53 protein-coding genes and 1 tRNA gene (2 of these 54 cut by a window edge) are annotated in these 56,188 nt (G+C 65.2%); 11 read left to right on the forward strand and 43 right to left on the reverse strand.

Annotated features, from left to right (window positions below; genetic code table 11):
- Together EAT51_RS02810 and EAT51_RS02815 are read right to left on the reverse strand one after the other, a co-directional pair.
- Positions 1-88, reverse strand: partial view of an alpha-hydroxy acid oxidase gene (locus EAT51_RS02810; protein ID WP_205965154.1) — the 5' end (the start) only. Its footprint begins 1,169 nt before the window's first position; only the first 88 of its 1,257 coding nucleotides appear in the window; the start codon lies at positions 86-88; its stop codon lies off the left edge, out of view.
- Positions 78-1,799 (reverse strand): thiamine pyrophosphate-requiring protein, encoded by a 1,722-nt coding sequence (locus EAT51_RS02815; RefSeq protein ID WP_130561264.1) that lies wholly within the window; start codon positions 1,797-1,799, stop codon positions 78-80. The genes EAT51_RS02810 and EAT51_RS02815 overlap by 11 nt, the downstream gene beginning before the upstream one ends.
- A 593-nt stretch (positions 1,800-2,392) precedes the next feature.
- On the opposite strand from EAT51_RS02815, the gene EAT51_RS02820 reads away from it, so the two are divergent.
- Complete coding sequence (locus EAT51_RS02820) at positions 2,393-3,739, forward strand: phosphohexomutase domain-containing protein (RefSeq protein WP_130515291.1); 1,347 nt, start codon at positions 2,393-2,395, stop codon at positions 3,737-3,739.
- 67 nt (positions 3,740-3,806) lie between these two features.
- On the opposite strand, the gene EAT51_RS02825 is transcribed toward EAT51_RS02820, so the two are convergent.
- The 5 genes from EAT51_RS02825 to rfbB form a co-directional block, all read right to left on the reverse strand.
- Positions 3,807-4,973 (reverse strand): nucleotide sugar dehydrogenase, encoded by a 1,167-nt coding sequence (locus tag EAT51_RS02825; protein ID WP_130561265.1) that lies wholly within the window; start codon positions 4,971-4,973, stop codon positions 3,807-3,809.
- A gap of 134 nt (positions 4,974-5,107) precedes the next feature.
- Positions 5,108-6,001 (reverse strand): dTDP-4-dehydrorhamnose reductase, encoded by an 894-nt coding sequence (rfbD, locus tag EAT51_RS02830; RefSeq protein WP_130561266.1) that lies wholly within the window; start codon positions 5,999-6,001, stop codon positions 5,108-5,110.
- A complete protein-coding gene (rfbC, locus tag EAT51_RS02835) occupies positions 5,998-6,555 on the reverse strand; it encodes a dTDP-4-dehydrorhamnose 3,5-epimerase (RefSeq protein WP_130561267.1) in 558 nt (185 codons plus the stop codon). The genes rfbD and rfbC overlap by 4 nt, the downstream gene beginning before the upstream one ends.
- Complete coding sequence (gene rfbA / locus EAT51_RS02840; protein WP_130561268.1) at positions 6,552-7,460, reverse strand: glucose-1-phosphate thymidylyltransferase RfbA; 909 nt, start codon at positions 7,458-7,460, stop codon at positions 6,552-6,554. Before rfbA ends, rfbC begins: the two co-directional genes overlap by 4 nt.
- Before the next feature lie 23 nt (positions 7,461-7,483).
- Entirely contained in the window at positions 7,484-8,542 is a 1,059-nt protein-coding gene (rfbB, locus tag EAT51_RS02845) for a dTDP-glucose 4,6-dehydratase (protein ID WP_130561269.1), read from the reverse strand.
- A gap of 229 nt (positions 8,543-8,771) precedes the next feature.
- Here rfbB and EAT51_RS02850 point away from each other — a divergent pair, with 229 nt between their 5' ends.
- Positions 8,772-9,518, forward strand: coding sequence for an electron transfer flavoprotein subunit beta/FixA family protein (locus EAT51_RS02850; RefSeq protein WP_130530579.1), 747 nt, complete (start codon positions 8,772-8,774; stop codon positions 9,516-9,518).
- Positions 9,519-9,620: 102 nt separating this feature from the next.
- Complete coding sequence (locus tag EAT51_RS02855) at positions 9,621-10,559, forward strand: electron transfer flavoprotein subunit alpha/FixB family protein (RefSeq protein WP_130561270.1); 939 nt, start codon at positions 9,621-9,623, stop codon at positions 10,557-10,559.
- A 24-nt stretch (positions 10,560-10,583) separates the two neighbouring features.
- Here the strand turns inward: EAT51_RS02855 and EAT51_RS02860 are convergent, their stop codons facing one another.
- From EAT51_RS02860 to EAT51_RS02940, 17 genes are all read right to left on the reverse strand, one after another.
- Positions 10,584-11,147 carry an HAD family hydrolase gene (locus EAT51_RS02860; RefSeq protein ID WP_165422680.1) on the reverse strand — a complete coding sequence of 188 codons (564 nt, stop codon included), beginning with the start codon at positions 11,145-11,147 and terminating at the stop codon, positions 10,584-10,586.
- Complete coding sequence (locus EAT51_RS02865) at positions 11,144-13,051, reverse strand: lysylphosphatidylglycerol synthase transmembrane domain-containing protein (RefSeq protein WP_130561272.1); 1,908 nt, start codon at positions 13,049-13,051, stop codon at positions 11,144-11,146. The genes EAT51_RS02860 and EAT51_RS02865 overlap by 4 nt, the downstream gene beginning before the upstream one ends.
- The gene (locus tag EAT51_RS02870; protein WP_130561273.1) at positions 13,048-13,797 is read right to left on the reverse strand and encodes a glycosyltransferase family protein; all 750 of its coding nucleotides are present in this window, start codon (positions 13,795-13,797) and stop codon (positions 13,048-13,050) included. Before EAT51_RS02870 ends, EAT51_RS02865 begins: the two co-directional genes overlap by 4 nt.
- On the reverse strand, positions 13,790-14,584 hold the full coding sequence (locus EAT51_RS02875) for a glycosyltransferase family 2 protein (RefSeq protein ID WP_130561274.1): 795 nt from the start codon (positions 14,582-14,584) through the stop codon (positions 13,790-13,792). Before EAT51_RS02875 ends, EAT51_RS02870 begins: the two co-directional genes overlap by 8 nt.
- Positions 14,577-15,008 carry a GtrA family protein gene (locus EAT51_RS02880; RefSeq protein ID WP_130561275.1) on the reverse strand — a complete coding sequence of 144 codons (432 nt, stop codon included), beginning with the start codon at positions 15,006-15,008 and terminating at the stop codon, positions 14,577-14,579. The genes EAT51_RS02875 and EAT51_RS02880 overlap by 8 nt, the downstream gene beginning before the upstream one ends.
- Positions 15,008-16,915 (reverse strand): hypothetical protein, encoded by a 1,908-nt coding sequence (locus EAT51_RS02885; protein ID WP_130561276.1) that lies wholly within the window; start codon positions 16,913-16,915, stop codon positions 15,008-15,010. The genes EAT51_RS02880 and EAT51_RS02885 overlap by 1 nt, the downstream gene beginning before the upstream one ends.
- A 229-nt stretch (positions 16,916-17,144) precedes the next feature.
- On the reverse strand, positions 17,145-17,516 hold the full coding sequence (locus tag EAT51_RS02890; RefSeq protein ID WP_130561277.1) for a hypothetical protein: 372 nt from the start codon (positions 17,514-17,516) through the stop codon (positions 17,145-17,147).
- A 29-nt stretch (positions 17,517-17,545) separates the two neighbouring features.
- Complete coding sequence (locus EAT51_RS02895) at positions 17,546-18,853, reverse strand: glycosyltransferase family 4 protein (RefSeq protein WP_130561278.1); 1,308 nt, start codon at positions 18,851-18,853, stop codon at positions 17,546-17,548.
- Positions 18,850-21,936: a class I SAM-dependent methyltransferase gene (locus EAT51_RS02900; RefSeq protein WP_130561279.1), complete on the reverse strand. Its 3,087-nt coding sequence runs from the start codon at positions 21,934-21,936 to the stop codon at positions 18,850-18,852. The genes EAT51_RS02895 and EAT51_RS02900 overlap by 4 nt, the downstream gene beginning before the upstream one ends.
- The gene (locus tag EAT51_RS20830) at positions 21,933-22,511 is read right to left on the reverse strand and encodes a CatB-related O-acetyltransferase (protein WP_130561280.1); all 579 of its coding nucleotides are present in this window, start codon (positions 22,509-22,511) and stop codon (positions 21,933-21,935) included. Before EAT51_RS20830 ends, EAT51_RS02900 begins: the two co-directional genes overlap by 4 nt.
- Complete coding sequence (locus EAT51_RS02910) at positions 22,501-23,907, reverse strand: ABC transporter ATP-binding protein (protein ID WP_130561281.1); 1,407 nt, start codon at positions 23,905-23,907, stop codon at positions 22,501-22,503. Before EAT51_RS02910 ends, EAT51_RS20830 begins: the two co-directional genes overlap by 11 nt.
- Positions 23,897-24,733: an ABC transporter permease gene (locus EAT51_RS02915; RefSeq protein WP_130561312.1), complete on the reverse strand. Its 837-nt coding sequence runs from the start codon at positions 24,731-24,733 to the stop codon at positions 23,897-23,899. Before EAT51_RS02915 ends, EAT51_RS02910 begins: the two co-directional genes overlap by 11 nt.
- A gap of 4 nt (positions 24,734-24,737) precedes the next feature.
- The gene (locus EAT51_RS02920) at positions 24,738-25,949 is read right to left on the reverse strand and encodes a cystathionine gamma-synthase (RefSeq protein ID WP_130561282.1); all 1,212 of its coding nucleotides are present in this window, start codon (positions 25,947-25,949) and stop codon (positions 24,738-24,740) included.
- A gap of 95 nt (positions 25,950-26,044) precedes the next feature.
- On the reverse strand, positions 26,045-27,415 hold the full coding sequence (locus EAT51_RS02925) for a pyridoxal-phosphate dependent enzyme (protein ID WP_130523082.1): 1,371 nt from the start codon (positions 27,413-27,415) through the stop codon (positions 26,045-26,047).
- 187 nt (positions 27,416-27,602) lie between these two features.
- Positions 27,603-27,821: an HP1242/YdcH family protein gene (locus tag EAT51_RS02930; protein WP_130515246.1), complete on the reverse strand. Its 219-nt coding sequence runs from the start codon at positions 27,819-27,821 to the stop codon at positions 27,603-27,605.
- Positions 27,822-28,155: 334 nt separating this feature from the next.
- The gene (locus EAT51_RS02935; RefSeq protein WP_130561283.1) at positions 28,156-29,046 is read right to left on the reverse strand and encodes an OmpA family protein; all 891 of its coding nucleotides are present in this window, start codon (positions 29,044-29,046) and stop codon (positions 28,156-28,158) included.
- Complete coding sequence (locus EAT51_RS02940; protein ID WP_323052880.1) at positions 29,043-29,468, reverse strand: DUF4398 domain-containing protein; 426 nt, start codon at positions 29,466-29,468, stop codon at positions 29,043-29,045. Before EAT51_RS02940 ends, EAT51_RS02935 begins: the two co-directional genes overlap by 4 nt.
- Positions 29,469-29,610: 142 nt before the next feature.
- Here EAT51_RS02940 and EAT51_RS02945 point away from each other — a divergent pair, with 142 nt between their 5' ends.
- On the forward strand, positions 29,611-30,747 hold the full coding sequence (locus EAT51_RS02945; RefSeq protein ID WP_130561285.1) for a PilT/PilU family type 4a pilus ATPase: 1,137 nt from the start codon (positions 29,611-29,613) through the stop codon (positions 30,745-30,747).
- 192 nt (positions 30,748-30,939) lie between these two features.
- On the opposite strand, the gene maiA is transcribed toward EAT51_RS02945, so the two are convergent.
- The 6 genes from maiA to rplM all read right to left on the reverse strand — a co-directional run bounded on the left by maiA (position 30,940) and on the right by rplM (position 34,655).
- Positions 30,940-31,617 carry a maleylacetoacetate isomerase gene (maiA, locus tag EAT51_RS02950; protein WP_130515237.1) on the reverse strand — a complete coding sequence of 226 codons (678 nt, stop codon included), beginning with the start codon at positions 31,615-31,617 and terminating at the stop codon, positions 30,940-30,942.
- Between the two features lie 99 nt (positions 31,618-31,716).
- Complete coding sequence (locus EAT51_RS02955; protein WP_130561286.1) at positions 31,717-32,700, reverse strand: fumarylacetoacetate hydrolase family protein; 984 nt, start codon at positions 32,698-32,700, stop codon at positions 31,717-31,719.
- A 66-nt stretch (positions 32,701-32,766) separates the two neighbouring features.
- On the reverse strand, positions 32,767-33,504 hold the full coding sequence (locus tag EAT51_RS02960; RefSeq protein WP_165422681.1) for a 2OG-Fe dioxygenase family protein: 738 nt from the start codon (positions 33,502-33,504) through the stop codon (positions 32,767-32,769).
- A gap of 192 nt (positions 33,505-33,696) precedes the next feature.
- Positions 33,697-33,771, reverse strand: a tRNA-Gln gene (locus EAT51_RS02965).
- 60 nt (positions 33,772-33,831) lie between these two features.
- Positions 33,832-34,224 carry a 30S ribosomal protein S9 gene (gene rpsI / locus EAT51_RS02970; protein WP_130515233.1) on the reverse strand — a complete coding sequence of 131 codons (393 nt, stop codon included), beginning with the start codon at positions 34,222-34,224 and terminating at the stop codon, positions 33,832-33,834.
- Positions 34,225-34,226: 2 nt separating this feature from the next.
- Positions 34,227-34,655, reverse strand: a complete 429-nt coding sequence (gene rplM / locus EAT51_RS02975) for a 50S ribosomal protein L13 (RefSeq protein ID WP_130515231.1) — start codon at positions 34,653-34,655, stop codon at positions 34,227-34,229.
- A gap of 227 nt (positions 34,656-34,882) precedes the next feature.
- On the opposite strand from rplM, the gene coq7 reads away from it, so the two are divergent.
- Entirely contained in the window at positions 34,883-35,527 is a 645-nt protein-coding gene (coq7, locus tag EAT51_RS02980; RefSeq protein WP_130523740.1) for a 2-polyprenyl-3-methyl-6-methoxy-1,4-benzoquinone monooxygenase, read from the forward strand.
- 375 nt (positions 35,528-35,902) lie between these two features.
- On the opposite strand, the gene sugE is transcribed toward coq7, so the two are convergent.
- Both sugE and speD read right to left on the reverse strand, forming a co-directional pair.
- Entirely contained in the window at positions 35,903-36,217 is a 315-nt protein-coding gene (gene sugE / locus EAT51_RS02985; RefSeq protein WP_130515227.1) for a quaternary ammonium compound efflux SMR transporter SugE, read from the reverse strand.
- 188 nt (positions 36,218-36,405) lie between these two features.
- The gene (speD, locus tag EAT51_RS02990) at positions 36,406-37,200 is read right to left on the reverse strand and encodes an adenosylmethionine decarboxylase (protein ID WP_130515225.1); all 795 of its coding nucleotides are present in this window, start codon (positions 37,198-37,200) and stop codon (positions 36,406-36,408) included.
- Between the two features lie 145 nt (positions 37,201-37,345).
- Between speD and crp the strand changes: the two genes are divergently transcribed.
- Both crp and EAT51_RS03000 read left to right on the forward strand, forming a co-directional pair.
- Positions 37,346-38,029, forward strand: coding sequence for a cAMP-activated global transcriptional regulator CRP (gene crp / locus EAT51_RS02995; protein WP_130515220.1), 684 nt, complete (start codon positions 37,346-37,348; stop codon positions 38,027-38,029).
- A gap of 259 nt (positions 38,030-38,288) precedes the next feature.
- Positions 38,289-39,299, forward strand: a complete 1,011-nt coding sequence (locus EAT51_RS03000; protein WP_228257789.1) for a glycoside hydrolase family 5 protein — start codon at positions 38,289-38,291, stop codon at positions 39,297-39,299.
- A gap of 55 nt (positions 39,300-39,354) precedes the next feature.
- On the opposite strand, the gene EAT51_RS03005 is transcribed toward EAT51_RS03000, so the two are convergent.
- The 6 genes from EAT51_RS03005 to EAT51_RS03030 all read right to left on the reverse strand — a co-directional run bounded on the left by EAT51_RS03005 (position 39,355) and on the right by EAT51_RS03030 (position 45,910).
- The gene (locus tag EAT51_RS03005; protein ID WP_130515218.1) at positions 39,355-40,083 is read right to left on the reverse strand and encodes a haloacid dehalogenase-like hydrolase; all 729 of its coding nucleotides are present in this window, start codon (positions 40,081-40,083) and stop codon (positions 39,355-39,357) included.
- The gene (gene trpC, locus EAT51_RS03010; RefSeq protein ID WP_130515216.1) at positions 40,080-40,874 is read right to left on the reverse strand and encodes an indole-3-glycerol phosphate synthase TrpC; all 795 of its coding nucleotides are present in this window, start codon (positions 40,872-40,874) and stop codon (positions 40,080-40,082) included. The genes EAT51_RS03005 and trpC overlap by 4 nt, the downstream gene beginning before the upstream one ends.
- Before the next feature lie 79 nt (positions 40,875-40,953).
- Positions 40,954-41,289, reverse strand: coding sequence for an antibiotic biosynthesis monooxygenase family protein (locus EAT51_RS03015; RefSeq protein WP_205953469.1), 336 nt, complete (start codon positions 41,287-41,289; stop codon positions 40,954-40,956).
- Entirely contained in the window at positions 41,286-42,314 is a 1,029-nt protein-coding gene (gene trpD, locus EAT51_RS03020) for an anthranilate phosphoribosyltransferase (protein WP_130515214.1), read from the reverse strand. Before trpD ends, EAT51_RS03015 begins: the two co-directional genes overlap by 4 nt.
- Before the next feature lie 283 nt (positions 42,315-42,597).
- A complete protein-coding gene (locus EAT51_RS03025; RefSeq protein ID WP_130515212.1) occupies positions 42,598-45,195 on the reverse strand; it encodes a TonB-dependent receptor in 2,598 nt (865 codons plus the stop codon).
- 130 nt (positions 45,196-45,325) lie between these two features.
- Complete coding sequence (locus EAT51_RS03030) at positions 45,326-45,910, reverse strand: anthranilate synthase component II (protein WP_130515211.1); 585 nt, start codon at positions 45,908-45,910, stop codon at positions 45,326-45,328.
- A gap of 400 nt (positions 45,911-46,310) precedes the next feature.
- Between EAT51_RS03030 and EAT51_RS03035 the strand changes: the two genes are divergently transcribed.
- Positions 46,311-47,597: an aminotransferase class V-fold PLP-dependent enzyme gene (locus EAT51_RS03035; protein WP_130515209.1), complete on the forward strand. Its 1,287-nt coding sequence runs from the start codon at positions 46,311-46,313 to the stop codon at positions 47,595-47,597.
- 178 nt (positions 47,598-47,775) lie between these two features.
- Here the strand turns inward: EAT51_RS03035 and EAT51_RS03040 are convergent, their stop codons facing one another.
- The 3 genes from EAT51_RS03040 to msuE all read right to left on the reverse strand — a co-directional run bounded on the left by EAT51_RS03040 (position 47,776) and on the right by msuE (position 50,568).
- A complete protein-coding gene (locus tag EAT51_RS03040) occupies positions 47,776-48,804 on the reverse strand; it encodes a methionine synthase (RefSeq protein ID WP_130515207.1) in 1,029 nt (342 codons plus the stop codon).
- Between the two features lie 25 nt (positions 48,805-48,829).
- Positions 48,830-49,813, reverse strand: coding sequence for a DUF1852 domain-containing protein (locus EAT51_RS03045; RefSeq protein ID WP_130516171.1), 984 nt, complete (start codon positions 49,811-49,813; stop codon positions 48,830-48,832).
- Positions 49,814-49,974: 161 nt separating this feature from the next.
- Positions 49,975-50,568, reverse strand: coding sequence for an FMN reductase (msuE, locus tag EAT51_RS03050; protein ID WP_205953467.1), 594 nt, complete (start codon positions 50,566-50,568; stop codon positions 49,975-49,977).
- Positions 50,569-50,755: 187 nt separating this feature from the next.
- Between msuE and EAT51_RS03055 the strand changes: the two genes are divergently transcribed.
- A complete protein-coding gene (locus EAT51_RS03055) occupies positions 50,756-51,670 on the forward strand; it encodes a LysR family transcriptional regulator (RefSeq protein WP_130515204.1) in 915 nt (304 codons plus the stop codon).
- Positions 51,670-52,338 (forward strand): epoxyqueuosine reductase QueH, encoded by a 669-nt coding sequence (locus EAT51_RS03060; protein WP_130515202.1) that lies wholly within the window; start codon positions 51,670-51,672, stop codon positions 52,336-52,338. Before EAT51_RS03055 ends, EAT51_RS03060 begins: the two co-directional genes overlap by 1 nt.
- A gap of 241 nt (positions 52,339-52,579) precedes the next feature.
- On the opposite strand, the gene EAT51_RS03065 is transcribed toward EAT51_RS03060, so the two are convergent.
- Positions 52,580-54,193 carry an alpha/beta hydrolase fold domain-containing protein gene (locus EAT51_RS03065; protein ID WP_130515200.1) on the reverse strand — a complete coding sequence of 538 codons (1,614 nt, stop codon included), beginning with the start codon at positions 54,191-54,193 and terminating at the stop codon, positions 52,580-52,582.
- A gap of 21 nt (positions 54,194-54,214) precedes the next feature.
- Positions 54,215-55,831: an amidase family protein gene (locus tag EAT51_RS03070; RefSeq protein ID WP_130515198.1), complete on the reverse strand. Its 1,617-nt coding sequence runs from the start codon at positions 55,829-55,831 to the stop codon at positions 54,215-54,217.
- Between the two features lie 197 nt (positions 55,832-56,028).
- On the opposite strand from EAT51_RS03070, the gene argE reads away from it, so the two are divergent.
- Positions 56,029-56,188, forward strand: the 5' portion of a protein-coding gene (argE, locus tag EAT51_RS03075; RefSeq protein ID WP_130516166.1) for an acetylornithine deacetylase. The gene runs 1,013 nt beyond the window's last position; only the first 160 of its 1,173 coding nucleotides appear in the window; its start codon is at positions 56,029-56,031; its stop codon lies off the right edge, out of view.

The raw sequence follows: 56,188 nt of genomic DNA on the forward strand, positions 1-56,188 counted from the left end.
TCAGGCCGCCAGTGCCCCAGCCATGTGCCGGGGCCGCATTCGCTTCGCGCACCGGGGACGACATCGCGATGGCCTGCTCAGTACTCACAGATCACGTTGACCAGCGCCTGGCGGCCGCCACGGACCGCGGCCACCGCCTGCGCCAGGGCCGTCGGCAAATCGTCGGCGTGCTCCACGCGCAGGCCCAGGCCGCCACTGGCTTCCACGGCATGCTCGAAGCGCGGCGAAGGCGAGAGCTCGGCCAGCATGCGGTGCGCGTCGCCCGCGGCATGGCCATCGCGGTACATCGCCTTGGTCGAGTTGCGCACCGCGCCGTACAGCGCGTTGTTGAAGATCACCGTCAGCACCGGCAGCGCATGCGCCTCGCTGACCCAGTGGCAGGCGGTGGGATTGGCGAACATGTAGGCGCCATCGCCCAGCGTGGCCACCACCAGCCTGTCCGGCGCGGCCAGCTTGGCCCCCAGCGCCGCGCCCAGGCCCCAGCCCAGGCCGCCGGCGGGGCTCAGGCCGAAATAGGTATTGGGCCGGGTCTGCGGGCACTGTGGCTGGCGCAGCGGGTACTCGTTGACGATGATCGCGTCCTCGCCCACGGCCTCGGCGATGCAGGCGCTGATCCATTCCGGCGTGATCGCGCCCGCGGGGTTCGCCGCGGCCTGCCGCCACTGCGCGCGCAGCGCGGCGGTGCGTTCGACGCAGGTCTCGGTGCGCGCCTGCACCACCTGCGGGTCGATGCCACCGGCGTCGTGCAGGGCCTGGGTCAGGGCCTGCAGCAGGACTGCGGTGGTTCCCGACAGGGCCAGATCGGTGCGGAAGCTGCGCATCGGGTAGCGCACATAGGCCGGGTCCTCGCCCAGATGCGCGACCCGGCAATCGGCCGGCGGCGTCTGCACCGCGGGCACCCACGGCACATCGCAGTCCAGCGCCAGGATCAGATCGGCCTGGGCCACCAGCGGCGCCGGGTCGTAGCCGGCGAACAGCGGATGCTCGGCCGAGATGTTCTGGAAGCGCGGGTGGAACACCGCCACCGGGATGCCGAAGCGCTCGGCGAACGTGGACAGCGCGGCGAAGCCGGCCTCGGTGCGACCGGCGCTGGCGGTCACGATCAGCGGACGCTGCGCCTGGCGCAGCCAGCCGGCCAGCGTGGCGATGTCGTCCGGATCGGGCCGCGGGGCGGCCGGCGGCTTCAGCGGCTGCGGCGCGACCGCATGCGCGCCGACCGCTTCGGCCAGCACGTCGCGCGGCAGGGTCACATAGGTCGGGCCGCGCGGGGAGGTCATCGCCACCTGCAGCGCACGCTGCACGATCTCGCCGGCCTGCTCGGGCAGATGCAGTTCGTAGTCCCACTTGACCGCTTCGCGGATCATGCCGGCCTGGTCGAACATCTCCTGCGCCCAGTGGATGTAGCGCGTGCGCGTGCCGTGGCGGCCGCGTTCGGAATACGGCGAACGCCCGGCGAACAGCAGCACCGGGGTCTGGTCGCGGCTGGCATCGAGCGCGGCATTGATGGTATTGGCCGTGCCGACATTGACGTGGACCATCACCGCCTGCGGCTGGCCGTCGATCATGTAGCTGCCGTGCGCCATGGCCACGGCGACGTTCTCGTGCGGGATGACCATCGGCCTCGGGCTGGGCGTGCCATCCAGCGCCGCACGGGCGAAGGCCTCGGCGATCGGCGGGAAGTCGGTGCCGCCGTTGGCGAAGAAATAGCGCACGCCGACCCTGGCCAGGGCCTGGACGAACAGGTCGGCAGCACTGTCGACGCGCGACCGTGCCTCCGCTTTCGCGGTTCCGTCGGACATCACACCCTCCCGGTGTCGACGCACGCCTGGTGCGTCTGTGGTCGTGCCCTTGCCGGTCGCGAGCGGATCGCGGCCTGGGGCGAGTGCGACCGACTCTACAAAGCGCAGCTCGATCAGAACAAGTAATGATTAATTATTGAATTCATCATCATGCGTGATGCCCATCCTGGGCTACCGATGCGTTGCGTGCCGTGACCGCGCGCAGGCAGGACGGGATGGGCAGAGGCGGCGCCCTTCTTGCTCTGCAGCAGGCGGCCCGCGCTGCGCCGGCTCGACCGGACGAGGATCCTTCTTCCGCAGCCACGCTGGTGCTTCCGCGCCAATCGCTGGGCTGCGTCCGCTCTGACGCGCCTTTCGAGCGCCGCTCTGCGCCACCATGCGCCGCCACGCGCCCACGGCCGAGCCGGCAACGGACGACCACTGCCGTGCAGGGGAACGACGCCTCCGGGCTTCCTCCATCGACCCCTCGGCCGCCCAACGGGCTGCCGAACGCATGGCCGCCGAGGCCGCGCCGCCCCTGCTGGCACCACGCGTCCTTTCCCTTCGGCCCGTTACACTCCCCGCCCCCCAAATCTTCTCAAGGACTCCCGCCCATGGCGCTACCCGCATTCAAGGCCTACGACATCCGCGGCCGCGTGCCCGACGAGCTGGACGAGGACCTGGCCCGCCGCATCGGCGTGGCACTGGCCGACATGCTGGACGCCGGGCCGGTGGTGCTGGGCCATGACGTGCGCCTGACCAGCGCCGGGCTGCAGGACGCGCTGTCCGCGGGCCTGCGCGCGAAGGGCCGCGAGGTGATCGACATCGGCCTGTGCGGCACCGAGGAGGTCTATTTCCAGACCGACCACCTCAAGGCCGCCGGCGGCGTGATGGTCACGGCCAGCCACAACCCGATGGACTACAACGGCATGAAGCTGGTGCGCGAGCAGGCCCGCCCGATCAGTTCGGATACCGGGCTGTTCGACATCCGCGACAAGGCCGAGGCCGACACCGCGCCGGCCACCGCGCCGACCGCCAAGGAGGAACACCGCCCGGACAAGTCGGCCTACATCCAGCACCTGCTGAGCTACATCAAGGCCGACGCGCTCAAGCCGCTCAAGGTGGTGGTGAACGCCGGCAACGGCGGCGCCGGCGCCATCGTCGACCTGCTCGCCCCGCACCTGCCGCTCGAGTTCATCCGCATCCATCACGAGCCCGACGGCCACTTCCCCAACGGCATCCCCAACCCGCTGCTGCCGGAGAACCGCGCCGCCACCGCCGATGCGGTCAAGCAGCACGGCGCCGACTTCGGCATCGCCTGGGACGGCGACTTCGACCGCTGCTTCTTCTTCGACGAGCACGGCCAGTTCATCGAGGGCTATTACCTGGTCGGCCTGCTGGCCCAGGCGATCCTGAAGAAGCAGCCCGGCGGCAAGATCGTCCACGACCCGCGCCTGACCTGGAACACGGTCGAGATGGTCGAGGCCGCTGGCGGCGTGCCGGTGCTGTGCAAGAGCGGCCACGCCTTCATCAAGGAGAAGATGCGCGCCGAGAACGCCGTGTACGGCGGCGAGATGAGCGCCCACCACTACTTCCGCGAATTCGCCTATGCCGACTCGGGCATGATCCCCTGGCTGCTGATCGCCGAGCTGGTGTCCACCTCGGGCCGCTCGCTGGGCGACTGGGTCGCCGATCGCGTGGCCAAGTTCCCGTGCAGCGGCGAGATCAACTTCAAGGTCAGCGACGCCAAGGCCGCCGTGCAGCGCGTCATGGACCACTACGCCGACCTCAAGCCGCAGCTGGACTACACCGACGGCACCAGTGCCGACTTCGGTGACTGGCGCGTCAACATCCGCAGCTCCAACACCGAGCCGCTGCTGCGCCTGAACGTGGAAACCCGCGGCGACGCGGCGCTGCTGAAGCAGAAGACCGACGAGATTTCGGCGCTGCTGCAGGGGTGAAAGCTCGGGAATGAGAAGTGAGCGGCATACGCTGCTCACTTCTCACTCTGCTGCGCCGATCGTTGCCCTAGTTGTCGCCGAACAGGTCGCGCGTATAGACCTTGTCGGCGACATCGTTCAATGCGGGCGCCATGCGGTTGCTGATGATCACGTCGGCCTCGCGCTTGAACGTCTCCAGATCGTTGACCACGCGCGAGCGGAAGAACTCCGCCTCGCTCAGTGTGGGCTCGTACACGATCACCTCCACGCCCTTGGCCTTGAGCCGCTTCATGACGCCCTGGATGCTGGAGGCGCGGAAGTTGTCCGAGCCGGCCTTCATGATCAGGCGGTAGATGCCGACCACGCGCGGCCTGCGCTTGAGCACGTCGGCGGCGATGAAGTCCTTGCGCGTGGTGTTGGAATCGACGATGGCGCGGATCAGGTTCTGCGGCACGCTCTGGTAGTTGGCCAGCAGCTGCTTGGTGTCCTTGGGCAGGCAGTAGCCGCCGTAGCCGAAGGACGGATTGTTGTAGTGCGAGCCGATGCGCGGGTCCAGACAGATGCCTTCGATGATCTGCCGGCTGTCCAGGCCATGGGTCACCGCATAAGTGTCCAGCTCGTTGAAGTAGGACACGCGCATGGCCAGGTAGGTGTTGGCGAACAGCTTGATCGCCTCGGCCTCGGTCGGCTCGGTGAACAGCACCGGCACGTCCTGCTTCAGCGCACCTTCCTTGAGCAGGCCGGCGAACACCTCCGCGCGCGGCGAACGCTCGCCGACGATGATGCGCGAGGGATACAGGTTGTCGTACAGCGCCTTGCCCTCGCGCAGGAACTCCGGCGAGAACAGGATGTTGTCCGTCCCGAACTGCTGGCGCACCTTCTCGGTATAGCCCACCGGCACGGTCGACTTGATCACCATGGTCGCGGCCGGGTTGATCTTCAGCACCTGGGCGATGACCGCCTCGATCGAGCGGGTGTTGAAGTAATTGGTGTCCGGATCGTAGTCGGTCGGCGTGGCGATGATGACGAACTGCGCGTCGGCATAGGCCTCGACCGGATCCAGCGTCGCCTTGAAGTTCAGGCCGCCCTGCGCCAGCGCGGCTTCCAGTTCGGCATCGACGATGGGCGAGCGGCCCTGATTGATCAGCTCGACCTTGGACGGCACGATGTCCAGCGCCACCACCTCATGGTGCCGCGCCAGCAACACGCCATTGGACAGGCCGACATAGCCGGTACCGGCCACCGCAATCTTCATGAATCGCAACCTCGTGGGGGATGGAAGCGAGCCTACGATACGGCACGACGCCATAACCGCCGATGGCTTGGCCAGACGAGCACGATCTGCGCGCGAAGGTCGCCGCGCAAAGCGCAACAGCCGTCACGAAAGCCTTAGGTCAGTTCGGCCACCACGCTGTCGAGCGCGGTTTCCCAGGCCGGCAGGTCGATGCCGAAGTCGCGTTGCAGGCTCGTCGTGTCCAGACAGGAATAGGCCGGACGCCGCGCCGGGGTCGGATATTCGGACGTCGGGATCGCCACCACCTGCGGCGCGCGCGGCAGCAGGCCGGCCGCCACGGCGCGGGCGAAGATGGCCTCGGCGAACCCATGCCAGCTGGTCTGGCCCGCGGCGGTCAGATGGCAGGTGCCGGAGGCTTTCGTTCCCTGTCGCAAGACCTGCGCGGTGACGTCGGCGATCAGCGCCGCCGAGGTGGGCGTGCCGATCTGATCGGCCACCACCCGCAGCTCGTCGCGCTGCGCGCCGACGCGCAGCATGGTCAGCAGGAAGTTCTTGCCATGCGAGGCGTAGACCCATGCCGTGCGGAAGATCAGATGCTGGCCGCCGGCCGCGCGGACCGCCTCTTCTCCCGCCAGCTTGCTGGCGCCATACACGCCCAGTGGCGCGGTCGGCGCATCGACGGCATAAGGCGCGGTGCCCTGACCATCGAACACATAGTCGGTCGAGTAGTGCACCAGCGGCACGCCATGCGCGGCGCACCAGCGCGCCAGGGCGCCAGGCGACTCCGCATTGGCGCGAAATGCCGCATCGCGATCCTCCTCGGCCTTGTCCACCGCGGTGTACGCCGCGGCATTGACCACGACGGTAGGCGCGATGCGATCCAGCAGCGCCGACAGACTCTCGGGCCGATCGAAATCGGCGACTTCGCATGCCGCACCGTCTTCCAGCGTGCCGCTGCGCGTAGTGCAGACCACCTCGCCCAACGGCGCCAGCGCGCGGCGCAGCTCCCGGCCCACCTGACCGTTGGCGCCCAGCAGCAGGAACGTCACGGCGTGTAGACCGGCAGGCGCGCCTGCGGCACGTCGGCCAGCAGCGGGGCGGCTGCGTCCTTGTCGGACAGGTTCGGCGAGCCGATCGGCCAGTCGATGCCGATGGCCGGATCGTCCCAGCGCACGCCCGCGTCGGCGGCCTTGTCGTAGACGTTGGTGCACATGTAGCTGAAGAGGGCACGCTCGGACAGCACCGCAAAGCCGTGCGCGAAGCCTTCGGGAATCCAGAACTGGCGTTTGTTCTGCGCGCTCAGCACCACGGCGGCCCAGCGACCGAAGGTGGGCGAACCGAGGCGGACGTCCACGGCCACATCGTAGACCTCGCCTTCCAGCACGCTGACCAGCTTGCCCTGCGGATTGGGCCACTGGTAATGCAGGCCGCGCAGCACGCCCTTGGACGAGGACGAGACATTGCTCTGCACGAAGCGATCGGGCAGACCGAGCTCGCCGTAGCGTGAGGCGTTCCAGGTCTCCATGAAGAAGCCGCGTTCGTCGCCGAACACGGCCGGCTCGATGATGGTGCAGCCTGGAAGCGACGTCTCGATCAGCTTCAAACCACTTCTCCTCGGGCAGCCAGCGCGTGCAGATAACGGCCGTAGTCGTTCTTGAGCAACGGCGCCGCCAGGCGCTCCAGCTGCGCGGCGTCGATCCAGCCGTTCCCGAACGCGATCTCCTCCGGGCAGCAGACCTGCAGGCCCTGCCGTTGCTGGATGGTCTCGATGAAGTTGGAAGCCTCGTGCAAGGACTTGTGGGTGCCAGTATCCAGCCAGGCGTAGCCGCGGCCCAGCGCTTCCAGATGCAGCTGCCCGGCCTCGAGATAGCGGCGGTTGAGATCGGTGATCTCCAGCTCGCCACGGGGCGAGGGCTTCAGCGACGCCGCATGCTCGGGCGCATGGCCGTCGTAAAAGTAGAGCCCCGTCACCGCGTAATGGGAGCGCGGCTCGGCCGGCTTCTCCTCGATGTCGATCACCTTGCCGCTGGCGTCGAACTCGGCCACGCCGTAGCGCTCCGGGTCGTTGACCCAATAGCCGAACACCGTCGCACCCTCACGGCGCGCATCCGCGCGCTGGAGCGTGTCGACCAGGCCGTGGCCGTGGAAGATGTTGTCGCCCAGCACCAGGCAGCTCGGCTTGCCGTCCACGAAGTCACGGCCGATCGTGTAGGCCTGGGCCAGGCCATCGGGACTGGGCTGGACGGCGTACTGGATCTCCATGCCCCACTGCGACCCATCGCCCAGCAGCTGTTGGAATAGCGCCTGTTCGTGCGGGGTGTTGATGATCAGCACTTCCCGGATGCCCGCCAGCATCAGCACGCTCAGCGGGTAGTAGATCATCGGCTTGTCGTACACCGGCAGCAGCTGCTTGCTGACGCCCTTGGTGATCGGATACAGCCGCGTGCCCGAGCCGCCCGCGAGGATGATGCCGCGACGCGCATCCTTCGCAGTGGCGTGCGCATCCATGTGCGGACTTCTCAATGAAGCGGTCACTGCACGCCTCCGATGCGCTCCAGCCGATAGCTGCCGTCGAGTACGCCATTGACCCAGTCCTGATTGTCCAGGTACCAGTCCACCGTCTGCGCGATGCCTTGCTCGAAGGTGTGGCGCGGTTCCCAGCCCAGTTCGTTCTTCAGCTTCGAGGCGTCGATCGCGTAGCGGCGATCATGGCCCGGTCGATCCGTGACATGGGTGATCTGGCTGCTGCGCGGTTGGCCGTCCTCGCGCGGTTGGCGCTGATCCAGCAGCGCGCAGATCGCCTTGACGACCTCGATGTTCTGCTTTTCCGAGTTGCCGCCGACGTTATAGGTCTCGCCCACACGCCCCTTGCCCAGGACCGTCCGGATCGCCTCGCAGTGATCGGACACGAACAGCCAGTCACGCACCTGCTTGCCATCCCCGTAGACGGGGAGCGGCTCGCCGGCCAGCGCCTTGGCGATCACCAGGGGAATGAGCTTCTCGGGGAAGTGATACGGGCCGTAGTTGTTGGAGCAGTTGGTGGTCAGCACCGGCAGCCCGTAGGTGTGGTGGAACGCACGCACCAGATGATCGGAGGCCGCCTTGGACGCCGAATAAGGTGAGTTGGGCGCATACGGCGTTTCTTCGGTGAACTTGCCGGTCTCGCCCAGCGTGCCGTAGACCTCGTCGGTGGAAACATGCAGGAAGCGGAACGCGTCGGCGCGCTCGGCCGGCAGGCCTTTCCAATAGTCGCGCACGGCTTCCAGCAGACCGAGCGTGCCCACCACATTGGTCTGGATGAACGCGCCGGGCCCGTCGATGGAGCGGTCGACATGGCTCTCGGCCGCGAAGTTCAGCACGGCGTCGGGCTGATGCTCCGCCAGCAGCGCGGACACCAGCGCGCCATCGCCGATGTCGCCGCGGACGAACACGTGGCCCGGGTTGCCCTCCAGCGAGGCCAGCGTCCTGAGATTGCCGGCATAGGTCAGCGCGTCGAGGTTGACGACCTTGACGCCCTTGGCGACCGCCTCGAGGACGAAATTCCCGCCGATGAACCCGGCTCCGCCGGTGACCAACCACGTTTGTCCCACGTATGTCTCCTGATCAGGCAATGAAGGCCGCCTTTGGCGGCAGCGCGCAAGGATAAACCGTGCAGCGCCCGCTTCGTGAACAAGTCTGTCACCAAGACCTGACCTCGGCGCCTGGCGACCATACCCCGTCGCACGGTCACGCCCGCCCGGCTAGAATCGCGGACCAAGCCCCGCGCCAGCCGCCGCGGCCGGGCCATCCGTATCCCGTGTCAGAGGACTCGCTTTCACGATGAAGATTCTCGTCGCCTACAAGCGCGTGGTGGACTACAACGTGCGCATCCAGGTCAAGCCGGACAACTCCGGCGTGGTGACCGAGGGCGTCAAGCTCTCCCCCAACCCCTTCGATGAGATCGCCCTGGAGGAGGCTCTGCGCCTGCGCGACAAGGGCGTGGCCACCGAAGTGGTCGTCGCGACCATCGCCCCGGCCGACGCGGCCGCGCACCTGCGCAACGGCCTGGCCATGGGCGCCAATCGCGCCGTGCACGTGGTCGCCGATGGCCCGGTCTCGCCGCTGACCGCCGCGCGCACCCTGCTCAAGCTGATCGAGAAGGAGCAGCCGGACGTGGTGATCCTGGGCAAGCAGGCCATCGACGACGACGCCAGCCAGACCGGCCAGATGCTGGCCACGCTGTGGGGTCGCCCACAGGCCACCTTCGCCTCCAAGGTCGAGATCGCCGACGGCAAGGCCACGGTGACGCGCGAGGTCGACGCCGGCCTGGAAACGCTGGAAGTCGACCTGCCGGCCGTGATCACCACCGACCTGCGCCTCAACGAGCCGCGCTTCATCAAGCTGCCGGACATCATGAAGGCCAAGTCCAAGCCGCTGGAGACCCTCCCCTTCGCCGACCTCGGCGTGGAAGCCGGCGCGGAACTGAAGGTGACCCACTACGCCGCCCCGCCCAAGCGCAGCCGTGGCGTGATGGTCAAGGACGCCGCCGAGCTGGTCGCCGCACTCAAGCAGAAGGGCCTGCTCTAAGGCTGCCTGTCGTTCCCGCGAAGGCGGGAACCCAGTGCCTTTCGCCGCCCGTCCCATCATGGATTCCCGCCAAGGCGGGAATGACGAAACAGGAATCCGCACATGTCCAAAGTCCTCGTCATCGCCGAACACCTGGACGGCGTGCTCAACGCCTCCACCGCCAAGACCGTCAGTGCCGCCGCCGCGCTCAAGCCCGAGGCGCTCGACGTGGCCGTGCTGGCTGCCGATCCGACCGCCGTCGCCGAGGCCGCCGCCAGGATCGCCGGCGTCACCAAGGTGCTGACCGTCGCCAATCCGGCCAACGAGCAAGCCATCGGCCAGGTGCTCGCCCCGCAGATCGCCGCGCTCGCCGCCGGCTACACGCATGTGTTCGGCCCCTCGACCACCTTCGGCAAGGACCTGATGCCGTGCGTGGCCGCGCTGCTGGGCGTGGCCCAGGTCTCGGACCTGATCACCGTCGAAGGCGAGCACACCTTCACCCGCCCGATCTACGCCGGCAACGCCATCATCACCGTCGAGGCCGATCCCGGGCAGACCGTCGTGGCCACCGTGCGCACCGCCTCCTGGCCGGAAGCCGCACAGGGCGGCAGCGCCCCTGTTGAAGCCGCCAGCGTCGAGGCGAGCCTGCCGACCCACACCCGCTTCGTCGGCCTGGCGGCCGGCAAGTCCGACCGCCCCGACTTGCAGTCGGCCCGCCGGGTGGTCTCCGGCGGTCGTGGCGTGGGTTCGAAGGAGAACTTCGAGATCATCTACAAGCTGGCCGACAAGCTCGGCGCAGCTGTGGGCGCCTCGCGCGCCGCGGTCGACGCCGGCTACGTCCCCAACGAACTCCAGGTGGGCCAGACCGGCAAGATCATCGCCCCGGAGCTCTATGTGGCCATTGGCATCTCCGGCGCCATCCAGCACCTGACCGGCATCAAGGACGCCGGCACCATCGTGGCGATCAACAAGGACGCCGACGCCCCGATCTTCGAGATCGCGGATATCGGGCTGGTGGGGGATCTGTTTGCGCTATTGCCGGCGTTAGAAGCGGCGCTTTAAGCGGAGCGAATGGCCATTCGCCTCTTAGCGGCGATTGGCCCATTCCACCTTCCACACCTGCGCACCGAACGCATGCGCGGCAGCCAAGCCCACATCGGAGTCCTCCAGTATCAAGCACTCGGCAGCACTGACGCCGAGCAGCTGGGCCGCACGCTGGAATGGCTGTGGATCCGGCTTCTGTTGTTCCACATCTGCGCTGGTCACTATCACCGAAAATAGAGTATCGAGCCCCTTTGCCTGCAGCAGCGGCCCGACGGAGCCGGGCGACGCCGCAGTCACAAGCGCGATGCGCACACTGGGTCGCAATAGCTGTAGCAGCTCCACCAGTTCTTGATTAACTAGCACCTGCGATGCCATATCGGCATACAGTCGACGTTTGCGCTCAGCAACACGTGCGTGTGCGTATGGATGGTCTGGAAGCACCTCCTGCAGCATAGACCTCCAGGCCAAGCGACCGACTACCCGCTCAAGCGTGGCCTGATCGTATACCAGCCCCTCCTCCTCAAGCGCGACGCGATAGGCCGCCAGATTGGCCGCATGCGTGTCGACCAAAGTGCCATCGAGATCGACAAGGATTGCCTTGATCACAATCGCTGCGCCGGGTACGCCAGATGAAATTCGCGCACCAACAAACAAAGTCCGCCGAAGAACGCAAGGCCAGCCTCTCGGTTCGCGCGCAATTGATAAGGAATAAGACGTAGGTAGTTGATGAGCTCGTGCAGATACACCTGCTGCATCCCATTTGCTCCTAGACGCTGGGTCAGTCGCTCCACCGTGTGACGATAAATGCTTTCGTACTGAAACGAACGGTGTAAGCCGACTGTTAGCCGGTTTCCGACCAAGCTCGCGCGCGGCGCTTTATGTAGCGCCTCATAACCCAGATGCAAGGACTGCATTAGTTTGGCGAAGTCGATCAGGGGAGACTGAAAACCATTGACCGGATTCGGATCGATCAGAAACCAGCGCCCGGACTCCAAATTGGCCCCCTCGAGCATAATATTCTCGATAGTAAGGTCGCCATGAATGCTGGACTGACGCCGGTCGGTCAGGCGATCGAGAAACCACTTGGGATCCTCCATCATTCGCAGCTGGTCCAGATCAAATGGCTCCCCGTTGAGGTCGATCCAGCCTAGCGCAATGACATCCTGGAACTCAGTGCGGATGCTGCGATAATTTGCCAGCACCTTGCTCGCAATGTAGTCGGCCACCACCGAATCCGACGCGGACTCGCAGGCGCTGGAAGCATGAAAGCGCGACATCCGCTCGATGACGTCGTCGAGCAACGCAGTGGACATGCCGACCGGCTCGGAATGGATTCCCTCGTATAGATCACGACTTCCCCCGATGAATGCCATGTCGTAGAAGTAGTCCTCGCCGTCAGCGCGGGTTTCGAGGATTTCCACTAGCGGCAGCTCGGCACAATGATTCCGCAGCCATTCACGCTGGATTCGCAGCTTGGCGCCGAGCGCGCCAGTTGCAAACTTGCGGACGCGCAACTTTCCGGAAACTTCCACCAACGCGGTGATAGCCCCCGATCCGCCGTGGAAAACGCGATGCACGAGTACGTCTTCGATTCCGCGCTGTTCGAACTCGGACAACAGTCCCCCGTGCCCCCGATAGTGTCGATCCAGGAACGCGTTGTAGTGGCCAAGCGAATTGAAAGTCTGCGACCTCGAACGTAGCTCGCCACCACCATAGACCTCGAGTCTGCTGATCGCGCGCAGGCCACCGCGTAAGCCGGCTAAGGCGTTGAATCCGGATAGATAGGCATATATCAAGATGATCGGGATTGGCAGCGTCAGGTATGCCAGCAACCACGGGGCGTTCAGCACGGCCAGCGACGTCGGCTGGCCCTGTGTGGCGTCACCATAAACCGCAAGGAAGGTTACAGCGAAGTCTTGATGAGCCGCTACGGCAAACAGACCCAAAGACGCGAGCGCCGCGCCCCACATCGCCACAGTCAGTGCCCAGAACCGCCCCCGCGTAAGCAGCGACGGCTTGAACAGTAACTGGGTGACCAGATAGCAGAAGTGCAGGATTGCACTCTTAACATTTTCATTGAACAACGACGCGAGTTCCAACGCGACACGCCGCGCCAAAGTAGAGCGCGCCAGCAGCACAACTAGTGTGCCTAGCGCCAACAACGTAATCAGCGAGCCCGATACCAGCCGTGGCGCCGCTTGCCAGCCTATCAACGCGACGAAAAGCAGGATCAGCACTGCTAGATCGATTAAGCGCTCGACGAACACCGTCGCCAAAACTGTCGAAAACCGCGTGCGCACGGTGTAGGACAGCAACCCAGTTCTCACCAATTCGCCCAAGCGCAAGGGCAGCAGAGTATTGATCAGGTAGCCAACGCTCAGCGCCGCGAGCGGACGAGTGTTGGAGACCTCGACCCCAGATCGGGAAAGGATCACCCGCCAGCGAATGGTTCGGATGATATGGGAAAGCAGCAGCGTCAATACCGCCATGACGAACCAGATCGGCCTCATTTCGAAGGCCCTTCCAGGCGCTTGAGTTCCTCGACCCTGAGAAGGGCGTCACGATACTCCTCCGGCGTGCCGAACGGGACATGCGAATCCAAATCGAAGCCGCGCACCTCACCGCCTGCCGCCACAATCTCGTTATACAGGCCGCTGACGAACAGTTCTGGGTAGGGGCAGTTGCGCACATAAGAGTCTGCTGCCATTTCTATCGCGCGCATGCTGCGGAAGCCGTAAAGGCCAGCGATGGCACGATCACTGATCGCCACTTTTTCCACAGTCCGCTGCAGTCTCCCCTGCACGTCATAGGCGGCGAAAGAGAAGTGTGGCGTCGTCGAACGGAAGTGTGAGAGAAACCCATCCGCGCCCTGTTCGAGCGCACCGACCGCCCGCCGCAGACACGAGTAAGAAAACGCATGGTCGCAGTCGTTGACCAGCACCGCCCCATCACCGGCCAGTGCGCCGACCTTCAGTACCGTCTCAAGCGATCCGGAGGTGACCTCAGGAATCGCCACGACCTGCGCCTCAGGGAAATACTCATTGACCTGCGAATCGATGCCAAAACCGTCGACGTGCTCCTGCAGCACTACGAATACCAAGCGGGCGCGCGGCAACTGGCGCAGGACGCTAAGAGTAGCCCAGTAAAAGAAAGGCTTGCCGCCCAATCGGATCATCGGCTTGGGCAGTGGCTCCCCCTGCTGGGCAAAGCGCGAGCCGCGACCTGCCATCGGCATGATCATGCATGCATCAATCATTGGCCAACTCCTTCCATGAATAGCGACCGATCACCTGCTGCCGATGCTCGGCGGCGGGAAACGAAGAGCGCCCAACCAGAGCCCTCAACGCAATGCCCAGCGTCTGAAAAGACTGGCGGACCAACTTGACATTGGAGACTTGGTCATCTTCGCGCCAGGAAATGGGCACGAACCGTATCCGGTCCTTGCGAATGACCTGAGCACAGAGCATGACGCAATTGAAGGTCAGATTGTCCGGATAGCGGAGCACTTCCTGGATTCGCAGGCGCGCCGTACGGTACATATTGAGACCGGCGCCTAAATCGTGGATACGGCTACCCAGGCACAGTGAATAGATCATATTGAAGACTAAATTACCGAGAATGCGGAATCGAGAATAACCAGGAGAACGCGAGCCGCGCATGAAGCGGCTCCCGAGCACAGCATCGACATCAAGTGCCTCTGCCTGCTCAAGCACGCGGCGAAAATCCGCGATGGTGCCCTGATCGTCCCCATGCAGCACCACAACCCAATCGAAACCATGCTCACTCGCATATTGGAAGGCGACCTTGTGCGAGCCGCCGAGCCCATAGTTCGCGTCGTTTGTCACCAAGGAAACATAGTCATCGCCACGCTTACGTACATGCTCTGCGACGACGCGCCGCGTCGCGTCAGTGCTGCCGTTGTCGACCACGATCACCTTTGCCACACAGGCGCGTACCCAGCTTTCCTCCAACTGCGCCAATACGCGAAGAACCTGCCGCTCGCAGTTGTAGGCCGGCACAAAAACCAACGTTCTATTATCCATTTACTCTACTTCCTGATAGCCAGCGAGTAACCAAAAAGTTGCATACGAGCGATAATGGCGTCACCAGTACCTTTGCCACAATGGCAGTGGCCGCGAACTGGAATCCATGGACCATATAAAAGTATCGCGCGATGCCTTCAATGGCCGCGGCCGATGCAAGGATATTCAACTCGGTGTAAAGCAAGTAGCCCAACATACCTTTCATCCCTCGACGCCTGTCGCCAAATACCAACACCCGCGACACCATAAAAACTGCCATGGCTGCGATTGTCGCACTGGCGACATTGGCGAGACCTGGTGATGATAGCGAAGTGTGGATGAGCCAATAGAACAGGAACATGTCCATGCACCAGCCAAGGCCGGAAAGCAGCACGAAACTCAGCGCTCGGCGGGTTTCGCGCCATTGGGGCAGGAGCAGTTTCATCAGCGGTCTACTTTCCGCGTGCTCACCTCAAGCGCTTGAGGATCTTCGGGAATCGCGCTCAAGTCTTCTGCGGAGATCCGCTGAATATCCTTTGGTTCAAGCCCAATTGACGTAAGCCACTCTCCATCGGCGATCCAACGGCGCTTGCCATTCTTTACATAGAACCATCCATCTTGTCTGCTGCCGTCCAGCGGCGCGCGGGTCACTACTTTTCCGTCGTATCGATCGGCAGGATTGAAAACATCGCTTGACGGAGCGATGGCTGCAGTTGCGGTGGTGATAGGACTCGGGTCTTCCGGAATATCGGCCAACTCGGCTGCGCTGATCCTCATGATATCCGTGGGCTCCAGTCCTTGCTTCTTCAGCCAACCGCCATCTAGTATCCATCGCCGCCTACCTTCCGTTACGTAAAACCAACCATCCTCTCTGGTGCCGTCTTGCGTTGTTCGGCTTACAACTCTTCCCTCATAGCGAATTGCGGTCAACGAAGGCGGCGCATCCACGTTATCAGGAACAGCAGAAGAAAGTAACGGAATATCGGAATAGGCCCTTGAACCCACTTGGTTACAGCGATCAAGCAATGTTGAGGTCAACTCCTCTTTGGGAATCTTGATCGAAAATCCTTCTGGCGCAATTTGAATGTAAGTGCGTTTACCATTGCTCTTCGCGGTCTTACAAATGCTTTTTGTCCATGTTGGCACCGAATGCCAGTGCATGGAGGGCTTAGCCAGCTCAAAGCGTTCGCCAGCAGTAGCGACGAACGGAACAGCGAGCATCACCCCGATCACTTGTCCACCTTTGCTTCGGCAGGCCGTCATTACTACGCTGGTGAAGAACAGTAAGTTCAGGCCGGTAAAGTATCGGTCTGGAAAAGTACTTGTATAGCTGTCAAAGATTGAGGAAAGACCCGATCGCATTACTAGCATTGCGGCGAGATTGATAAAGGTGGCGCCCCAAAATAGGTAAAGAGGATAACCCTTCGAAGCAGCGGGCAAAGCAGAAGAGCTTCGCGTACGCCAAAGATGGGTAGTCACCGCAAAAATTGCCGCCGCCAGGAGCGACAACACCCACACGTCACTTAGCGCCCGATAGAACCAGAAAATCAAAGGATATAAGAACGCGCGAGCCACCGCGAATTCCAGCCACGCCTCCGGCTTAAGCGGCATGGAAGCTCCGCCGCTATCGCTGAACGTCTGCCCGGTCAAGGTCAGCAAGGGAACCAGTGCAGTAAGCCCCACCAACAGCGCCGCGACCAGATCGCCCCGATGACGCCGGCGCACGAACCTCAGCAGGAGCAACCCGCACGCGAAGCCCGCCACCCCTATTCCCACGGGAAAGGTGAGCCCCGATATCAGCGAAAAAACCAGACCAAAAGCAACACCTAGACGACGGCGCCGTGGGAAGAACAATGGCAAAAGCAACAGCGTCTGCAGGTAAGGAAACATGAAACCCAGATTGAGTATGCGCCCATAGATCTCGTTGGCATCATTTCCCACAGGGAGAAGCAAGATCGAGATTACGATAGAAGCTATACCCCAGAACGGCAGGCGGTCGCGGAACACGCTTATGGCCACGCACACCATGCCAGCACTGAACAAATTCGACAGTACGAAAAGAACTAATGGTAAATAGTAGAGATTTCCTCCAAGAAAAAAATTCACGATCCAATCAGCAATCTGGAGGAAAATGATAAATCCAACGATCGGGAACACTCTTGTACCAAACGCGGTCTCGTGGAACCCTTTAGTCAACAGATCACCAATCCAAGTGCCATCCTCGGCATACAATGACGGGTATGTGACTGGATCAAGATTTCGCAGACTGAAGAGCAGAAAAATCACGACAAAGAGCAGCATCATAAGCAACAGCCGAACCGCGCTCTTTTTTTCTAGCAGTAGATTCTTCATTTTATCCGAAGCCGTCAATTTTGAAAAACTAGATGAGAGATGCAACTATACGCCCGTGACTTAATCATAGGCGAAAGCCCGTGATTGACCATTAGGTGCGCGCTCCAATTGACAACTACGTCATGGCAATCATTTGAGACACCCGACGATCTCAAAAGATCAATTCGAAAACTTCAGGAGTTTAAGCGTTTAATCTGCGACGTTTAGAACCGAGATTTCTGAAGGCTGCCTATTGGCCGAGCGGATTCGGATCTTCTGGGATCTTGGCTAGCTCGTCGGCCGGAATCTCGACAACGTCGCCCGGACTCCGTCCATGCTCGGATAACCACGCGCCGTCCATGATCCAGCGGCGTTTGCCATTCTCAACGAGGAACCAACCATCTTCCTTGCCGCCATCGGTTTGCGGACGACGCACGATCTTGCCCTCGTAACGGCTCGCTGTTGAGGCATACTGCACCTGCGAGGATGTATTGTCAGAACTGATATTCGCAGAGGGCGCCGGCTCCGATTCGGCGCCGGTGTTGTTGGTGCCAGGACGCTTGCCGCAGCTAGCGATTGCAACGGTTGCCAGCAAGATACCTAGCCAGTTCATTTTCTTCATAGGTGAGTCCTGTAGATTGTGGGAGATTTTCAGGAGTGCTTGCGCGCGTCGAAGAAGCGCTCACCGAAACTCGGCACGAAGTCTTTCAGAATCGGCCTTTGCATGAAATCGGCCACGCGCTCTAGACTCTGGTCCCAGTTAGGCATGGACTGAATCTCTTCCGAAGCAACGTCTCTGATGCTTTGCAACTGCTGATGATTCTCGAGAGCAAAGATCAGGGTCTGCGCTAGGCAAGATGCACTTGGAGGGGCAAGCAAGCAATTACTTCCGTCGCGCAGCAGCCATGTGTTGGCCTCATTGTAATTGGTCACCACCGTAGTCCCGCATGCCATGAGCTCGAACGGCAGATAGGAGGGATGCTTGGTCATCATCATTACGAAGCCAACGTGGCAGCTGCGATACAAGTTAGCGGTTTCGCGATAAGGCAGCATCCCGATGCTTTCCACGACGTCCTGCAGACCGTAATCGGCAGGGTTCCAGCCAGTTCCGGCACACAAAATTTGGACCTGCTCGCCGAACCTTGCCTTGACCCGGCGCAAACCTGCTGCGGCAAGCTCGAAGCCATTGCGTGGCGTCCCAGGACGGGCATAATAAAAAAGTCGCTTGACGAGCGCCGCATCGTCGCGACCCGCAGAATCGCGAAAAAAGACGCTGCGATCGACATTGGGCTGCAGCAACACTGCAGATCCGCCGTACTCTTCCTCGTAGATACGCTTGAGCGTCTGAGTATTGCATATGCCGAGGAAGCCGAAGCGATAGGTAAGTTCGGCTTGGGCGTAGGTGCTGCCTGCCGGATAGAACGCAGGCTCGAAGTCCTGCATCATGTAGAACTTAAGCCCAGTATTGCGCACATTAAGCAATACATAAGCAGTCGTCCAGAGCGTGGCCACCGAGTAATCGGCTACAGGGATGGACTTAATGGCTTCTCCGGAATCCAGGATCAAGACTTCGCTGTCTTTCAGCGCTGGAAAGGCTTTCCCCAACATGCCCTGCATGTGAGCGGCATCGGCCGAACCGCAGATTAGGAAACGCTGATGCATTCCATAACGGCGCTTGAGGCTCTCGGCCAATCTCAGAATGGTCATGACGCCTCCGTAGAACGGATTATCGAAGCAAGGCAGATACCACGCGCAGATCCTGTCGGCCGGCTCTGTCGCGACGCGTTCTGGATGCTGCTGAGGCTGGCAGAGATCTTCCAGTTTGCAATCGATGATCTCGGCAAGCTGAAGCGCATCATCGGTGTATCCGGTCCAGATACCCCCAACGTTAGCAGTGACGCTCGCTCCACCTTTTCCCAGCAGCGCCTTCGCTGCCGCGCGAATCCTATTCTTTATCATTTGAGCCTAAGGGGATTGACCTGCCCGAACGCCGGGCTGAAATAGGGATCAGACCAATAACTCTGGCCATTATTGTCCCAACTCTCGCTGGCGTCCTCTTGCTGCAGGTAGGCCACGGCGAAGGGGTCCAGCAAACCTCGAAAGGATTCTTTAGCGGCGATGGCGCAGATCCTCTTTAAAGATTCGATTCCTAGGGGCACATTCGGCGCAAATTCTTCGACAGCGGCCGTGAACGCCTCGACCTTGAACGCGACGGCGTGTTCGGAGACACAGCGTACGTTTCTATACCAGAGCGCCCCGCCAAACCAACCGTATTCATGCGAGTAGCACCCCCGGAAAAGCGGCGCGGAACTGCCATCCTCGGACATCACGCGACCGGCCTCCAGGACCTTGCCCTGCGGTTCAACCGCAAGCGCGCCGGCCCAGGCGATCTCTGGGTGATGCTGGGTCCAGCCGGTGAGTTCGTCTACCAGGCCACCCGACAGCCCCACCGACTTGCCGCCAACAATCATCAGCGATCCTACGCCGTGCACGATCGTCGATGCGATGACACGCCAATCCACCTGATCGTGACGCGCAAACTCCAGCCGCTCACCGAGTGCCTCGCGGAATGGCAGCAAGGCTGCGTCAGTCTCGCCCGGATGCACCAGGGTAATACGCTTGACGGCATCCAGACTTGAAGCGCACAACAGGTTGATGACATTGGCCGCTTGTTCCGGCGTACCGGTCTGCAGCACCACCACATGAACTGATTCGGCCACGACTGGCCAAGTGACGTGGAACATGCCCGCGTCAGTCCGGCGCACGATTGCGGGCAAGCCCTTGCGCTCGAAATAGTTCTTCTGGCACCGCAGCTGCCCCATGATCGCGTAGGGCTTCGTCTGTAATCCGGTGGATGTAGAAGTGGGCAGGATGCGCCAATGGTAGTGAATCGAAGGGACGCGCAGCACTTTGCGTGCAGCCGCAGTCACTTTGAAGAAAATATCCCAGTCCTGTGCGCCATCGGTATCCGGATCCCAAGCACCCACCGCGCGCACGATTTCGCTGCGCATGAGGTTAAAGTGGGTGAGATAATTGACGGAATGCATCATCTCCGGACTCCATGCCGGCTTGAACAATGCATTCAGGCGGCACTCTCCGGTTTCGGTGATGGAATCCTTGTCCGAGTACAAGAAGTCAGCGTCAGGATGCTCCTGAAGGGCTTGGACCATGTCGAACAACGCCCACGGCGTGACAGTGTCGTCGTGATCTAGAAGCGCCACGAAGTCGCCGGACACACTTTCCAACGCGGCATTCGAATTTCGGGAGATCCCGCCATTTTCCTGCAGACGCAGCAGGCGATAGCGCTTATCGACACATCTCTGCTGCAACCACTGCCAGCCTTCTTCGTCCTCCGAATCGGCCCAGGCCAGGCAGGCCTCCCAGTGCGCATAGGTCTGTGCCTCCATACTCAGCAAGGTCTGCTCCAGCACCTGCCGTGGGAGACGATAGATTGGAACCACGAAACTGATCAGGGGCACATAGTCAAACGCGGCACTGATCTCACGTTGCATCTCCAGATCGTGTGGCTTGGGTTCAACCGAATCGATGTAGTCGGCAAATTCCTTTGGCAGCGCACGTGTCGGCGTTCCTGCCGGGCCGACAGGCAACTTCAACAACTCGCCTTCCAGCGCAGCGGGGCGCCCCTTGCTCTTGTCGTGACGCACAATTGCGCGCCTGATGGCGCTTGCGACCACACGCCCGATAAGCGAGCCATCAGGCGCCCAGCGCTGGCGAACCTTCTCGATCGCCCGCCCCATCCGCGCTTCGGTGGTATTCAACGCCTCACGGGCGCGGTGCAAGTCACCCGCGAGACTGGCGATCAGTTCGTCGCGGTCACGCACATCGCCCGCGAGCCGGCGCTGCTCCTGTCGTAACGCGATGGCCTGCTCGTCCTCCCGTTCCTGCTCGGATTGCGCAATCCTGCCTTCGCATTCCGCGATCAGGCGTACGCGCTCGTCTTCGGCCGCCTGCACGTCGCGCAAAGCCTCTTCCAAACTGGCACGCATCTGGCTCATTGCTTCCTGCAACTTGCGCATCGCCGCTTCGCTCTCTAACGTCGCCTCCGCAAAGCGAGCCTCCTGTTCTTGCGACATCTGCTGATAGGTCCCCTGCGCTTGCGCAATTTCCGCGAGTACCTGTTCGTGCTCAGACTTCAGCTCTTCGATCTCATCCCGGAGCTGCTGAACAGTCTGCCGCTCGGCGGCCAATGCCTCGTCCACACCACGCTGCTCGGCAAACTGCAGTGACTCGGCACGTGAGGCCTCGACTTCCGCCTGCAAGCTAGCGGCCCTGGCCTCCATCTCGGCGGACTTGGCCCCCACCTTTTCAACTTCTTTGCGCCACCAGTCGCGGTCGTATGTCACCTGGACGCCGCGTCCGAGCGTCGCGAACAGATTGGACACCACCGCTGCCTGCACCGAATCGAGACGCGCTAACGCCTGCACCGACTCCGGCACGTCTTCGCCGACAAGCAGCACGCCAAGACCATGAGAATGCGTAAAGGAAAACGAGGGATACTTGCCAGCAACTTCACTCCATAGCCGCCAAACGCCAAAATCGCCCTGTCGCTCTTCCAGATCGTGGAAGAGCACGACCGCTCGCCGCGAGAGCTTGGGAAACCACGACTCGTAGTCGTGCTTCACGGCTTCGTAGGTATGCAGGCCGTCGATATGCAGCAGATCTACGCTGCCGTCCGCGAACTTATCTAGTCCTTCGTCGAAGGTGCAGCGGAGTAGTTTGGAAAAATCGTCGTATTTCTCGTCGTGATAGCTACGCAGTTGCTCGTAAACCGAACCCTCGTAGAAAGCGGCATGCTCGTCGCCTTCCCACGTATCGATGGCATAGCAGCGTGTCGCAAGTGCCAGTTCGCTGACGGCTTGACAGAAGCCGAGATAGGAGGCGCCGTGGTGGGTGCCTAGCTCGACCAGTAAACCCGGACGCAATTCCTCTACCAGCCATGCGGCGAATGGAATATGGCCGTGCCAGGCGCTGGGGGGGAGCCGATGAGGCCTGATTGAAGCTGATTTATTAAGCTTGATCATGTGAAAGTCCTGGTCCGCGAGTCCTGCCGGGCTTTCCGGATAAATGCGCTTATGTCTGTATCACATAGCAACGGAACGAATTCCTCGATCAATTCGATGGGCCACTTCCACCACTGAATTCGCATCAATGCCTCCACTTGGTCAGCGGGAAAACGGCTGCGCACGCGGCGCGCCGGATTACCCACCACCACCGCATAAGAGTCCACATCGCGGCTGACTACCGCACGCGCCCCAATGATCGCGCCATCGCCGATCGTCACTCCAGACATGATGGTGGCGCCGTGGCCTATCCATACATCGTTGCCGATCCGCGTTGGCCCGCGGGTAGCTGGGTGCCCGTCGCGTTCGGCAAGCGCATGGCCGAAGGCGATGCGTAGGGGAAACGTCGTGATCCAGTCCGACCGATGCTCGCCCCCGCCGAAGATCGTCACATCGTCTGCGATAGAGCAGAAGGCCCCTATCTCGATGCGCTCCTCCGCCGTCCAAATCCGGAAGGCCGGTGCACCATAGGTAAAGCGTCCTACCACTATGCGCGGATCGGACGATTGCAGTTCGGGGATGCGGCTAACTGTCATGGCGCGCTCCGGCCTGGCCGACCGGCCGCAGGCTCACCGCGTCGAACGGAATGCCGACCAGCCCATAGCGCAGCTTGGTAGACGCTACCCGGATCAGTACAGCATCGTGCAACCAATGGTGTTGCACGTTGTCCCAAGGGTTGCCCTCCGCAATAGAGACGGTCATCGAGTAGTCGCCGTCAGGCAGCAGCGGTACAGTGAAGTCAAATCGTGCTTCGAGCGTCTGACCTGCCGTCATGCGATAGGGTTGCTCGACGTAGGTATAGGTATGTTCGCCGAACAGCGACTGACCAAGGCGATCCTTCACAAAGAAGCCGATGATGACTCCGTCCAGGTCGCGAAATGCCGTAGCGCTTACTCGCAACTGAACTTGCTCTCCGCCGTGGAAAACCCCCAGCGACTCGCCGTCGCGGGACAGTAACACCACCGAATCGATACGCGCGGCCTCGGACGTCCAGCCGTCGGAATTGTGGATGTTCGAAAAAAGCGTGAGTTCCGTTTCCTTCTCCATTGCAGGCCGGCTCGGCAGAACCGGGGCCGGCACATCAGCCCCCTCTGCATCGGCAGTGCGCAAACTCCTGATCTTGACCATGTCGCCATAGACTTCCTGGGCACAGTACTCCATATAGGCGGATACAACGTTCTGCGCGGAGTCGTGCATTCGCACGTGCCCCTTGTCCAGCCACAACGCACGGTCGCAGAAATTGAGCACTGAACCCGTATCGTGGCTGACGAACAGCAGTGTTCCACGCTGGCGGAACGCACGCAGGAAACGCATGCACTTCTGCACGAACACGCTGTCGCCCACCGCAAGCGCTTCGTCGACGATCAGCACATCGGCATCCACATGAGCGATCACCGCAAACGCTAGGCGCACGTACATGCCGCTGGAATAGACCTTAACAGGCTGGTTGACGAAATCACCGATATCTGCGAACGCCAGGATGCTCTCGTAGCGTTCATCGATCTCCGCCCGGTCGAGCCCCAGCAGTGCCGCGCTCATGTAGACGTTTTCACGCCCAGTGAACTCGGGATTAAAACCCGCGCCCAACTCCAGCAGGGCAGCGACGCGACCATGTACCTGCGCCGCTCCGGCGGTGGGTGTCAATGTGCCGCAGATGAGCTGGAGCAGGGTGGATTTGCCCGCGCCGTTGCGCCCGACGATGCCTACCGCCTCGCCACGACGCACCTGAAAAGACACATCCTGCAGCGCCCAATACTCCTTGTAGAAGGCGGGCACTTGCCTCTTGCCGACCATACGCATCAGGCGTGGCACGAAGAACTGCTTCAAGCGATCGCGCGGCTGATCGTAAATCTGGTAGAGCTTGGCCAGCCCGTCGACCTCTATTACCGCAGGCGCGAGGCCATCTTCAGAAATACTGATATCAGAGGACATCGGCAAACCCTTTTCGCGTCTTCTGATAGAAATAGAATGACAGCATCAGCAGAACGCTGGCCACCGCCATGTAAATGAACCAGCCCGAGAGCTGCGGAAGCTCTCCGAAGATCAGCATGCGCCTCGCCTGCTCCACCGGATAGGTGATCGGACTTAACTTGATCCAAGGCTGGAACCCTGGTGGGAGGCTTGAAGTGGGATAAACGATCGGCGAAAGAAAGAACAGCACCGTCGTGATCATCGCCGTGAGCTGGCCAATATCGCGCAGATACACTCCAACGGCCGCGAACACGAACGACAGAGCAACCGTAACCATAATAAAGGGGACCAACAACAACGGCAGTAGAAGCGCGGTCGCAGGCAGGTATACGTCGAGCAAGAGCTGCACTGTCAGCAGCACCAGCACGCTGACAAACAAATGGAACAGCGCCGAAAGCACCGACACCCAAGGCAACAACTCCAATGGGAAGACGACTTTCTTGACGTACGAAACGTTGGCGAGAACAAGATTCGGCGCACGACTGAGGCAATCGGCAAAGAAGCCATGCAGCATCAAACCAACAAACAGGATCAGGGCGAAATCTGCCTTGGACTCTCCCGCCCCCGTCCCCCAACGCACCTTGAATATCGATGAGAAAACCAGGGTATAGATAACCAACATGAGGAGTGGATTAAAGAACGACCACGCCACGCCCGCCAGCGAGCCGCGATATCGTCCAACGATCTCACGTCGTGAAAGCTGGAGGACCAGACGCCAGTGGCGACACAGCGACCGCAGCATCCCTACGGGGGATGCATCGTGTTGAAATGCCTCGTTGTTTAACATTCCTTCATTGTCCATCCAAACAGGCGCTTACGGATGGCAACGCGCCGACCAGATCCGTCCGCAAATCCCCCACCTCCTCCACCCCCACACTCAACCGCACCAACCCATCGGTGATGCCCAGGCGCGCGCGGCGCTCGGCGGGGATGGAGGCGTGGGTCATCAGGGCGGGGACGTTGACCAGGCTTTCGACGCCGCCGAGGGATTCGGCCAGGGTGAACAGCCGGGTGCGCTCGCAGAAGGACTTGGCCGCGGCCGCGCCACCCTTGAGCTCGAAGGAGATGATGCCGCCGAAGCCGGACATCTGCTTGGTCGCCAGCGCGTGTTGGGGGTGCGTGGTCAAGCCGGGGTAGATCACCTGCGCCACGGCGTCCTGCGTTTCCAGCCACTGCGCCAGGGCCAGGGCGTTGTCGCAATGGGCCTTCATGCGCAGATGCAGCGTCTTCAGGCCACGCAGGGCCAGGAAGCTGTCGAACGGGCCCTGCACCGCGCCGGCGGAGTTCTGCAGGAAGGCCAGCTGCTCGGCAAGTTCGGCGTCGTCGCCGACCACGGCCACGCCGCCGACCATGTCCGAGTGGCCGTTGAGGTACTTGGTGGCCGAGTGCACCACCAGGTGCGCGCCCAGGCTGAGCGGGCGCTGCAGCATCGGCGAGGCGAAGGTGTTGTCGACCACCACCTTCAGCCCGCGCGCGCGGGCGATCTGCGCGATCACGGCGATGTCCACGATCTTGAGCATCGGGTTGGTGGGCGTCTCGATCCACACCAGCTTGGTCTTCGGCGTGATCGCCGCTTCGAACGCCGCCGGGTCGGTCAGGTCGACGAAGCTGAAATCCAGCCCGGCGCTGCGCTTGCGCACGCGCTCGAACAGGCGGTAGCTGCCGCCGTACAGGTCGTCCATGGCGATGACATGGTCGCCGCTGTCCAGCAGCTCCAGCACGGTCGCGGTGGCGGCCATGCCCGAGGCGAAGGCGAAGCTGCGGCTGCCGCCTTCCAGCGCCGCAATACAGCGCTCATAGGCGAAGCGGGTCGGGTTCTGCGTGCGGCTGTATTCGAAGCCGCTGTGCTGGCCCGGGCTCGGCTGCGCGTAGGTGGACGTGGCGTAGATGGGCGGCATCACCGCCCCGGTGCTGGGGTCGGGCGCCTGCCCGCCGTGGATGGCGAGCGTCGCCAAAGCCAGGCTGCTGTCGCCATCCTGGCTCCCGCGGGTATGGTCGGACATGGGGGGGGTCTTCAGAGATCGAGGGGAATTCTAGCAGTGCCGTCACGCACGCAGGCGCGACGGGTTCATGAACGACAAGCTGAATGCGGCGCGGTTCACTGCACGCGCCGGCGCAGATAGTTGAGCAGGTCGATGCGCGTGATCAACCCCAGGAACTGCTCGCCCTGCATCACGATGGCCACCTGCCCGCGATCGAACACAGGCAGCAGCGCCTCGATCGGCGAGGCCACGTCCAGCCGCTCCAGCTTGCTGACCATCGCGGTGGCGACCGGGTCGCCGAAGCGCGCCTCGTCGCCGTACACATGCAGCAGCACGTCGGACTCGTCGATGATGCCGACCAGCTTCTCGCCCTCCATCACCGGCAGCTGCGAGACGTCGTAGAGCTTCATCCGCTGGTAGGCGGTGGTCAGCAGGTCGGTCGGAGCGACCACCACCGTGTCCTTCTGGCTGTACGGGCGCAGGATCAAATCACGCAGGTCGCCGTGCTGGGGGCGTTCGATGAAGCCGTTGTCCAGCATCCAGTAGTCGTTGTACATCTTGGACAGATACTTGTTGCCGGTGTCGCAGACGAACACCAGCACCCGCTTGGGCGTGGTCTGTTCGCGGCAGTAGCGCAACGCGGCGGCCAGCAGCGTGCCGGTCGAGGAGCCGCCCAGGATGCCTTCCTTGGCCAGCAGCTCGCGCGCGGTCAGGAAGCTCTCCTTGTCCGGGATCGCATAGGCCTTCTTGACCCGGCTGAAATCGGAGATGCCGGGCAGGAAGTCCTCGCCGATGCCTTCCACCAGCCAGCTGCCGGACTTCTCGCTCAGCGTGCCCTCGTTGATGTATTGGGTCAGGATCGAACCGACCGGGTCGGCCAGCACCAGCTCGGTGTCCGGCGAGGCCTTGGCGAAGGCGCGCGACAGGCCGGTCATCGTGCCCGAGCTGCCGCAGCCGAACACGATCGCATCCAGCCGGCCGTCCATCTGCTCCAGGATCTCCGGGCCGGTGCCGAACTCGTGCGCGGCCGGGTTGTCCGGGTTGCCGAACTGGTTGATGAAGTAGGCGCCCGGGGTCTGGCTGGCGATGCGCGCGGCCAGGTCCTGGTAGTACTCCGGATGGCCCTTGGCCACGTCCGAGCGGGTCAGCACCACCTCGGCGCCCATGGCCTTGAGGTTGAAGATCTTCTCCCGGCTCATCTTGTCCGGCACCACCAGAATCAGGCGGTAGCCCTTTTGCTGGGCCACCAGCGCCAGTCCCAGGCCGGTATTGCCGGCCGTGCCTTCCACCAGGGTCGCGCCGGGCTTGAGCTCGCCACGCGCCTCGGCCGCGCCGATCATCGACAGGCCGATGCGGTCCTTGATCGAGCCGCCGGGGTTGGCGCTCTCAAGCTTCAGGTACAGCTCGCACACACCGGTGTCCAGGTGCTGGGCCTTGACGATGGGGGTGCGGCCGATCAGTTCGAGGACCGAGGAATGGATCGCCATGCGGGCGGGACGCTCGTGATGAGGGGCAGACGATTATGGCATCGCCACCGCAACGAGCCGTTCAGTTCCACCCGCGCCCAAGGGCGGATGCGAAAGCGGCGGCCACCAGGGCCGCCGCAGGGCTACGAATTGCGCGGGTGCCGGCGTCCGACGAGGAAGTCACCGGCACCCGCGACTGTGAACCAAATCAGTGGGGCGTGGATTCGTACTTGCGCTGCAGGCGCTGCTTGGCCAGGAGCTTCTCGCGCTTCATCTGGCCCAGGGTGGCGTCGTCGATGGGCAGGACGCCCAGCTCGGCATCCATCACCTTCTTGTTGAGTTTGCGGTGGCGCTCGTAGAGCTGCTTGAACTCGGGATCGGTCTTGATCAAAGCCTCGATTTCGGACTGCGGCTGCTCTTCAAACATGGGCATTCTCCTTCAGCGGAAATACGAACGCCCCGGCCGGGGAACGGCGCAGGGCGTGGCGTGGGGGAAGCGCGGATCGATGAACCAACGCCCTGACGGGGCGTGCACAGCGGTCTGGATTGGGTCGGGCATCGGCTTCATCGGCGCGGCGTCTCCGTCAATCCAGGAGGTCTTCAGCGACCCCCTGGGGATACGACCCTACTCCTGCCCTTCGGGGGCGACAAGCACCGTTCGGCGGACACAGACAGGTCCAGGTTGGCTTGGCGAAGACCGCCCACCCGGCAACCGGGACGGGCGCCGCAAATTCAGATAAATGACTGATTCTTAATGAAAATTACGGTGCCACGATCGCCGCGGCCGCCTGCGTCTTGCTGGCGCCCTTGCCGCCGCCGTCGGTGACTCGGGCCTTGGCCACGCCGGCGGAAATCAGTGCCGTCCGCAGGGCCGCCGAGCGGCCGGCACCCAGCTGTTTGTCGCCGTAGCCCACCACCCGCAGCTTGGTGCCCTTGGTGGCGTCCATGTAGGCCGCCAGCGCCTGCACCGCGGACTTGCCGGCCGCGGTCAGCGTGGCCTTGCCGTCCTGGAACATGGCCGGCGTCAGCACGAAGGTCTCGGCCCCGTCGGCGCCGAAGCTGGACTTGGGCAGCTTGGCGCCGGAGACCAGTTCGGCCTCCTGGCGGGCCAGCGCGGCGTCCTTCTGCCGGGCCGCGTTGAGCTTGGCCTGCTGGGTGGAGGTGGCGGTGGAGATCACCTCCTGCACCTGTTCGGCCTGCGCGGCCGCCTCGGCCTCGGCCTGCTGACGCAGGCGCTCGGCTTCCTCGGCCTGGATCTGCTGCTGCACGCGCAGGCGCTCGGCCTCCTGGCGCGCACGCGCGGTCTCGCGGCGGCTGGCTTCCAGCAGCAGGTCGTTGCGGGTGCGGTCCAGGGTGTCGATCTGGCGGGCGGTGGCGCCGTTCTGGGCGGCCACCTCGGCGATCTCGACCCGGCGCTGGGCGACGTACAGCAGGGCATCGCGCTCGCTGCGCTTGGAATCGGCGTAGCGGGCGATGGCCTGGACGGCCTGCAGGCGCTCGTAGGCGCCCTGCTCGCGCAGGTCGGGGTTGGCGTCCAGCGCGTTCAGGCGGGCGTTGAGCTGGGCCACGACCTCGTCGTCGGCGGCCAGCGCCGGCAGCGCCAGGCCCAGCGCCAGGGCGAGCAGCAGGCCGCGGGACAGGGAACGGTTCATGGCGTGCCTCCCGGGGCGGCGGAGGGAAGCGTAGGCAGCGTGTCCTGTGGCGGCAGTGGTGTCGGGGCGGGCGGCGCCGGCGGCGGGGCCGCCAGGACCTTCTGCAGCCGATCGATCTCGGACTGCTCCTGGGCCAGGCGGGCCTGGGCGGTGGCCTGCGCGCTGCGCGCACGGGCCAGGTCGGCGTCGGCCTGCGCCTGCAGGGCCAGCAGCGGGATCTGCTTGCGGCCGCTGCGGCTCTCGCCCAATGCCTGGGCCTGGCTGACCTTGTCGCGCGCGGCCTGGATCAGGTCCGGGGCGTACTGGTCGGCGTCGGCGTCGCTGGCGCGCTGCACGGCGGCCTGGGCCGCGGCGAGTTCGGCCACGCCCACTTCCTGCGCCTGCGCTGCGGCACTGAGTGCGAGGAAGGCCAAACCGGTCACGCACAGCCGTCTGGAGAATTGTGCGAAGCTACGAATCATCTTGATGGCCGCGGCGTTCTAGGGGGAATCCGCGGCCATTGTCGTCAAGCACATAGCGCACTTGCAATGGACGTGCAGGCGCCAAGCCAGCGGGGACTCATTAATGGACATCGGCTATTTCCTCAAGCTGATGACGGAAAAGAACGCGTCGGACATGTTCCTGACCACCGGCGCGCCCGTCTACATCAAGATCGAAGGCAGGCTCTACCCCCTTGGCAACACCGGCCTGCCGCCGGGCATGGTCAAGAAAATCGCCTATTCGCTGATGGACGAGGGCCAGGTGCCGCAGTTCGAGCGCGACCTGGAGCTCAACATGGCCGTGACCCTGGCCGAGGCCGGGCGCTTCCGCGTCAACGTGTTCAAGCAGCGCGGCGAGGTGGGCATGGTCATTCGCGCCATCCGCAGCAAGATCCCCTCGATCGAAGAGCTGCAGCTGCCGGAGGTGCTCAAGGACATCATCATGACCCCGCGCGGGCTGGTGCTGCTGGTCGGCTCGACCGGCTCGGGCAAGTCCACCTCGCTGGCCTCGATGATCGACTACCGCAACTCCAGCACCACCGGGCACATCCTCACCATCGAGGACCCGATCGAGTACCTGCACAAGCACAAGCAGTCCATCGTCAACCAGCGTGAGGTCGGCCTGGACACCCACGCCTTCCACAACGCGCTGAAGAACGCCATGCGCGAGGCGCCGGACGTGATCCTGATCGGCGAGATCCTGGATGCGACCACCATGGAGGCGGCCATCGCCTTCGCCGAGACCGGCCACCTGTGCCTGGCCACGCTGCACTCCAACAACGCCGACCAGACCATCGAGCGCATCCTCAACTTCTTCCCCGAGACCGCGCACAAGAACGTGCTGATGAACCTGGCGCTGAACCTGCGCGCCGTGGTGTCCCAGCGCCTGGTCAAGGGCGTGGACGGGCGCCGGCTGCCGGCCGCCGAGGTCCTGATCAACACCCCGGTGATCCGCGACCTGCTGCGCCGCGGCCAGATCCACGAGATCAAGCAGGCCATGGAGGAGTCGCTGGAGGACGGCATGGAGTCCTTCGACCAGTGCCTGTTCCGCATGGCCAAGGAAGGCAGGATCAGCCAGGAGGAGGCGCTGCGCGCGGCCGATTCGCGCGATGGCCTGGCGCTGAAGTTCCGCCTGTCCGAGGGCGCCTCGGGCGAGCACGACCCTTACGCCGATCTGTACGACAGCAGCGCCCCTTCGACGATCACGCACGGCTTCGGCTGAGGCGCGCCACTGCGTGCTCGTGGGAGCACCTGTCTTTTCAAATCCCGCAGCGACCTGCCTGTAGAGCGGAGCTTGTGGCAATCCCCTCTTGGGGGCTCCGCTGCTCTTCGTTCGGTTCTTGGGGAAGGCCCCAGCGGAGCAAGCTCCGCTCTACAGGGGAGCCATGGCGACTCCCACAGGAGGAGAGACCTCTCAGGCGTCCAGCGGCGCCGGCCCTGGCGCGTCGGGCTGGCGCTCGGGGCTGGCGTGGATGAAGGCCGGCAGCGCCAGGCAGGCCTGCTCGATCCGGGCGATGGTCGGATAGGGCGACAGGTCCACCTCGAAGCGCCGCGCGTTGTACAGCTGCGGAATCAGGCAGCAATCGGCCAGGCCCGGCGCCTCGCCATGGCAATAGGTGCCGGTGACCAGGTCGTTGGCCAGCAGGGTCTCCATCGCCTGCAGTCCCTCGCCCACCCAGTGCCGCACCCAGGCCTCGCGCTCGACCGGCGGCACGCGCCATTCCTCGTCGAAGAAGCGCAGCACGCGCAGATTGCCCAGCGGGTGGATGTCGCAGGCCACCAGCTGCGCCAGCGCGCGCACGCGGGCGCGGTCGCGGGCGCTGGACGGCATCAGCGGCCGCTCCGGCCAGCTCTCGTCCAGATACTCCAGGATCGCCAGCGACTGGCGCAGCACCCGCTTGCCATGCATCAGCGTGGGCACCAGGTGCTGCGGGTTGAGCCGCGCATAGTCCGGATGGTGCTGCTGCCCGCCGTCGCGCACCAGGTGCACCGGCTCCAGGTCGTAGGGCAGGCCCTTGAGGTTCAGTCCGATGCGGACCCGGTAGGCGGCGCTGGAACGCCAATAGGAATACAGCCGCAGACGGTCGGACACGCGCAGAACCTCGAGGAATGTCGCACCGGCCTCCCCCATGGCGGCCGGAACCGGCGATTGTCGCGCACGCGGGCGCCGTGCGCCCGCCTGGCGCCTGCCCTAGGCCTGGCGTTCGACGCGCTGCTCGATCGCGCCGAACACCGAGACGCCGTCGCGTCCGAGCATCTCGATGCGCACCGTGTCGCCGAACGCCAGGAACGGCGTGCTGGCCTGTCCGTCGCGCAGGGTTTCCACCACGCGCTGTTCGGCCAGGCAGGACGCGCCCTTGCCCGTGTCGTGGTTGGCGATGGTGCCCGAGCCGACCAGGGTGCCGGCCACCAGCGGCCGGGTCCGCGCGGCGTGCGCGATCAGCTGGGCGAAGTCGAACTGCATGTCCGCCCCGGCCTCCGGCTCGCCGAACCAGGCGCCGTTGAGCTGGGTGCGCATGGCCAGATGCAGCTTGTTCCCGGCCCAGGCTTCGCCCAGCTCGTCCGGGGTGACCAGCACCGGCGAGAGCGCCGAGCGCGGCTTGGACTGCAGGAAGCCGAAACCCTTGGCCAGCTCGGCCGGGATCAGATTGCGCAGGGACACGTCGTTGACCAGGCCGACCAGCTGGATGTGCTCGCCGGCGCGCGCCGCGTCCACGCCCATCGGCACGTCGTCGGTGACCACCACCACTTCGGCCTCCAGGTCGATGCCGAAGTCCTCGCTGGCCACGCGGATTGGCTCGCGCGGGCCCAGGAAGCCGGCGCTGGTGGCCTGGTACATCAGCGGATCGGTGTAGAAGCTCTCCGGCACCTGCGCGCCACGCGCCTGGCGCACGCGCTCGACATGGGCCAGATACGCACTGCCATCGAGGAACTCGTAGGCCCGCGGCAGCGGCGCGGCCAGGGCCGCCATGTCCAGCGCGAACGCGCCGTCGGCCTGGTCCGTCTCCAGCGCCTGCGCCAGGGCCTGCAGGCGCGGGGCGAGGCTGGCCCACTCCTCCAGCGCGCGCTGCAGGGTCGGCGCGATGCCGACCGCGCGCACCGCACGCGACAGGTCGCGCGAGACCACGATCAGCGTGCCGTCGCGGCCGCCTTCCTTCAACGAACCCAGCTTCATTGCCCGCCCTCCACGGCTGCCCCAGCGAAATTGTTGCGATTGTAACCAGTTCGCCGGCAGGCGCGCTCAGTCCTCGCCCTGGAACGCCCCGGCCCGGTAGGTCAGCACCAGCGTGTCGCGGTGCCCGGCCTCGCCTGCCGGCTGGATCGGGGTGGACTCGTGGATCACCCGCGCGTCGTCCAGCAGCAGCGCCGACCACGGCTGGGCCAGGGTGAAGCGCTGGCCGTGGGTGCCTTCGGCCTCGAACACCCGCGTCTCGCCGCCCTTGATGTCCACCCGATCCACCAGCAGCACCACCACGAAGTCCACGCCGTCGCGATGCGCGCCCTCGGGCGTGGGCCGGCCGATGCCGTCGGTGGTGTCGATGCGAAACTGGTGCGCCTCGATGAACCAGCGCGGCTGCCCGCGCAGTTGGGCGAACAGCCGGCCGAAGCCGTCGATCAGGCCCGACCACGCCGGCAGCGCCAGCGTCCGCGCCTCGACCGGCTCGAACCAGCGGTGCATGCCGCCGTGCAGGGCGTTGTAGTCCTCCGACTGCCAGTGTGCGCGGTGCGGCGCCAGCGTCAGGACGTCGCCCTCCTGCACGAAGCAGGCGTGACGGCGGCGGCGATAGCGCCCGCCGTCGCGCAGATAGGTGTCCACCGCCAGATCGTCCCAGCCCGGCGCGAGCGCGGCCAGCGCCGCCTCGTCGCAGCCGGCGATGCTGCCCACCGCCGCACGGTCGAGCACGGCGTAGCCGTCCACGCGCATGCGCTCGAGCACCTCGGCGGCCGGGGTCAGGGGAGGATTCGGGGAAACACGCATGAGCAGGCGCCGTATCGGGGAAGCGGCGGCGATGGCGGCCGCGGAACAGCCGGAAATTCTACACGCGGCCCCAGAAGCGCCCTTGCCCTTGGCGTTGAACAGACACAGCGGGCGCGGGCCCCGTTCAGCGCATGGCGGCGCCAGAGCGCGGGCAAGAAAAAACCCGCCATGAAGGCGGGTTCTTCTTGAAGATGGCAGCCCCGGAAGGATTCGAACCTCCGAATGCCTGAGTCAGAGTCAGGTGCCTTACCGCTTGGCGACGGGGCTATGGTGCAGCTGGGCGGCGAAGTATACGAACCACGCCGCCCAGGGTAAAGCGTAAAACGATCAGCGCTTGGAGAACTGCGTGGCGCGACGCGCCTTGTGCAGGCCGACCTTCTTGCGCTCGACTTCGCGCGCATCGCGGGTCATGAAACCGGCCTTGCGCAGCTCGGACTTCAGGGTCTCGTCGTACTCGACCAGCGCGCGGGCGATGCCCAGGCGGATCGCGCCGGCCTGGCCGGTGGTGCCACCGCCGGCGGCGGTCACGACGATGTCGAAGCTCTCGGTGTTCTTGGTCAGCTCCAGCGGCTGGCGCACGATCATGCGCGCGGTCTCACGGCCGAAGAACTCGTCCAGCGGACGGTCGTTGACGGTGATCTTGCCCGAGCCCTTGCGCAGGAACACGCGGGCGGTGGAGGACTTGCGACGGCCGGTGCCGTAGTTCTGAGTGATAGCCATGATTAGATGTCCAGGACCTGCGGCTGCTGTGCGGCGTGCGGATGGTTGGAACCGGCGTAGACCTTCAGCTTGCGGTACATGGCGCGGCCCAGCGGGCCCTTCGGCAGCATGCCCTTAACGGCGGTCTCGATCACGCGTTCCGGATGACGCTCCAGCGCCTGCTGCAGGGTCTCGGTCTTCAGGTTGCCGATGTAGCCGGTGAAGCGGTGATACTTCTTGTCGGTGAGCTTCTTGCCGGTGACAGTGATCTTCTCGGCGTTGATGACCACCAGGTAGTCACCGGTGTCGACGTGCGGGGTGTAGACCGGCTTGTGCTTGCCACGCAGGCGGCGGGCCAGCTCGGAGGACAGACGGCCCAGCGTTTTGCCGGAGGCGTCGACGAGGTACCAGTCGCGCTGGACGGTCTCGTTCTTTGCGGTGAACGTGCTCATGGAAGAAGCTCTTGTGTTTGGTCGGGCGGATTGCGCGTCCGGCGAACAGCCAGGGCGCGGAACTTTGCCACGCGTTGTGAAGGGTGAAACGGAAGGCGCGGAATTGTACGGATGCCGGCCTGGCATTGCAAGTGGCTGCCTGCGGCGGTTGGCAGGCGGCCACGGTGCGGGGGAACATGTCCCCATGGCCGCCTGCCGCGGCGCCTTTCGGACCGACCCGCTCCGCCATGACCGTCACCCGCCTGCATTCGCCGCTGGACCGCCTGCTGGACGAAGCCCAGCGCGCGCTGGAGACCACCCTGGGCAGCCCCTCGGCGCAGCGCCCCTATCCGGCCGCCGCCACGCCCGAGATCGCCCTGGACCCGGCCGAGCGCCGCCACGCGGCCGGGCTGATGCGCATCAACCACGTCGGCGAGGTCTGCGCGCAGGCCTTGTATTCGGGCCAGGCCGCCGTGGCGCGCGACCCGGCCACCCGCGCCCACCTGCTGCACGCCGCCCAGGAGGAAACCGACCACCTGGCCTGGTGCGCGCGGCGCCTGCGCGAACTGGACAGCCGGCCCAGCCTGCTCAATCCCCTGTGGTACTCGGGCAGCTACGCCATCGGCGTGCTGGCCGGCCTGCGCGGCGACGGCTGGAATCTGGGCTTCGTGGTCGAGACCGAACGCCAGGTGGAGGCCCATCTGGACGAGCACCTGGACATCCTGCCGCCGGCCGACCTGCGCAGCCGCGACGTGCTGCAGGTGATGAAGGCCGACGAGGCCCGCCACGCCGACCAGGCCGAAGACGCCGGCGCACGCACGCTGCCCTTTCCGATCCCCGGCGTGATGCAGTTCGCCTCGCAGGTGATGAAGACGGTGGCCTACCGGCTCTGAGCGAGCGCGGCCGGGCGCCAGTCGCCCGCCGCCGCATGGACGCGGTCCCTGCCTGGGTGCAGCCCAGTGTTTTTTTGAGGGAGGAGCGGCAGCCCGCCGATCCAGTCGCCACTCGCAGACAGCGAAGCAATTCCGTGGGAGCCGCCATGGCGGCGATGAAGCCTTCCCGGTAAAGCCCCATCGCCGCCATGGCGGCTCTCCCCTGTAGAGCGGAGCTTGCTCCGCTGGGGCCTTTCCCACGAACCGAACGAAGAGCAGCGGAGCGAGCTCCGCTCTACAGACGGGCGGCTGCTGAGGAGACAGTTGCTCCCACCCAGCAGCGCCCTGCGCGCGTGATCCAGGTGCAGGGCGATTAACTCTGCTCCGCAGGCCCGATCACGACACCAGCTTCAGGCCGACGACGCCGGCCACGATCAGCCCGATGCAGGCCAGCCGCGCAGGCGAGGCCGACTCGGCGAACAGCAGCATGCCGGCCACCGCCACGCCGGTGGCGCCGATGCCGGTCCACACCGCGTAGGCCGTGCCGACCGGGATGCCCTTCATCGCCTGGGTCATCAGCCACAGGCTGGCGCCGGCGGCCAGCATCGTGCCCACGCTCGGCCACAGCCGGGTGAAGCCTTCGGTGTACTTCAGGCCCATGGCGAAACAGATTTCCAGCAGGCCGGCGGCCAGCAGATAGAGCCAGGACATGGCGAGTTCTCCTTTGCATCCAACAACGTTTTGAAACGCGCAGGGCCGTAAAAGCGAAACGGCCCGGGCGCGAGCCCGGACCGTCGTCGGTCATCCTGCGGCGCGGCCTCGAGGGCCGCGGGCGGGTCGTCCCGCCTTGATATCAGGACTTTACGTCAGGCCCGTGCAACCGCGCCTGACCCGCGCCCTCACTCGGCCAGGTTGCGGCCGTGGAAGAGCTCCTCGATCTCGCGCTTGAGCAGGCTCTCGATCTTCATGCGCTCCTTGAACGAGAGGTTGCGCGCCTTTTCCTCGAACAGGTACTGGTCCAGGTCGAAGTCGGTCAGGTGCATCTTGGTGTGGAAGATGTTTTCCTGGTAGACGTTGACGTCGATCATCTCGTAGCGCGACTTGATGTTTTTGGCCATGAAGTCCTGGATCGAGTTGATCTTGTGATCGATGTAGTGCTTCTTGCCCTTGATGTCGCGGGTGAAGCCACGGACGCGGTAGTCCATGATCACGATGTCCGACTCGAACGACTCGATCAGGTAGTTCAGCGCCTTCAGCGGCGAGATCACCCCGCAGGTGGCCACGTCGATGTCCGCGCGGAAGGTCGCGATGCCCGCCTGCGGATGGGTCTCCGGATAGGTGTGGACGGTGATGTGGCTCTTGTCCAGGTGCGCGACCACCGCATCGGAGATCACCTCCTTGCCGGCCTGCTTCTTGTCGATCACCGGTTCCTCGGAAATGAGGATGGTGACCGACGCCCCCTGCGGGTCGTAGTCCTGGCGCGCGACGTTGAGGATGTTGGCGCCGATGATTTCGGCCACATCCGTCAGGATCTGGGTCAGGCGGTCGGCGTTGTACTCTTCATCGATGTACTCGATGTAGCGCTGGCGCTCGTCCTCGGACACGGCATAGCAGACGTCGTAGATATTGAAGCTCAGCGCCTTGGTGAGGTTGTTGAAGCCCTGCAGCCTCAGACGCGGCAGTGGTTTGACCACGGCAGTGGGACCTGTGAAGGAAACGGGTGAAGGGGCGAATTATGGGGCAAATGCCCTGACGGTGAAATGACACCGCACCGCGCATTGCCGTGAGCGACACATTCAGACTAAGCTCGCTGACATTCGCTTCAGTTCAAGAGCCGACATGAAAGCAGGTCTTCCACCGAGCCTGACCCGTTCGCCGGCCGGCGCGCTGATCCCGGATCTGACGACCATCGAGTCGTTTCTGTCCAACAGCCACCGCCGCCGTTACCCCGCCCGGGCCGATGTCTTCCGCCCCGGCGACCCGGCTGGAACCCTGTACTACGTGGTCAGCGGCTCGGTCAGCATCCTGGCCGAGGAAGACGAGGACCGCGAGCTGGTGCTGGGCTACTTCGGCCCGGGCGAGTTCGTCGGCGAAATGGGCCTGTTCATCGAGTCGGACAAGCGCGAGGTGGTGCTGCGCACCCGCACCCAGTGCGAACTGGCCGAGATCAGCTACGAGCGCCTGCACCAGCTCTTCGGCGGCCAGCTGGCCTCGGATGCGGCCAAGCTGCTGTTCGCCATCGGCACCCAGCTCTCGCGCCGCCTGCTGGATACCAGCCGCAAGGCCAGCCGCCTGGCCTTCCTGGATGTGACCGACCGCATCATTCGCACCCTGCACGACCTGGCCCACGAGCCGGAGGCCATGAGCCACCCGCAGGGGACCCAGCTGCGCGTCTCGCGCCAGGAGCTGGCCCGTCTGGTCGGCTGCTCGCGCGAGATGGCCGGCCGGGTGCTGAAGAAGCTGCAGGCCGACGGCCTGCTGCATGCCCGTGGCAAGACGGTGGTGCTGTACGGGACGCGCTGATGGCGTGAGGGGCCCGGGCCCCTCGGCGTAGGGCGCCGCGGGGCGGGATTCGGGATTCGGGATTCGGGATTCGGGATTCGGGATTCGGGATTCGGGATAGCAGTGTTCGCTACGCGGCGGCGGGTGCGCCGTCGTGGTTGCGGGCGGTAAGGCGGCGTTCGTTTTTCGGGGGGCCGGTCGCGCGATGATCGCGGCCGGGATGCGGTCGCCGAGGGCGTCGCGTCTGGTCTGTCCCAGTCCCCTGCCCCGCGAGATCGCGATGCGCCGTGCCCTTTTGATGCTGTTGGCGTTGCTGTGCGTGGCGCTGCAGGCGCCGCCTGCGCAGGCGGACGAGGCCTTTGCCCGGCTCGGGCGCGGCGTCAACATCCTCGGCTACGACCCGATGTGGAACGACCCGGCCAAGGCGCGCTTCCGCCCGCCGCTGTACCGCACGATCCGCGACGGCGGCTTCCGCACGGTGCGGGTCAATCTGCAGGCATTCGCCCACATGGACGCGGACAACCGCCTGGACCCGGCCTGGCTGCAGACCCTGGACACGGTGGTCGCGCAGGCCACGGCGGCGGGCCTGAACGTGATCCTGGACGAGCACGACTTCCACCCCTGCGCCGCCGACGCCGCCGTGTGCCAGGCCAAACTGCTGGCCTTCTGGAGCCAGGTCGCGCCGCGCTACCGTCAGGCGCCGTCCTCGGTGCTGTTCGAGATCCTCAACGAGCCCAACGGCCAGATGACCAGCGAGGCGTGGAACGCGCTGCTGCGCGATGCGCTGCGCATCATCCGCCGCGACAACCCCATCCGCACGGTGGTGATCGGCCCGGCCAGCAGCAATGCCTACACGGCGCTGGACCGCCTGAGCCTGCCCGACGACGACCCGCATCTGCTGGTGACCGTGCACTACTACAACCCGTTCCGGTTCACCCACCAGGGCGCGTCTTGGGCGCCGGCGGAGATCCGCGACCACACCGGCGTGGACTGGGGCAGCGCGGCCGACCGGGCCAAGCTCTACCACGAGTTCGACCGCATCGCGGCCTGGGCGCAGGCGCATCACCGGCAGATCCTGCTGGGCGAATTCGGCACCTACGAGCAGGCGCCGGCGGACGACCGGCTGGCCTGGACCGTGGCGGTGGTCAATGCCGCGGAGAAGCGCCATTTCGCCTGGGCGTACTGGCAGTTCGAAGGCAGCTTCGGCACCTACGACATCGACCGCGGCGAGTGGATCGCCTCGCTGCATCATGCGCTGGTGGATAGCGACAGCGCCTACGCCGGCCGCTGACCGCGGGGAAACCTTGCAGGTCGCGACGTGCGGCGACCCGCCGCGCTTGCGCGGATCAAACGCCGGTGGCGTCGCCGGCGCGGTCGCGGCAGCCCCAGTTGAGGATGGGCGTGCCGGCCGGCAGCACGCGGCGGAACAGCTCAACCGCGCTGTGCTTGGGATTGACCACCACCGCCCGCCGCGCGGCCTTGAGCAGCGGCAGGTCAGCCGTGCTGTCCGAATAGGCCATGGCGATCTCGCCATAGCCCTGCTCGCGCAGCATGCGCATCTTCTCTTCGTGATGGCAGTGGCGGCGCGCGGCCACGGCGCCGAACTTCGGGCCGACCACGGTGCCGATCACCGGCACGTCCTGGTGGGCGACGAAGGACAGGATCGCGCGGGCCAGCTCCGGCGGGGCGCCGGTGGCCACCACCACCCGGTCGCCGGCGGCGCGATGGGCGGCGAAGACCTCCAGCGCGGCTGGCAGCAGCCGGGCCTGCATCTGCGCGCGGTTGGCCTCGACATAGCGATCGATCAGCGCATCCAGGTCGCGGCGGCGGTGCAGGCCGAAGGTGGCGATCCACACATAGCCGGAGATGCCGCGCCGGCGCGTGGGCAGCATCGCCACCAGCGGCCCCAGCAGCGGGGTCAGCGCCAGCGCGACCGCCGTGCGCAGCCAGCTGCGCCGGATCAGCCAGGCGAACAGGTGGCTGCCCGAGTCGCCGTCGTACAGGGTGTGGTCGAAGTCGAACACCACCACCGGCGCATCGGCGGCCGGCACCGGGTGCGGCCCGGCCGCGCTCATGCGGCGAAGAACAACTGGCGCAGCGACTCGCCCGGCTCGGGCGTGCGCATGAAGGTCTCGCCGACCAGGAAGGCGTGCACGCCCTGCCCGCGCATCGTGGCCACATCGTCGGCGGTGACGATGCCGCTCTCGGTCACGAGGATGCGGTCGCGCGGCACGGCGTGGCGCATGTCCAGGGTGTTGTTCAGCGACACCTCGAAGGTGCGCAGGTTGCGGTTGTTGATGCCCAGCAGCGGCGCCGGCACCTGCAGCGCGCGTTCGAGCTCGTCGATGTCGTGCACCTCGACCAGCACGTCCATGCCCAGCCGCATGGCCAGGTCGGCCAGCGACACCAACTGGTCGTCGTCCAGGGCCGCGACGATCAGCAGGATGCAGTCGGCGCCCAGCACGCGCGCCTCGTACACCTGATAGGGATCGATGGTGAAATCCTTGCGCAGCACCGGCAGGGTGCAGGCCTCGCGCGCCTGCTGCAGGTAGGCGTCGGCGCCCTGGAAGAAGTCCACATCGGTCAGCACCGACAGGCAGCTGGCGCCGCCGAATTCGTAGCTCACCGCGATCTCGGCCGGATTGAAGTCCGCGCGGATCACGCCCTTGGACGGGCTTGCCTTCTTGACCTCGGCGATCACGCCCGGCTCGCCGGCGGCGATGGCCCGGCGCAGCGCATCGGCGAAGCCGCGCACGGGCGAGGCGTCGCCCACGCGCGCGATCAGGTCGTCCAGCGGAACCTGCGCGCTGCGCGCGGCGATTTCCTCGCGCTTGCGGGCCAGGATGGTGTCGAGGATGTCGCTCATGGGGTCTTGTGCATGCCGCGTGCGGCGCGGCTGGAGGGGAATTGTCGCATTGTCGCCCGTCGCGGGCCTGACCCGGCGGTCAGGGGCCGCCGTAGGCGCGCTCGACCCGCCCGATCCGCAGCTCGAAGTGGCTGTACCAGTCGCGACGGCCGGTGGCGCGGACCGCGGCGTGCTCGGCATGGGCGCGCCAGGCGGCGATGGCGGCTTCGCTGTCCCAGTAAGAGATGGTGATGCCGAAGCCATCGGCGCCGCGCGCCGATTCCACCCCGAGGAAACCGGGCTGCTGGCGCGCCAGCGCGACCATGCGCTCCGCCGCTTCGCCATAGGCGGCGTCATCGCCCGCGCTGCGACGCGAGGAGAAGGCCACCGACCAGTACGGCGGCCTGGGCAGCATGGCGAAGGCGGCGTCGCTCACGACAGCGCGCGGGTGAAGTCCACGTACTGGCGCAGCTTGTCGGCGGCGCGCCCGTCGGCGATGGCCGCGCGCGCCGCCTCGATGCCGGCGGCGATCGAGTCGCACACCCCGGCCACATACAGCGCCGCGCCGGCGTTGTAGGCGACGATGTCCAGCGCCGGGCCGGGCTCGCCGGCCAGCACCGCGCGCAGCATCGCGATGGACTGCTCGGGGCCGTCCACCTTGAGGTTGCGGCTGGCCGACATGGCGATGCCGAAGTCCTCCGGATGCAGTTCGTACTCGCGCACCTTGCCATCGCGCAGTTCGCCCACCAGCGTGCCGGCGCCGAGCGAGAGTTCGTCCATGCCGTCGCGCCCCCACACCACCAGCGCGCGCTCGGCGCCAAGCTGGTGCAGCACGCGCGCCTGGATGCCGACCAGGTCGGGATGGAACACGCCCATCAGGATGTTCGGCGCGCCGGCCGGGTTGGTCAGCGGCCCCAGGATGTTGAAGATGGTGCGCACACCCATCTCGCGGCGCACCGGCGCGACCACCTTCATCGCCGGGTGGTGGATGGGCGCGAACATGAAGCCGATGCCGGTGGCGGCGATGGCCTGGGCGACCTGCTCGGGCTGCAGCTCGATGCGCGCGCCCAGGGCCTCGAGCGCGTCGGCGCTGCCGGACTTGGACGAGACGCTGCGGTTGCCGTGCTTGGCGACCTTGGCCCCAGCCGCGGCGGCGACGAACATCGCGCAGGTGGAGATGTTGAAGGTGTGCGAGCCATCGCCGCCGGTGCCGACGATATCGACCATGTGCGTGCGATCGGCCACCTCGACCGCGCGCGAGAACTCGCGCATCACCGTGGCCGCGCCGGCGATCTCGCCGATGGTCTCCTTCTTCACCCGCAGTCCGGTGATGATGGCGGCGGTCATCAGCGGCGACATCTCGCCGCGCATGACCTGGCGCATCAGGCCGACCATCTCGTCGAAGAAGATCTCGCGATGCTCGATGGTGCGCTGCAGGGCCTCCTGCGCGGTGATCGTCATGCGCGGGGCTCCAGGAAGTTCTTCAGCAGCGCGTGGCGGCACTGGGTGAGGCGGGTAAAGCTGTCGTGGCTGTCGATCATCGGCAACATGCAAGACCTGTCCATGCGGTTCCAGAGGCCCGGCATCTTCCAGAGGCAATCGAGCCCGCATCGGTACCGCGATCGCCTCTGGGACCCGCGACTGGAAGGACGCCGTGCCGGGGGGCGGGATTCTCTCACGTCCAAACGCAAGCCGGTCCGGTGCCGCCGCTGGCAGTCCGCCAGCGCCCGACCGCCGCCTGGACTCACTGGAACTGCTTGCGCAGGCTCAACGTGATCGCCCCGCCGATCGGGTCGAGCAACTCCGGCTGGTAGCTCGCGGGCACCGCGCCAGTGCCGTCGAGCACCTTCACGCGCCTGTCGAACAGGTTGGCGACCGTCAAGGTCATCCGCGTGCCCCGCAACCACGGATGATCCTGCGCCAGCGGCGTGCGGCCCGTGTTGGCGAAGGCGCGCAGGTTGAACGTCGTCAGGCCCGAAAAATCCAGATTGCCCGTCTCCGCGCCGCCGCCCTCCGCCCGGGTGCCGCTACGCGAAGTGAAGCTGAGCCGCACGCCATACGCCGAGCGCGTATAGGCGATGCTGCCATCGATCTGGTTGCGCGCCACGCCGCCGCTGCCGCCGATCGCATCGCCACCGAGCAGATCCAGCCACGGCAGGCCGTTGCGAATCAGGACGCGGTCGGAAAACACCACGGTGTCGTACAGCGACCATACGATCTGCCCCTGCATCATCGAGGCAGGCATCCGCCCGCCGCCGCCACCACCGAAGCCCCGATCGCTTCCGCCCTGCCACCGTCCCTCGCGGGCCTGATCCGGCGGCGGGGCATCGCCTCCCGTGCCTCCCGGGCTTCCAGCGCCGCCATCGGCTGCATTGCCGCCACCGCGTGCGGCGAAGCTGGCACGCGTCATCTCAGGCGGCGGCGACGCGCTGCTGAAGAAGCCGGAGACCGAATGCGCATCGTTGACCCCGAAGCGCAGCTGCCGGCGCCGTTCCTCGGCGAAATTGAGCGGGCGGCTGTCCACCTCGACCAGGTCGCCGTCGTCGTCGGTGAGGAAGCGGTCGCTCAGCGCGGCCTGCAGGGCCGCGGTGGCCGGCGGCAGGCTGCCGACCGGATCCCGCGTGTCGGTGTCGCTGTAGTTGAAGACGATGGACAGTCGCCGCTGATCGAACGGCTTGATATTGATGCCGGCCCGGAAACGGTGCTGGTCGCTGGCCAGCAGATCGGGATTTCCGCCACTGATCGAGGTGACGCTGACGGTTTGCCCGGTGGCGTAATCGAACACGCGCGTGCCGATGCTGGTGATGACCGGGTTGGCCAGCTGGGTCAGGGTGGGCGCGGTCTTGCCGGCGTCGAGGTTGGCGGTGAACGTGAGCCGCGTCATCGGCGACCAGCGAAGGCCATAGCCCCAGCGCTGCAGGTCCTGGCCGTAGTCGGAAAGACGATCGAGCTGCGCATGCGCGTTGATCGACAGGTCGCCGAACCTGCCGAGCGTCTCCTGGCCGCGATTGATCAACGGCACCTCGATGCTCGCGGTCGCGCTGGCATCGTTGCGCTTGAAGTCGGCGATGCGCTGCCGGCCGCCCATGCGCGCCACATTGTCGATGCGGCTGTCGGTGTCGGCCAGGCCCAGGCTCACGATCGCATCGCCGGCCGGCAGCTTCAGCAGCGTACCGTTCACCAACACTTGCAGGTTCTTCGTGTCGGCCAGCGAAGTGGCGATGTTGGGCGCGTTGCGCGGGAACATCGCCCCGGTCAACAGGCCGTAGGGATCGAAGTCCGCATCGCCCGCATCCAGCAGCGCCTGCGCCGCGCTGTTGTCCACGCCGGCATCGGTGACGGTGCGGCTGCCGGCACGGTTCCAGTAGCCCACCACCGAAAGATGCCAGGCACTGTCGAAATCGTGGTTGAGCGTGCCGCCGAAGCGGCTGCTCCAGCCTTTCGAATGCTGGCCCAGAACCACCGGCACGTAGCGGTACACGCGCTGTCCGTCGGCGGACTGCGCGAAGGGATCATCCGCAGGGACGTCCAATGCGGTGCCGGCATAGCCGCGCTCGCCATCGCTGGTATTGAGGTTGCCGGTGTAGTTCAAGGTCAACGAGGTGCGATCCCCCAGTGCCCTGCTCAGGACCGCGTTGCCATCCACGGCGTGACTGGCGTTGGCGAGGCTTCGCGCGGCGCGCGGGTCCAGCGGATCTTCCGCCTGCGCGTCGTAGCCCGGCTGCACCGGCACGGTCGCGATGTCGCGCTCGTCCTCGGTCAGCATCGTGTTGGCCGTGTACTTCAGGTCCAGGTTGAGGCGATCGTCGTCGTGCAGGATGAAGCGGTCCAGGTCGGCGACGCCGGTTTCCATGCCGCCCGCGCTCGGTGCGCTGCCATCCAGCTGCGCGGTGTAGCGATTGAAGCGCGGCACCAGCACGACATTCACCACCTTCTGGTCGGGCGGATAGCCGTACAGCAAGGCCTCCTCTTCCGGCAGCACGTCGACGCGGCGGATCGCTTCGGTGGGGATGTCCTTGATTTCCTGCATGCCGGAAATCCGCTTGCCGTTGAGCAGCACGATCGGCGTCGAATCGCCGCTATCGCTGGTGGTCATCGGCGCGATCAGGCCGAGCAACTCCTCCACGGTGGAGGCGCCATAGCTCTGCACCTCCATGCGGCCCAGCTGCAGCTCCGGCCGGATCGTGCCGAGGGCAGCGCCGGGTTCGCTCGGGAGACGACTCGCGGTGACCTTCACCGCGTCGAGCGTATCGATGGGAGAGGCGACCTCCCCGCCCTCGCCCTGCGCCGGCGACGCCGCGGGGGGCGCGGATTGCTGGGCATGCGCCGTGCCGGCGATCAAGGCGAGCGCGAGTAAGGGTCGAGGTAATCTCATATCGCCTACAACGCGCCAAGTGCGACCGCGTTGACAGCCGGCCGTGATGAGATGGAGGCCCCGCGGCTAGCGCGCCGCCCCCATCATGGGGCGCCCTTCAAGCCGTGCGCTCCAGGAAGTTCTTCAGCAGCGCGTGGCCGTGCTGGGTCAGGATGGACTCGGGATGGAACTGCACGCCCTCCACCGGGAACTCGCGGTGGCGCAGGCCCATGATCTCCTCGATCGAGCCGTCCTCGTTCTCCGTCCACGCGGTGACCTCCAGCGCCGGCGGCAGCGTGGTCTTGTCGACCACCAGCGAGTGGTAGCGCGTGGCCTCGTAGCGATCCGGCAGGCCGGCGAACACGCCGCGCCCCTCGTGCCGGATCGGTGAGACCTTGCCGTGCATGATGCGACCGGCGCGGATCACATCCCCGCCGTAGGCCTGGCCGATGCTCTGGTGCCCCAGGCACACGCCCAGGATCGGCGTGGTCGCGCCCAGTCGCTCGATCACCTCCAGCGACACCCCCGCCTCGTTGGGCGTGCACGGGCCGGGCGAGATCACGATGCGCTCCGGCGCCATCTTCGCGATCCGGTCCACGTCCAGCGCGTCGTTGCGCACCACCTCCACCTCGACGCCCAGCGACTGCAGGTACTGCACGAGGTTGTAGGTGAAGCTGTCGTAGTTGTCGATCATCAGCAGCATATAAGGCGTATCTCATTGTTTTATAAGACAGGAACCCTGTGTCGCCGGATCCATACCCGCTTGGATCCCCGCTTTCCTAGTCGATACCTTGCGCTGCCATCAGGGAGCTACACGCGCTTTCATTTTGGCATGCCGACTTTAATGGACCCAGCCTCGTCGCGGCGGGTCATGTCCATGGGCCCTTTTCGCACAAGGCCCGCCCATTGTCGGCCCTGCCCTGGTCCATGCCGGGCATCGCCATCTGCATGACAGCCGCCGGCGGTGAAACGGCGTGTCACGCCTGGCCCTTGCGACGCTCCTGCGGAGGACCCGTCGAGTCCGGACGGACATCCCATGCATCCCGCCATGCGGTGCCGGCTCCTGATACTGTTACTTGATAACAGACAAACGCAGGCTCCTCATGGCAAACCGCAGGCGCTTCCTCCAGTTGTCGGCCTCCCTCGCCGCCTCCCCCCTGATGGCGGATGCCGGCACCATGCCAACACTCCCGGCCTCGACCAAATCACCGCAGGCGCTCGCGCAGGACGAAGCGCACTGGGCGGCGGTGCGGGCGCTCTATCCGGTGCAGGACGACATCATCAATCTGGAGCATGGCTACTGGGGCAAGATGTCCACACCGGTGGAACAGGCCCTGGCCCGCCACACGCACAGGGTCAACCAGGAACTGTCCTGGTACGCGCGCCGCGATTACGGCCGTGACTTCATGACGGCACGCGCCGCGGCGGCCGAAGCGCTCGGCGTCAAGACGCACGAGTTGATGCTGACCCGCAACGCCACCGAGTCCTTCGTCAACCTGATCACCCAGTACGACGGGCTGGCGCCCGGCGACGCGATCCTCTGGGCCGATGCGGACTATCCGGAATTCAAGCGCATGATGGCGTGGCTGGCGCGGCGCCGGGGTGTCGAGGGCCACATGCTGGCCCTGCCCGCCAGCGGCACCGACGATGATTATCTCGCGGCCTACCGTCAGGCCTTCGACGCGCACCCCAACCTCAAGCTCATCCTGCTGACCCATGTCAGCAACCAGCACGGACTCGTGCTGCCTGTGCGGCAGATCGCCGCGATCGCGCGTCAGCGCGGTATCCACGTGATCTGCGATTGCGCGCAGTCCTGGGGCCTGCTGGACTTCAAGCGCGATGACCTAGACGTTGACTGGGCGGTGTTCAACCTGCACAAGTGGATCGGCTCGCCGGTGGGCGTGGGCGCGCTGTACATGCGGGAAGGCACGATGGGCGCGGTGTCGCCCTTCCCCGGGGAAGACCCGGGCGATGACGATGTGGCCAACCGTGTGCATCTGGCGACCTCGGACTTCGCATCGTTCCTGACCGTCCCGGACGCGCTGGCGTTCCACCAGGCCATCGGTGGCGCCAACAAGGCCGCGCGCCTGAAGTACCTGCGCGAAACCTGGGTGAGCCAGGTCCGGGCGTCGCCGAAGGTCGAAATCCTCGGCCCCAGCGGCCCGCACAATGCGTCGGGCATGGGCGGGTTCCGCCTGCGCGGCCAGACGACCAAGGCGCAGGCCGACGCCCTGCAGGCGCGACTGCAGCAGGATTTCGGCATCTTCACGGTAGTCCGCAACGACCTGGCGAGCGGCGCCTGCATCCGTGTCACGCCGCAGACGTTCACACCTATAGGTCATCTGCACGCACTGGCAGAAGCAATCGATACGGTGGCGCGCGCCACATGATCCCTGGCGCCGACGCCATGTGCGGCGTCGTGCGCAAGCGCATGGATGGCCTGCAGCCCAGAGTTTCTATCTGCTTGCACGCCAGCGCCGCTCGCAGGTCGGACGGCGCCGGACCTGTCGCGGCACCGTATTGGCCTGACCACGGCACGTCATGCGGCAAGCGTGACCGGGCGCTCCCTCAGGCCGACAGCTCCCTGCGGACGATGTCCGCACCCGCACTAAGCGCCCTCAGTTTCCCGTTCGCCACCTCACGCGGGAGCGGGGCCATGCCACAGTTGGTGCACGGGTAAAGCTTGTCCGCATCGACAAACTGCAGTGCCTTGCGCAAGGTTTGCGCCACTTCCTCAGGCGTCTCCACCTTGCTGCTTGCCACGTCGATCGCGCCGACCATCACCTTCTTTCCGCGCACAAGTTCGACCAGGTCGATCGGCACGTGGGAGTTGTGGCATTCCAGCGAGATGAGATCGATCCCGGACTGTGCCAGCTTGGGAAACGACTCCTCGTATTGGCGCCACTCCGAGCCCAGCGTCTGCTTCCAGTCGGTGTTGGCCTTGATACCGTAGCCATAGCAGATGTGCACGGCGGTCTCGCACTTGAGCCCTTCGATCGCGCGTTCCAGCGTGGCCACGCCCCAGTCGTTGACCTCGTCGAAGAACACATTGAAGGCCGGCTCGTCGAACTGGATGATGTCCACGCCGGCCGCTTCCAGCTCGCGGGCCTCCTGGTTGAGGATCTTGGCGAATTCCCAGGCCAGCTTCTCCCGGCTCTTGTAGTGGGCGTCGTAGAGCGTGTCGATCATCGTCATCGGTCCCGGCAACGCCCACTTGATCGGCTGCGCGGTCTGTTCGCGCAGGAACCTGGCGTCATCCACGAATACGGACTTCGGCCGGCTCACCGCGCCGACCACGGTCGGCACGCTGGCGTCATAGCGGTCGCGGATCCTGACCGTCTCGCGCTTCTCGAAATCGACGCCGTCGAGGTGTTCGATGAAGGTGGTGACGAAGTGCTGGCGGGTCTGCTCGCCGTCGCTGACGATGTCGATGCCGGCGTGCTGCTGCTCCTGCAGCGACAGGCGCAGGGCGTCCTTCTTGCCTTCGATCAGGGCTTCGCCTTCCAGTTTCCAAGGCGACCAGAGCTTCTCTGGCTGCGCCAGCCAGGAGGGTTTGGGGAGGCTGCCAGCGGTCGAGGTGGGAAGGAGCTTATTCATGTTTGATGGGTCTTGTGCGTATTGTTCAGAAGGAATGATTGGCGGCCCAACGCTCGAGCGCTTGCTTGTAGGGCTTGATGAAGTGTTCTTCGGTGAACCTGCCCTGCTTGACGGCAAGCTGGCTGCGCTCCTCGCGGTCGTAGACGATCTGCGTCGAGGAGTAGTCCAGGTGCTTCAGGCTGGGCTGATAGATCTGCCCGGCGACGGAGTTGGCGTTGTAGATCTCGGGCCGGTAGATCTTCTGAAAGGTTTCCATGGTGCTGATGGTGCCGATCAGCTCGAGATTGCTGTAATCGCCGAGCAGGTCGCCGATGAAGTAGAACGCCAGTGGCGCAACGCTGCCGGGCGGCATGAAGTAGCGCACCTTCAGCCCCATCTTCCCGAAGTAGTGATCGGTCGAGGAAAGCGCATCCTGCGCGTATTCCACGCCCAGGACCGGATGCCGGTTATTGGTGCGGTGGTAGGTCTTGCTGCTGGACGCGCTGATGCAGATGACCGGCGACTTGCTGAAGCGGGCCTTGTAGGCCTCGGAGTTCAGGAAGTGCTGGAACAGCTTGCCATGCAGGCTGCCGAAATCGTCCGGGAAGCTGAAAGTGTGCTTGTCCTGGTTGTACGCCGGCAGCAGCACGCTGAAGTCGTAATCGCGCACATAGGAAGAAAAGTTGTTGCCCGGGATGCCTTGGATGCGTGCGCCGGCGAGCTTGTCGATGATCTGCGTCTCGAGGATCTCGATCAGCGGAAACGCCTTGTCCTTTTCGTTGGCATTCAAGTTCATCTCGACTGAGATGATCTCCAGTGCCACCGAGTAGCGATCCCCCTTGGGATTGTCCCAATGCGCCAGCGCATTGAAACGGTTGTCGATCATCTTCAGCGTGTTGCGCAGGTTCTGCCGACGGCTCGCGCCCCTGGCCAGGTTGGCGAAGTTGGTGGTGATGCGCGTGCTGTCAGAGGGTTGATAGTCCTCGTCAAAGCTGAGGCTCTTGATGCTGAAGGTGAAATCGTCGTTCATGGGGCGATGCTCTGGGTATTGAAGATCGGGAAGCGCGCCTGGCGCATCCTCAAGCCTTTCGTGGGTTGCCAGGCCGCAGACCGCCTCAGCGATACGCGTGCCCGCTGGCACCCGCCAGGTCGAGGGACGTGGCGGGCCGGGTGTTCGTAGTGCGCCTGTCCTCAGGCTGCAACGACATCCTCGGTGGCCATGACGGTCCGGCGGCGCGGCAACGCAAGCAGCGGCAGCGCACGCTGCACGGCCAGCTGCGCACGCTGGAGCAAGGCCTCGCTGTGCAGACGCTGGTCCAGGAAATCCTTGTCGGTCGCGTAGACGCCCAGTGGCAGGGTCCGCGTCTGGAAGAAGCTGAAGAGCGGCCGTAGCTGGTGATCGATCATCAGCGCGTGGCGCTCGCTGCCGCCGGTCGCGCCGAGGAAAACCGGCGTATCGATCAACGCATCCTGGTGGACGAAGTCGAAGAAGTGCTTGAACAGTCCGGTGTAGGAGCCGCGATACACCGGTGTGGTCACCACCAGCACGTCCGCCTGCTCAACCGCTGCCAGATCGGCCTCGACCGCGTCAGGCAGTTGCGAGCGCCAGGTGCATCCCGCGAACTGGGGCGCGAGCTGTCCAAGTGCGACCAGCCGCTGCCGGCAGGGAATCTGGTCGGCGATCAGGTCCATCAGGTGCTCAGCCAGCGCCGTGGACTTGGACGGATGCTGCTGTCCGCCAGAGACCGCGACGACATGAAGGGGATGAGGGATTTCTGCGTTCATGGGGGAGAGATCTGCAGCGGTTCGGGCGGCGTTGGAATTCCGCCGGCAAAGGCTTGTCGCGGGTGACGATGGCGGCACTCCAGCCCGAGCAAGTGCTTGAAATGGGGGGAGCGCTTCGATGCTAGAGCGGCTGTCATATGAAGTAAAATGGTGATAATTCACCGATCCATGAAATCGAATCATCTGAATGCTTGAGCGCATCCATCTCAGCATCGTCCAGCAGGTCGAACAGCAGGGCTCCCTGACGGCCGCCGCCGGCGTGCTGAACCTGACCCAGTCCGCCCTGAGCCACAGCATGAAAAAGCTGGAACAGCAGCTGGGCACCGACGTTTGGCTGCGGGAAGGGCGCAGCCTGCGGCTCACCCAGGCCGGCCAGTACCTGCTGGCGGTGGCGAACCGGGTCCTGCCGCAGCTGGACCTGGCCGAAGAACGGCTGCGCCAGTTCGCGCAGGGCGAGCGCGGCGCGCTGCGCATCGGCATGGAGTGCCATCCCTGCTACCAATGGCTGCTCAAGATCGTCTCGCCCTATCTGGCCGCATGGCCGGACGTCGATGTGGACGTCAAGCAGAAGTTCCAGTTCGGCGGGATCGGCGCGCTGTTCGGTTACGAGATCGACTTGCTGGTCACGCCCGACCCGCTGTTCAAGCCAGGGCTGACGTTCGAACCGGTGTTCGATTACGAGCAGGTGCTGGTCGTGGCCAAGGACCACGCGCTGGCTTCGGCCGCCTATGTGAAGCCGCAGCAGCTGACCCGCGAAGTGCTGATCAGCTATCCGGTGGACATCGAGCGCCTGGACATCTACAGCCAGTTCCTGCTGCCGGCCGGCGTCACACCGCGGCGGCACAAGGCCATCGAGACCACCGACATCATGATGCAGATGGTGGCCAGCGGCCGTGGCGTAGCGGCGATGCCGCGCTGGCTGGTCGAGGAATACGCGATCAGGATGAATGTGGTGCCGGTGCGCCTGGGCGCGCGCGGCATTCCCAAGCAGATCTATCTCGGTGCGCGCGAGGCGGACACCGGCGTGGATTATCTGCGGGCCTTCATCGAGCTGGCCCGCCAGCCTGCCACGGCCGTCGCCGCAACACGAGGCGCCACCTGATGGACAACACGACAGAGCGCACACCGATCCCGCTGCCCGGCGGCCACGACAAGGTCCTGCTGCATTCGTGCTGCGCGCCCTGCTCGGGCGAGGTCATGGAGGCCATGCTGGCCTCCGGTATCGACTACACCATCTTCTTCTACAACCCCAACATCCATCCGCGCAAGGAATACGAGCTGCGCAAGGATGAGAACATCCGTTTCGCCGAGCGGTTCGGCATTGCCTTCGTCGATGCCGACTACGACCGCGACAACTGGTTCGAGCGGGCGCGCGGCATGGAAAACGAGCCCGAACGCGGGATTCGCTGCACGATGTGTTTCGACATGCGCTTCGAGCGCACCGCGCTGTATGCGCACGAGCATGGCTTCCCGGTGATCACCAGTTCGCTCGGCATCTCCCGCTGGAAGAACATGCAGCAGATCAATGCCTGCGGCGTGCGCGCGGCGGCCAGATATCCCGACCTGACCTACTGGGAATACAACTGGCGCAAGTGCGGCGGTGCTGCGCGCATGATCGAGATCAGCAAACGGGAGCGCTTTTACCAGCAGGAGTACTGCGGCTGCGTCTACTCGCTGCGCGACACCAACAAGCACCGGGTGGAGAGCGGTCGGGCGCGCATCCAGCTGGGGGTGAAGTTCTACGGCGACGAGGAATCGAAGGACGAGTGACCATCGCCTCGGGCACTGGCAGACGCGAGGCGCGGCGGTTCCACCAGGTGCCGGCTTCGACAGCCCGCCTCAGTGAGCGGTTCATCCACCACGCGCGCGCGGCAAGCATGAAGCATCCGCGGGCTTCGACCGGCCGACCCTAGCCCATCCCGCATCGGCGTGCCGCAGCGCAGGCCATCTCCTCATCTTGGTCAAGCCATGCGTCCGCATGCCCCGGCTCGATGTTTTTCGTGCGCGCCGGTCAGGCGGCGCGGGAGCGCACCTGGCCCAGCAGCACCTGGCGCAGCCAGGCCACGCCATCGTCGAGCGCTTGGTTGGCGAGCCTGGAGACGGCCAACGCCTCGATGAAGCTGTGCGGCGCGCCCGGGTAGACCCGCAGCTGGACCGCGTTGCCCACCGCAAGCAGCGCGCCGGCCATTTGAAGATTCTGCTCGACCAGCACATCGCACTCGCCCACCTGCACGAACACCGGCGGCAGGCCCTGCAGATCGGCCAGCAGGGGCGCGGCATAGGGCTCGCGCAGGCGGTCGATCCTGTCGATGTAGTTGTTCCAGAAGAAGTCGGTTTCCTCGCCGCTGAGCATATCGGCCGAGGTTCCGTAACGCTGGCGCGCGGCGGGTGAGCAATGGGGAGAGAAGCCACCGTAGAGGCTGAGCACGGCCTTGACCACCTCACCGTGCCCGGCATCGCGCAGGCGCAGGACCGCGCCCATCGACAGATTGCCGCCGGCGGAATCGCCGGCCAGCGCCAGCCGCTCCCCGTCCAGGCCAAGCGTCTGGCCATGGGCGCGCAGCCACAACGCCAGCGCGATCACCTGGTCCAGCGCGGCCGGGTACGGCGCTTCCGGTGCCAGTGCGTAATCCAGCCCGACCACCGCCATGCCGCTGCGCGCCGCGTACTCGCGCATCACACGGTCGTGCGTGTCCAGGCTGAACATCGCCCAGCCGCCGCCGTGCAGGTAAATCATGGTCGGCTTGGCAACGCCCGGGGACGGGTCTTGGATGCGCAACCGCAGTGGGCCCGCCTCGGTGTCGATGATCGCATCGGTCGTCCTGGCGACCTGTGCGCCGCCGGTGCGCCACGGCAGCCGCGACGCCTCGGCGATCTGCCGCTTCTGCGGCCAGTCGAGCACACGTCCGGCGGTGAGGCGGCGGCCGGTGGCGACCACCTCATCGATGAACAGCTTGATCTCCGGATCGAGGGGCTTGGCGGCCGGCGCGCTGGGCGGCAGCGCTTCGGCCGATCGTCCCGCGGAGAAGCGCCGCATCCAGGCTGCCAGGTCGTGCTGCCCGGTGATGTCCAGCCCACGCAGGATGTCGGCGAACACCTCGTCGCGTTCGTCCTGGCCAAGCTTGAAACGGCTGCGCACGGCTAGCACGCGCGCCTCGAAGCCAACCACGCCTTGCGCCAGTTGGTGATAGCGCGGCCCCATCTCTTCCGTGCTCCAGGCGGCAGGACGCCCGGCCTCCATCTGCTCGACCAGACCGCCGATCAGGCGATCGGCGTCCGCTTTGCTGTCGCGCAACGCGATCTGCACATCGAACAGCGCCCAGCCGAAATTCCAGGTCGGCGCGCGCGTGCGATCGCCAAACCACGACGGGGACACATAGCCCTGCGGCCCGATCAGCAGCACCGTGGCGCGGCCATCGGCGGCGATGGCCGCCAGCTGCGCGTTGTTGCGCGCGAAGTGACCCAGCAGGGTGACCGGTGTGCCGTCTTCGGCGCATACCAGTTGAATCGGCAGTGGCGTGGCGTGCTGTGCACCAGGCGCTCCGGAAACCACCCAGGCCAGTGGCTGCTGTCGCACCAGCAAGGGCAGGTCATCGGGCCGGCGGGAGGCAAACGGATCGTTCATGGGATCAAGGGTTCCAGAGCGTCAGGAGCCCAGCGCGGCCACGCTGGTGGCAGGCCAGCGCTCGGCCCAGGGCAAGGCGGCTTCGAGTTCGTAGGCCAGCGCCAGCAGGGTGTCTTCGTGGCCCCGGTCGGCGGCGAACATGCTGCCGACCGGCAAGCCTTCCGCGGTTTGGAACAACGGCAGCGAGATCGCCGGCGTGCCGGCCATGTTCTGCAGCGGCGTGTAGGCGATCCAATCGAACATGTCCGCCAGCAGGCGCTCGGTCGGCACGTTCGGGCCATAGGTGCCGAGCAGGGGCGGCGGCGCACGGGTCACCGGCGAGAGGACCACATCGAAGCGCTCGAAGAACGCCGCGAGCAGTCGCGGCAGCTCGGCGAAGTGGCGATACGCGCGCTCCAGCCGCGAGGTCGGCAGGCGCCATGCGCGCGCCGCCAGGCCGAGCGTCCAAGGTTCCAGCGCATCCTCCAGCCTGCCGCCGCCGATGAGGGCGCGGGTCGCGTCCACGCAGTCGGCGGCCAGATGCGACCACACGTCCTGGAATGCGTCGAGGACATCGTCGCCGTCGATGGGCCAGGCGACCGTTTCGATCCGATGGCCGAGCGAGGCGCACAGCGCCGCGCTCCGCGCGATCGCATCGGCGGTCTGCGCATGGGGCGTCTGCCTGCGCAACCCGTGCGGAATCAGCGCGATGCGCAGGCGGCGGGAGCCGGCGTTGCGCACCATCGCGCGCTGCGGATCAAGGTGCGCGGCGGCGAAGCCCCAGGCCACATCGCGCACGCTGCGCGCCATCAGACTGTCGGCCACCAGCAGATCCTCGATCGGATGCCGGCCGCGCACGCGCACCGTGCTGTCGCGACCGGGCTTGAGGCCGACCAGACCACAGCAGGAGGACGGCAGACGGATCGATCCGCCGCCATCGCTGCCTTGCGCCAGGGGCACCAGGCCTGCCGCGACGGCAGCCGCGGCACCTCCGCTGGAGCCACCCGGAGAATGCGCCAGGGACCAGGGATTGCGCGTGGTCGGGCCGCACAGCGGTTCGGTCGAGGCCAACAGACCGAACTCGGGCATCGCGCTCTTGCCCACCGCGACCAGGCCCGCGGCCTGTAGACGATCCACGTAGGGCAAGCCACGTTCGACCAGGCGTCGGCTGCGGCTACGCGAGCCGCCGGTGGTCGGCATGCCGGGATAATCGAGCGAGTCCTTGGGCAACCAGGGCACGCCGCGCATCGCGGCCTGCGCGGGAAGCGCGGCCAGCTCACGCGTTGCAAGGGCCGGATCGTAATGACTCAACGCCTGCAGCGCCGGTTCGAGAGCATCGATCCGCAGCAACGCGGCTTCGACCAGCGCGGCCACGGGCAGCTCGCCACGCCGCACGAGCGCGGCCTGGTCGTGCGCATCGAGCCGCCCCAGGGCCAGTGCCTCGGCGCGGGACAGGGACAGCGTCACCGGGCCACCTGCCCGTTCGGCAGCACCCGCTCCGTCGACGGGCTTGGCGTGCAGCGCACACGGGTGAGGGCCGCGCTCGACTCGGGCAGCGTCGCCTGGTCGTGCCGGTCCAGCGCGGCACGCAATCGGCTTGTTGCTGCGACGTCTGCCATGGTCTTTGTCATCGTGCCTCGGAAGATGCTGGGGCGACATGGGTCTGCCATGCCGGCGGCCATGCTGTGCGTTGCCTGGCCCTCCTGCTTCGCCGAATGCGCACGCCCACTTCGCCGAATGCACCCGGCAGGCTCCTGCCGCATGACCCTTTCGGTTAAGTCCAAGGCCCGATCGGCCACCCGGGGCCGGCGAAGTGCGGCTAGGCTGCCGACAGTCATCACGTGACAGGGCACCTCTTGGCCAGCACCGCACCCTCTTCCACGGCGACCGCACGCCAGTGGCTGGAACACCTGGTCGCGTTCGACACGACCTCGCGCCATTCGAACCTGGCCTTGATCGCGTCCGTTGAAGCCTGGCTGCAGGCCCTTGGCGTCCGATCGCTTCGCATCACCGGCG

Source organism: Pseudoxanthomonas winnipegensis, assembly GCF_004283755.1.
Lineage (GTDB): Bacteria > Pseudomonadota > Gammaproteobacteria > Xanthomonadales > Xanthomonadaceae > Pseudoxanthomonas_A > Pseudoxanthomonas_A winnipegensis.

What these genes read in the sequence shown, in the direction of transcription:
- EAT51_RS02815 (WP_130561264.1), bottom strand. Translation starts at nt 1,799, where the DNA reads ATGTCCGACGGAACCGCGAAAGCGGAGGCACGGTCGCGCGTCGACAGT.
- EAT51_RS02820 (WP_130515291.1), top strand. Translation starts at nt 2,393, where the DNA reads ATGGCGCTACCCGCATTCAAGGCCTACGACATCCGCGGCCGCGTGCCC.
- EAT51_RS02825 (WP_130561265.1), bottom strand. Translation starts at nt 4,973, where the DNA reads ATGAAGATTGCGGTGGCCGGTACCGGCTATGTCGGCCTGTCCAATGGC.
- rfbA (WP_130561268.1), bottom strand. Translation starts at nt 7,460, where the DNA reads ATGGATGCGCACGCCACTGCGAAGGATGCGCGTCGCGGCATCATCCTC.
- EAT51_RS02850 (WP_130530579.1), top strand. Translation starts at nt 8,772, where the DNA reads ATGAAGATTCTCGTCGCCTACAAGCGCGTGGTGGACTACAACGTGCGC.
- EAT51_RS02855 (WP_130561270.1), top strand. Translation starts at nt 9,621, where the DNA reads ATGTCCAAAGTCCTCGTCATCGCCGAACACCTGGACGGCGTGCTCAAC.
- EAT51_RS02865 (WP_130561272.1), bottom strand. Translation starts at nt 13,051, where the DNA reads ATGAGGCCGATCTGGTTCGTCATGGCGGTATTGACGCTGCTGCTTTCC.
- EAT51_RS02870 (WP_130561273.1), bottom strand. Translation starts at nt 13,797, where the DNA reads ATGATTGATGCATGCATGATCATGCCGATGGCAGGTCGCGGCTCGCGC.
- EAT51_RS02875 (WP_130561274.1), bottom strand. Translation starts at nt 14,584, where the DNA reads ATGGATAATAGAACGTTGGTTTTTGTGCCGGCCTACAACTGCGAGCGG.
- EAT51_RS02880 (WP_130561275.1), bottom strand. Translation starts at nt 15,008, where the DNA reads ATGAAACTGCTCCTGCCCCAATGGCGCGAAACCCGCCGAGCGCTGAGT.
- EAT51_RS02885 (WP_130561276.1), bottom strand. Translation starts at nt 16,915, where the DNA reads ATGAAGAATCTACTGCTAGAAAAAAAGAGCGCGGTTCGGCTGTTGCTT.
- EAT51_RS02890 (WP_130561277.1), bottom strand. Translation starts at nt 17,516, where the DNA reads ATGAAGAAAATGAACTGGCTAGGTATCTTGCTGGCAACCGTTGCAATC.
- EAT51_RS02895 (WP_130561278.1), bottom strand. Translation starts at nt 18,853, where the DNA reads ATGATAAAGAATAGGATTCGCGCGGCAGCGAAGGCGCTGCTGGGAAAA.
- EAT51_RS02900 (WP_130561279.1), bottom strand. Translation starts at nt 21,936, where the DNA reads ATGATCAAGCTTAATAAATCAGCTTCAATCAGGCCTCATCGGCTCCCC.
- EAT51_RS20830 (WP_130561280.1), bottom strand. Translation starts at nt 22,511, where the DNA reads ATGACAGTTAGCCGCATCCCCGAACTGCAATCGTCCGATCCGCGCATA.
- EAT51_RS02910 (WP_130561281.1), bottom strand. Translation starts at nt 23,907, where the DNA reads ATGTCCTCTGATATCAGTATTTCTGAAGATGGCCTCGCGCCTGCGGTA.
- EAT51_RS02915 (WP_130561312.1), bottom strand. Translation starts at nt 24,733, where the DNA reads ATGTTAAACAACGAGGCATTTCAACACGATGCATCCCCCGTAGGGATG.
- EAT51_RS02920 (WP_130561282.1), bottom strand. Translation starts at nt 25,949, where the DNA reads ATGTCCGACCATACCCGCGGGAGCCAGGATGGCGACAGCAGCCTGGCT.
- EAT51_RS02925 (WP_130523082.1), bottom strand. Translation starts at nt 27,415, where the DNA reads ATGGCGATCCATTCCTCGGTCCTCGAACTGATCGGCCGCACCCCCATC.
- EAT51_RS02930 (WP_130515246.1), bottom strand. Translation starts at nt 27,821, where the DNA reads ATGTTTGAAGAGCAGCCGCAGTCCGAAATCGAGGCTTTGATCAAGACC.
- EAT51_RS02935 (WP_130561283.1), bottom strand. Translation starts at nt 29,046, where the DNA reads ATGAACCGTTCCCTGTCCCGCGGCCTGCTGCTCGCCCTGGCGCTGGGC.
- EAT51_RS02945 (WP_130561285.1), top strand. Translation starts at nt 29,611, where the DNA reads ATGGACATCGGCTATTTCCTCAAGCTGATGACGGAAAAGAACGCGTCG.
- EAT51_RS02955 (WP_130561286.1), bottom strand. Translation starts at nt 32,700, where the DNA reads ATGAAGCTGGGTTCGTTGAAGGAAGGCGGCCGCGACGGCACGCTGATC.
- EAT51_RS02960 (WP_165422681.1), bottom strand. Translation starts at nt 33,504, where the DNA reads ATGCGTGTTTCCCCGAATCCTCCCCTGACCCCGGCCGCCGAGGTGCTC.
- rpsI (WP_130515233.1), bottom strand. Translation starts at nt 34,224, where the DNA reads ATGGCTATCACTCAGAACTACGGCACCGGCCGTCGCAAGTCCTCCACC.
- rplM (WP_130515231.1), bottom strand. Translation starts at nt 34,655, where the DNA reads ATGAGCACGTTCACCGCAAAGAACGAGACCGTCCAGCGCGACTGGTAC.
- coq7 (WP_130523740.1), top strand. Translation starts at nt 34,883, where the DNA reads ATGACCGTCACCCGCCTGCATTCGCCGCTGGACCGCCTGCTGGACGAA.
- sugE (WP_130515227.1), bottom strand. Translation starts at nt 36,217, where the DNA reads ATGTCCTGGCTCTATCTGCTGGCCGCCGGCCTGCTGGAAATCTGTTTC.
- crp (WP_130515220.1), top strand. Translation starts at nt 37,346, where the DNA reads ATGAAAGCAGGTCTTCCACCGAGCCTGACCCGTTCGCCGGCCGGCGCG.
- EAT51_RS03000 (WP_228257789.1), top strand. Translation starts at nt 38,289, where the DNA reads ATGCGCCGTGCCCTTTTGATGCTGTTGGCGTTGCTGTGCGTGGCGCTG.
- EAT51_RS03005 (WP_130515218.1), bottom strand. Translation starts at nt 40,083, where the DNA reads ATGAGCGCGGCCGGGCCGCACCCGGTGCCGGCCGCCGATGCGCCGGTG.
- trpC (WP_130515216.1), bottom strand. Translation starts at nt 40,874, where the DNA reads ATGAGCGACATCCTCGACACCATCCTGGCCCGCAAGCGCGAGGAAATC.
- trpD (WP_130515214.1), bottom strand. Translation starts at nt 42,314, where the DNA reads ATGACGATCACCGCGCAGGAGGCCCTGCAGCGCACCATCGAGCATCGC.
- EAT51_RS03030 (WP_130515211.1), bottom strand. Translation starts at nt 45,910, where the DNA reads ATGCTGCTGATGATCGACAACTACGACAGCTTCACCTACAACCTCGTG.
- EAT51_RS03035 (WP_130515209.1), top strand. Translation starts at nt 46,311, where the DNA reads ATGGCAAACCGCAGGCGCTTCCTCCAGTTGTCGGCCTCCCTCGCCGCC.
- EAT51_RS03040 (WP_130515207.1), bottom strand. Translation starts at nt 48,804, where the DNA reads ATGAATAAGCTCCTTCCCACCTCGACCGCTGGCAGCCTCCCCAAACCC.
- EAT51_RS03045 (WP_130516171.1), bottom strand. Translation starts at nt 49,813, where the DNA reads ATGAACGACGATTTCACCTTCAGCATCAAGAGCCTCAGCTTTGACGAG.
- msuE (WP_205953467.1), bottom strand. Translation starts at nt 50,568, where the DNA reads ATGAACGCAGAAATCCCTCATCCCCTTCATGTCGTCGCGGTCTCTGGC.
- EAT51_RS03055 (WP_130515204.1), top strand. Translation starts at nt 50,756, where the DNA reads ATGCTTGAGCGCATCCATCTCAGCATCGTCCAGCAGGTCGAACAGCAG.
- EAT51_RS03060 (WP_130515202.1), top strand. Translation starts at nt 51,670, where the DNA reads ATGGACAACACGACAGAGCGCACACCGATCCCGCTGCCCGGCGGCCAC.
- EAT51_RS03065 (WP_130515200.1), bottom strand. Translation starts at nt 54,193, where the DNA reads ATGAACGATCCGTTTGCCTCCCGCCGGCCCGATGACCTGCCCTTGCTG.
- EAT51_RS03070 (WP_130515198.1), bottom strand. Translation starts at nt 55,831, where the DNA reads ATGTCGCCCCAGCATCTTCCGAGGCACGATGACAAAGACCATGGCAGA.